General features: G+C 59.9%; 56 protein-coding genes and 2 pseudogenes. 30 read left to right on the top strand and 28 right to left on the bottom strand.

Going from position 1 to position 55941, the window contains the following annotated elements; genetic code table 11:
- Positions 1-339: 339 nt before the first annotated feature.
- From GE543_RS00005 to GE543_RS00055, 11 genes are all read right to left on the bottom strand, one after another.
- Positions 340-1797, bottom strand: a complete 1458-nt coding sequence (locus GE543_RS00005) for an NAD-dependent succinate-semialdehyde dehydrogenase (RefSeq protein WP_046236621.1) — start codon at positions 1795-1797, stop codon at positions 340-342.
- Positions 1798-1911: 114 nt separating this feature from the next.
- Positions 1912-3069: an acetylornithine deacetylase gene (argE, locus tag GE543_RS00010; protein ID WP_153220052.1), complete on the bottom strand. Its 1158-nt coding sequence runs from the start codon at positions 3067-3069 to the stop codon at positions 1912-1914.
- Entirely contained in the window at positions 3066-4235 is a 1170-nt protein-coding gene (locus tag GE543_RS00015; protein WP_046236619.1) for an FAD-binding oxidoreductase, read from the bottom strand. The genes argE (GE543_RS00010) and GE543_RS00015 overlap by 4 nt, the downstream gene beginning before the upstream one ends.
- A complete protein-coding gene (locus tag GE543_RS00020; protein WP_153220054.1) occupies positions 4232-5641 on the bottom strand; it encodes an NAD(P)/FAD-dependent oxidoreductase in 1410 nt (469 codons plus the stop codon). Before GE543_RS00020 ends, GE543_RS00015 begins: the two co-directional genes overlap by 4 nt.
- Positions 5620-5931 carry a (2Fe-2S)-binding protein gene (locus tag GE543_RS00025; RefSeq protein WP_003408290.1) on the bottom strand — a complete coding sequence of 104 codons (312 nt, stop codon included), beginning with the start codon at positions 5929-5931 and terminating at the stop codon, positions 5620-5622. The genes GE543_RS00020 and GE543_RS00025 overlap by 22 nt, the downstream gene beginning before the upstream one ends.
- Positions 5928-7769, bottom strand: a complete 1842-nt coding sequence (locus tag GE543_RS00030) for an ABC transporter ATP-binding protein (protein WP_153220056.1) — start codon at positions 7767-7769, stop codon at positions 5928-5930. Before GE543_RS00030 ends, GE543_RS00025 begins: the two co-directional genes overlap by 4 nt.
- Position 7770: 1 nt before the next feature.
- Positions 7771-8649, bottom strand: coding sequence for an ABC transporter permease (locus tag GE543_RS00035; RefSeq protein ID WP_003408293.1), 879 nt, complete (start codon positions 8647-8649; stop codon positions 7771-7773).
- Positions 8646-9602: an ABC transporter permease gene (locus tag GE543_RS00040; RefSeq protein WP_003401718.1), complete on the bottom strand. Its 957-nt coding sequence runs from the start codon at positions 9600-9602 to the stop codon at positions 8646-8648. Before GE543_RS00040 ends, GE543_RS00035 begins: the two co-directional genes overlap by 4 nt.
- Positions 9603-9633: 31 nt before the next feature.
- Entirely contained in the window at positions 9634-11271 is a 1638-nt protein-coding gene (locus tag GE543_RS00045; RefSeq protein WP_046236616.1) for an ABC transporter substrate-binding protein, read from the bottom strand.
- A 93-nt stretch (positions 11272-11364) separates the two neighbouring features.
- On the bottom strand, positions 11365-12639 hold the full coding sequence (locus GE543_RS00050) for an FAD-binding oxidoreductase (RefSeq protein ID WP_046236624.1): 1275 nt from the start codon (positions 12637-12639) through the stop codon (positions 11365-11367).
- 66 nt (positions 12640-12705) lie between these two features.
- Positions 12706-13374 carry a haloacid dehalogenase type II gene (locus tag GE543_RS00055; protein WP_003408298.1) on the bottom strand — a complete coding sequence of 223 codons (669 nt, stop codon included), beginning with the start codon at positions 13372-13374 and terminating at the stop codon, positions 12706-12708.
- Positions 13375-13908: 534 nt separating this feature from the next.
- On the opposite strand from GE543_RS00055, the gene GE543_RS00065 reads away from it, so the two are divergent.
- The 4 genes from GE543_RS00065 to GE543_RS00080 all read left to right on the top strand — a co-directional run bounded on the left by GE543_RS00065 (position 13909) and on the right by GE543_RS00080 (position 17502).
- Positions 13909-14766: a GNAT family N-acetyltransferase gene (locus GE543_RS00065; RefSeq protein WP_153220058.1), complete on the top strand. Its 858-nt coding sequence runs from the start codon at positions 13909-13911 to the stop codon at positions 14764-14766.
- Between the two features lie 298 nt (positions 14767-15064).
- Complete coding sequence (locus GE543_RS00070) at positions 15065-15778, top strand: cupin domain-containing protein (RefSeq protein ID WP_153220060.1); 714 nt, start codon at positions 15065-15067, stop codon at positions 15776-15778.
- Between the two features lie 436 nt (positions 15779-16214).
- Positions 16215-16664, top strand: coding sequence for a hypothetical protein (locus GE543_RS00075; protein ID WP_003408310.1), 450 nt, complete (start codon positions 16215-16217; stop codon positions 16662-16664).
- A gap of 130 nt (positions 16665-16794) precedes the next feature.
- Positions 16795-17502, top strand: a complete 708-nt coding sequence (locus GE543_RS00080; RefSeq protein WP_032697537.1) for a hypothetical protein — start codon at positions 16795-16797, stop codon at positions 17500-17502.
- Positions 17503-17597: 95 nt separating this feature from the next.
- Here GE543_RS00080 and GE543_RS00085 read toward each other — a convergent pair whose 3' ends face one another.
- From GE543_RS00085 to GE543_RS00100, 4 genes are all read right to left on the bottom strand, one after another.
- Positions 17598-18101, bottom strand: a complete 504-nt coding sequence (locus GE543_RS00085; RefSeq protein WP_003408314.1) for a GNAT family N-acetyltransferase — start codon at positions 18099-18101, stop codon at positions 17598-17600.
- Between the two features lie 128 nt (positions 18102-18229).
- Positions 18230-19777: a phosphoenolpyruvate carboxykinase gene (locus GE543_RS00090; protein WP_003408316.1), complete on the bottom strand. Its 1548-nt coding sequence runs from the start codon at positions 19775-19777 to the stop codon at positions 18230-18232.
- 179 nt (positions 19778-19956) lie between these two features.
- Entirely contained in the window at positions 19957-20859 is a 903-nt protein-coding gene (gene hslO / locus GE543_RS00095; RefSeq protein ID WP_003318104.1) for an Hsp33 family molecular chaperone HslO, read from the bottom strand.
- Positions 20860-21035: 176 nt separating this feature from the next.
- Positions 21036-21443: an RNA-binding S4 domain-containing protein gene (locus GE543_RS00100; RefSeq protein WP_004412259.1), complete on the bottom strand. Its 408-nt coding sequence runs from the start codon at positions 21441-21443 to the stop codon at positions 21036-21038.
- 171 nt (positions 21444-21614) lie between these two features.
- Here GE543_RS00100 and GE543_RS00105 point away from each other — a divergent pair, with 171 nt between their 5' ends.
- The 4 genes from GE543_RS00105 to gltP all read left to right on the top strand — a co-directional run bounded on the left by GE543_RS00105 (position 21615) and on the right by gltP (position 25578).
- Positions 21615-22397: an EAL domain-containing protein gene (locus GE543_RS00105; protein ID WP_371927050.1), complete on the top strand. Its 783-nt coding sequence runs from the start codon at positions 21615-21617 to the stop codon at positions 22395-22397.
- Positions 22398-22446: 49 nt separating this feature from the next.
- Entirely contained in the window at positions 22447-22890 is a 444-nt protein-coding gene (locus GE543_RS00110) for an ATP-dependent zinc protease (RefSeq protein ID WP_174518740.1), read from the top strand.
- On the top strand, positions 22887-23792 hold the full coding sequence (rimK, locus tag GE543_RS00115; protein WP_003318100.1) for a 30S ribosomal protein S6--L-glutamate ligase: 906 nt from the start codon (positions 22887-22889) through the stop codon (positions 23790-23792). The genes GE543_RS00110 and rimK overlap by 4 nt, the downstream gene beginning before the upstream one ends.
- 454 nt (positions 23793-24246) lie before the next feature.
- A complete protein-coding gene (gene gltP, locus GE543_RS00120; RefSeq protein ID WP_003344498.1) occupies positions 24247-25578 on the top strand; it encodes a glutamate/aspartate:proton symporter GltP in 1332 nt (443 codons plus the stop codon).
- Positions 25579-25620: 42 nt separating this feature from the next.
- Here the strand turns inward: gltP and GE543_RS00125 are convergent, their stop codons facing one another.
- Positions 25621-26286: a glutathione S-transferase family protein gene (locus tag GE543_RS00125; RefSeq protein ID WP_153220062.1), complete on the bottom strand. Its 666-nt coding sequence runs from the start codon at positions 26284-26286 to the stop codon at positions 25621-25623.
- Between the two features lie 188 nt (positions 26287-26474).
- On the opposite strand from GE543_RS00125, the gene GE543_RS00130 reads away from it, so the two are divergent.
- The 3 genes from GE543_RS00130 (at position 26475) to GE543_RS00140 (ending at position 30244) form a co-directional block, all read left to right on the top strand.
- Positions 26475-26750, top strand: a complete 276-nt coding sequence (locus GE543_RS00130) for a hypothetical protein (RefSeq protein ID WP_003344493.1) — start codon at positions 26475-26477, stop codon at positions 26748-26750.
- Positions 26751-26966: 216 nt separating this feature from the next.
- The gene (locus GE543_RS00135; protein WP_003344490.1) at positions 26967-27215 is read left to right on the top strand and encodes a TIGR02647 family protein; all 249 of its coding nucleotides are present in this window, start codon (positions 26967-26969) and stop codon (positions 27213-27215) included.
- A 182-nt stretch (positions 27216-27397) separates the two neighbouring features.
- Positions 27398-30244, top strand: coding sequence for a class I adenylate cyclase (locus tag GE543_RS00140; protein WP_153220064.1), 2847 nt, complete (start codon positions 27398-27400; stop codon positions 30242-30244).
- 131 nt (positions 30245-30375) lie between these two features.
- Here GE543_RS00140 and rnk read toward each other — a convergent pair whose 3' ends face one another.
- From rnk to cyaY, 3 genes are all read right to left on the bottom strand, one after another.
- Positions 30376-30783 (bottom strand): nucleoside diphosphate kinase regulator, encoded by a 408-nt coding sequence (gene rnk, locus GE543_RS00145; protein WP_003367560.1) that lies wholly within the window; start codon positions 30781-30783, stop codon positions 30376-30378.
- A gap of 134 nt (positions 30784-30917) precedes the next feature.
- On the bottom strand, positions 30918-31154 hold the full coding sequence (locus GE543_RS00150) for a DUF1289 domain-containing protein (RefSeq protein WP_003318094.1): 237 nt from the start codon (positions 31152-31154) through the stop codon (positions 30918-30920).
- Between the two features lie 2 nt (positions 31155-31156).
- Positions 31157-31489: an iron donor protein CyaY gene (gene cyaY, locus GE543_RS00155; protein WP_003408323.1), complete on the bottom strand. Its 333-nt coding sequence runs from the start codon at positions 31487-31489 to the stop codon at positions 31157-31159.
- A gap of 238 nt (positions 31490-31727) precedes the next feature.
- Here cyaY and GE543_RS00160 point away from each other — a divergent pair, with 238 nt between their 5' ends.
- The 6 genes from GE543_RS00160 to GE543_RS00185 are packed head-to-tail and all read left to right on the top strand — an operon-like array spanning position 31728 to position 36302.
- Positions 31728-31874 carry a lipoprotein gene (locus GE543_RS00160; protein ID WP_002555817.1) on the top strand — a complete coding sequence of 49 codons (147 nt, stop codon included), beginning with the start codon at positions 31728-31730 and terminating at the stop codon, positions 31872-31874.
- Positions 31875-31883: 9 nt separating this feature from the next.
- Positions 31884-33131, top strand: coding sequence for a diaminopimelate decarboxylase (gene lysA, locus GE543_RS00165; RefSeq protein WP_003408324.1), 1248 nt, complete (start codon positions 31884-31886; stop codon positions 33129-33131).
- Positions 33132-33136: 5 nt separating this feature from the next.
- Positions 33137-33967: a diaminopimelate epimerase gene (dapF, locus tag GE543_RS00170; RefSeq protein WP_046236605.1), complete on the top strand. Its 831-nt coding sequence runs from the start codon at positions 33137-33139 to the stop codon at positions 33965-33967.
- Between the two features lie 13 nt (positions 33968-33980).
- Positions 33981-34715 carry a DUF484 family protein gene (locus GE543_RS00175; protein ID WP_003408326.1) on the top strand — a complete coding sequence of 245 codons (735 nt, stop codon included), beginning with the start codon at positions 33981-33983 and terminating at the stop codon, positions 34713-34715.
- A gap of 2 nt (positions 34716-34717) precedes the next feature.
- Positions 34718-35617 carry a tyrosine recombinase XerC gene (xerC, locus tag GE543_RS00180; RefSeq protein WP_003318087.1) on the top strand — a complete coding sequence of 300 codons (900 nt, stop codon included), beginning with the start codon at positions 34718-34720 and terminating at the stop codon, positions 35615-35617.
- A complete protein-coding gene (locus tag GE543_RS00185) occupies positions 35610-36302 on the top strand; it encodes an HAD family hydrolase (protein WP_100073277.1) in 693 nt (230 codons plus the stop codon). The genes xerC and GE543_RS00185 overlap by 8 nt, the downstream gene beginning before the upstream one ends.
- Positions 36303-36372: 70 nt before the next feature.
- Here the strand turns inward: GE543_RS00185 and sutA are convergent, their stop codons facing one another.
- The 4 genes from sutA to glnK all read right to left on the bottom strand — a co-directional run bounded on the left by sutA (position 36373) and on the right by glnK (position 39174).
- Positions 36373-36699, bottom strand: a complete 327-nt coding sequence (sutA, locus tag GE543_RS00190) for a transcriptional regulator SutA (RefSeq protein WP_046236602.1) — start codon at positions 36697-36699, stop codon at positions 36373-36375.
- A 98-nt stretch (positions 36700-36797) separates the two neighbouring features.
- The gene (locus GE543_RS00195) at positions 36798-37223 is read right to left on the bottom strand and encodes a secondary thiamine-phosphate synthase enzyme YjbQ (protein WP_046236622.1); all 426 of its coding nucleotides are present in this window, start codon (positions 37221-37223) and stop codon (positions 36798-36800) included.
- A gap of 241 nt (positions 37224-37464) precedes the next feature.
- Positions 37465-38802 (bottom strand): ammonium transporter, encoded by a 1338-nt coding sequence (locus GE543_RS00200; protein ID WP_003344468.1) that lies wholly within the window; start codon positions 38800-38802, stop codon positions 37465-37467.
- Between the two features lie 33 nt (positions 38803-38835).
- Positions 38836-39174, bottom strand: coding sequence for a P-II family nitrogen regulator (glnK, locus tag GE543_RS00205; protein WP_002555808.1), 339 nt, complete (start codon positions 39172-39174; stop codon positions 38836-38838).
- Between the two features lie 417 nt (positions 39175-39591).
- Here glnK and GE543_RS00210 point away from each other — a divergent pair, with 417 nt between their 5' ends.
- Positions 39592-39858 carry an accessory factor UbiK family protein gene (locus tag GE543_RS00210; protein ID WP_046236601.1) on the top strand — a complete coding sequence of 89 codons (267 nt, stop codon included), beginning with the start codon at positions 39592-39594 and terminating at the stop codon, positions 39856-39858.
- Between the two features lie 41 nt (positions 39859-39899).
- On the opposite strand, the gene GE543_RS00215 is transcribed toward GE543_RS00210, so the two are convergent.
- The gene (locus GE543_RS00215) at positions 39900-40781 is read right to left on the bottom strand and encodes a LysR substrate-binding domain-containing protein (protein WP_046236600.1); all 882 of its coding nucleotides are present in this window, start codon (positions 40779-40781) and stop codon (positions 39900-39902) included.
- A 149-nt stretch (positions 40782-40930) separates the two neighbouring features.
- On the opposite strand from GE543_RS00215, the gene GE543_RS00220 reads away from it, so the two are divergent.
- Together GE543_RS00220 and GE543_RS27680 are read left to right on the top strand one after the other, a co-directional pair.
- On the top strand, positions 40931-42142 hold the full coding sequence (locus GE543_RS00220; protein ID WP_371927052.1) for an MFS transporter: 1212 nt from the start codon (positions 40931-40933) through the stop codon (positions 42140-42142).
- Positions 42105-42269 (top strand): annotated as a pseudogene (locus tag GE543_RS27680) (hypothetical protein); the annotation flags it as partial. The gene GE543_RS00220 and the pseudogene GE543_RS27680, both read left to right, overlap by 38 nt.
- Positions 42270-42341: 72 nt before the next feature.
- Here the strand turns inward: GE543_RS27680 and GE543_RS00230 are convergent.
- On the bottom strand, positions 42342-43256 hold the full coding sequence (locus GE543_RS00230) for a LysR family transcriptional regulator (protein ID WP_122572487.1): 915 nt from the start codon (positions 43254-43256) through the stop codon (positions 42342-42344).
- A gap of 475 nt (positions 43257-43731) precedes the next feature.
- Here GE543_RS00230 and GE543_RS00235 point away from each other — a divergent pair, with 475 nt between their 5' ends.
- From GE543_RS00235 to GE543_RS00275, 9 genes are all read left to right on the top strand, one after another.
- Positions 43732-45252, top strand: coding sequence for an amino acid ABC transporter permease/ATP-binding protein (locus tag GE543_RS00235; protein WP_153220070.1), 1521 nt, complete (start codon positions 43732-43734; stop codon positions 45250-45252).
- Positions 45253-45276: 24 nt separating this feature from the next.
- A complete protein-coding gene (locus GE543_RS00240; protein ID WP_003434995.1) occupies positions 45277-46149 on the top strand; it encodes a phytanoyl-CoA dioxygenase family protein in 873 nt (290 codons plus the stop codon).
- A 26-nt stretch (positions 46150-46175) separates the two neighbouring features.
- Positions 46176-47009 (top strand): transporter substrate-binding domain-containing protein, encoded by an 834-nt coding sequence (locus GE543_RS00245; RefSeq protein ID WP_003367532.1) that lies wholly within the window; start codon positions 46176-46178, stop codon positions 47007-47009.
- A gap of 58 nt (positions 47010-47067) precedes the next feature.
- The gene (locus GE543_RS00250; protein WP_153220072.1) at positions 47068-47799 is read left to right on the top strand and encodes a class II aldolase and adducin N-terminal domain-containing protein; all 732 of its coding nucleotides are present in this window, start codon (positions 47068-47070) and stop codon (positions 47797-47799) included.
- Positions 47800-47924: 125 nt separating this feature from the next.
- Positions 47925-49220: an NAD(P)/FAD-dependent oxidoreductase gene (locus tag GE543_RS00255; protein WP_153220074.1), complete on the top strand. Its 1296-nt coding sequence runs from the start codon at positions 47925-47927 to the stop codon at positions 49218-49220.
- A 31-nt stretch (positions 49221-49251) separates the two neighbouring features.
- The gene (locus GE543_RS00260; RefSeq protein ID WP_003408344.1) at positions 49252-49668 is read left to right on the top strand and encodes a RidA family protein; all 417 of its coding nucleotides are present in this window, start codon (positions 49252-49254) and stop codon (positions 49666-49668) included.
- A gap of 12 nt (positions 49669-49680) precedes the next feature.
- Positions 49681-50358 (top strand): DUF1028 domain-containing protein, encoded by a 678-nt coding sequence (locus tag GE543_RS00265; protein WP_046236594.1) that lies wholly within the window; start codon positions 49681-49683, stop codon positions 50356-50358.
- Positions 50355-51509 (top strand): acetylornithine deacetylase, encoded by a 1155-nt coding sequence (gene argE, locus GE543_RS00270; RefSeq protein WP_153220076.1) that lies wholly within the window; start codon positions 50355-50357, stop codon positions 51507-51509. Before GE543_RS00265 ends, argE (GE543_RS00270) begins: the two co-directional genes overlap by 4 nt.
- Before the next feature lie 102 nt (positions 51510-51611).
- The gene (locus GE543_RS00275) at positions 51612-52229 is read left to right on the top strand and encodes a hypothetical protein (protein WP_178118516.1); all 618 of its coding nucleotides are present in this window, start codon (positions 51612-51614) and stop codon (positions 52227-52229) included.
- A 15-nt stretch (positions 52230-52244) separates the two neighbouring features.
- Here the strand turns inward: GE543_RS00275 and GE543_RS00280 are convergent, their stop codons facing one another.
- Positions 52245-53162: an AraC family transcriptional regulator gene (locus GE543_RS00280; protein ID WP_153220078.1), complete on the bottom strand. Its 918-nt coding sequence runs from the start codon at positions 53160-53162 to the stop codon at positions 52245-52247.
- A 234-nt stretch (positions 53163-53396) separates the two neighbouring features.
- Here GE543_RS00280 and GE543_RS00285 point away from each other — a divergent pair, with 234 nt between their 5' ends.
- Complete coding sequence (locus GE543_RS00285) at positions 53397-54131, top strand: SDR family oxidoreductase (protein ID WP_153220079.1); 735 nt, start codon at positions 53397-53399, stop codon at positions 54129-54131.
- Between the two features lie 15 nt (positions 54132-54146).
- Here the strand turns inward: GE543_RS00285 and GE543_RS00290 are convergent, their stop codons facing one another.
- Positions 54147-54830: a permease gene (locus GE543_RS00290; RefSeq protein ID WP_153220081.1), complete on the bottom strand. Its 684-nt coding sequence runs from the start codon at positions 54828-54830 to the stop codon at positions 54147-54149.
- A pseudogene (locus GE543_RS00295) lies at positions 54827-55941 on the bottom strand (hypothetical protein); the annotation flags it as partial. The pseudogene GE543_RS00295 and the gene GE543_RS00290, both read right to left, overlap by 4 nt.

The following is a 55941-nucleotide window of genomic DNA, read 5'->3' on the forward strand; positions in this document are numbered from 1 at the left end:
CTCACAAGCCGGGTCTTTTAGCTAAATTGCTCTATAGCGCTTTTCGAGCACGATGGCACAGACGACGCAAATTGCGACGTTTGTGACGGCTGAGTCCTGGCGCTGATCCGGGGGTAGCCTGGCTGGACGCCAGGCTACCCCCGGATCAGTGCCAGAGCTCAGCCGTCACTAACGTCGCACTCTGCGTCGTCTGTGCCATCGTGCTTGAAAAGCGCTTTTTTTGGGGCAGTGGCTGCGGGCAAGGCGTTAGATTGTTTTGACCATCGTCCCCACGCTGGAGCGTGAGGAACGATAATCTCAACTATCGTGCCGACGCGTATTGGTACGCCGTTCTGAACGCTACAACCCACCCACATGAAACGCCTTCACTTCCAGGTATTCATCCAGTCCGTAGCTGGAGCCTTCGCGGCCCAGGCCGGATTGTTTGATGCCGCCGAACGGGGCGACTTCCATGGAGATGATGCCGGTGTTGAGGCCGACCATGCCGAACTCCAGCGCCTCGCCGAAACGCCATGAACGGCGCAGGTCCTGGGTGAAGTAATAAGCGCCAAGGCCATAAGGCGTGGCGTTGGCCAGTGCCAGCGCTTCGGCTTCATCTGTGAAGCGCATCAGCGGTGCGACCGGGCCGAAGGTTTCTTCGTTGGCCAACAGCATGCCCGCGTGGGTGTCGCCCAATACCGTGGGCTGGACGAACTGGCTGGTGCCGTCGGGAGAACCGCCGTGCAGCAGTTTCGCCCCCTGGCTCAGTGCATCGTCGATATGCCGGGCGACTTTGCTGACCGCCGCCGGATTGATCAGCGGGCCGATGGTCACGCCCTCTTCCAGCCCGTTGCCGACCTTGAGCTTGCTCACTTCTTCCACCAGCCGTGCAGCGAAGCGGTCGTAGATGCCGTTTTGCACCAGAATCCGGTTGGCGCACACGCAAGTCTGCCCGGCGTTGCGGAATTTGCTGAGCATGATGCCCGTCACCGCCTGTTCCAGGTCCGCGTCGTCAAACACGATGAAGGGCGCGTTGCCACCCAGTTCCAGGCTCAGACGCTTGATGTGTTCGGCGCTCTGGCGCATCAGCAGACGGCCGACCGGCGTTGAACCGGTGAAGGAAATCTTGCGCACTACCGGGTTGCTGGTCAGCTCTTCGCCAATCCCGGTGGGCATGCCAGTGATGACGTTGAACACCCCGGCAGGAATGCCCACGCGTTCGGCCAGCACCGCCAGCGCCAGGGCTGACAAGGGCGTGAGGTCCGATGGCTTGACGATGATCGGGCACCCGGCAGCCAGCGCCGGCGCGCACTTGCGGGTGATCATGGCGTTGGGGAAGTTCCACGGCGTGATCGCGGCGCAGACACCCACCGGTTGCTTGAGGGTCATCAAGCGACGGTCTGCGCTGGGCGCGGGAATGGTTTCACCGTACGAGCGACGCGCCTCTTCGGCGAACCATTTGACGAAGCTGGCACCGTAGCGGATCTCGCCGCGCGACTCGTTCAGCGGCTTGCCCTGCTCAAAGGTCATGATCAGCGCCAGGTCTTCGACGTTGTCGAGCATCGCCTGATGCCAGCGCTCCAGCAGCGCCGCGCGTTCGGCTGCGGGACGTGCGCGCCAGGCCGGCCAGGCGCGATCGGCCGCTTCAATGGCACGCCGGGTTTCGACGCCCTGCAGGGCTGGCACCTGCGCCAGCGTCTCGCCGGTGGCCGGGTTGTTGATGGTCAGGGTTGCACCATCGTCAGCGCTGATCCATTGCCCATCGACGTAGGCGCGGTCTACCAGCAGGCTGGGGTCTTTCAACTGATTCTTGAGCATGATCAAGTCCTGTTCCGGGATGACTGCCAGTCTAGGCAGACGCCACAGTCCAGGATGCTGAAAGCAGGATAACGGCAGCGTCCGATGCTGAAATTTGCCTGCGGACGGCAGCCTCTACTGCTTCAACGACCCCAGCAGACTCTGCAAAAAACGCTCGCCTGCGTCCATCTGACTCTCGTCGATAAACTCGTCCGGCTTGTGCGCCTGCTCGATGGAGCCTGGCCCGCAGACCACCACCGGCACGTTCAGGCGCCCGGCGAACAGACCACCCTCGGTGCCATACGAGACCTTGATGTGCTGTGTGCCCGGTTCGGCAAACGCATGCAGCAGGCGCACTGCCTCAACGCTTGGATGGGTCTCCAGGGCCGGGTATTCGTTTATGACCTCGATCTCGATGTCTGCCACACCCGACAGCTGTCGCGCTTCACGTACCAGCACCTCGGCACGCTCGCGCAATTGCTCCAGCAACGCATCGGGGTTGTCGCCCGGCAGGTTGCGGTACTCGAATTCCAGGGTGCACAGGTTGGGCACGATGTTCAGCGCCTTGCCGCCATCGATACGGCCGATGTGCACGGTGCTGTAAGGGATGTCGTAACCCTCGTCACGCGCGCCTTGCTGTTCGATCTGCTTCTGGCTCTTGCGCAGTTCGGCGATGAAATCGCTGGCCAGGTGAATCGCGTTGACCGCGCGCGGTGCCAGCGAGGAATGCGCCTCCTGACCTCGACAGAAGGTGCGATAGGACGCCTTGCCCTTGTGACCGACGGCGAACTGCATCAGGGTCGGCTCGCCAACCACGCACAGGAACGGACGTACCGGTGCCAGGTGCAGGACGTCAAGCAGCCGCCGCACGCCGACACAGCCGATCTCTTCGTCGTGGGACAAGGCCAGTTGCAGCGGGCGCATCAGGGGCATGTCTGCGGCATCGAGCATTGCGTCGATAGCCAGGGCGATAAAGCCCTTCATGTCGCAGGTGCCACGGCCGTAGATGCGCCCGTCACGCAGGGTTGCCTGAAATGGTGGCATGGTCCACGCCTGACCGGCCGCAGGAACCACGTCGGTGTGGCCGGACAGCAGCACGCCCGGTACATCGCGCGGGCCGGTGCTGGCGAACAGGTTGGCCTTCTTGCCGGTCTCGTCCTTGACGATCAGCGACTCGATGCCTTTGCTGGCCAGCAGTTCGCGGACGTATTCGATCAGCGCCATGTTCGGCTCCGACGACACGGTGTCGAAGGCGATCAGACGCTTGAGGATTTCCAGTGCGCGGGGGCTCATGAGGCTTTACTCGTCTGTTCGGTGAGGTTGTCCACAAGGCTGACGTCAAACCGGCGGATGTCGAACGGGCTGATCGAGGTGCTGGTCGTGCCGGTGCTGATCAGTTCGGCCATCACGTCGCCCACGCCCGGGCCGAGCTGGAAGCCGTGACCGCAGAAGCCGAACGCATAGAACAGGCCGTCGACCTTGCCGCTGCGGCCCATCACCGGCAGCGAGTCCGGCGTGTAGCCTTCGATGCCGCTCCACACGCGGATGATGTTCAGGTTGCCGACACCGGGCAACAGGCGACGCATCTGCTGCACCTGATTGACGATGCTGCGCGGCTCGACATAGGCGCGGCGGTTGATCATGTCCGGCTTGCTGCGAAAACCGCCGCCGATGATGATGTTGCCGCGGGCGATCTGCCGGAAGTAGATCACTTCGTGAGGGATTTTGGTGAACACGCCGATCACTGTCGGCAGTGCATACGGCACCGGCTCGGTGACGGCCATCTGCGGACCATGGGTGTCCAGCGGCACGGATTCGCCAAACTGTGTGGAGAGTTTCTGTCCCCAGGCGCCAGCGGTGATCAGCAACTGATCGGCGCTGAAAATGCGCCCGTCAGTGGTGGTGACTTCAAATTCGTTACCGACCTTTTCCACATGAGCCACTTCGGTGCGCTCTTCGATCCGCGCCCCGGCCCGAATCGCTGCGCGGGCAAAGGCAGGTGCAGCCAGGCGCGGGTTGGCGTGGCCATCGTGTGGCGCATAAGACCCGCCCTTCACGTCCGGCCCGAGAAACGGAAAGCGCTCGTGCAGCGCTTGCCCGCTGTAGATTTTCAGGTCCAGCTCACGGGCTTCCGGGGCTGCTGCGTAGGCTTCCAGCTCGGCGATTTCGTCCTCGCGGTAGCAGACGCGCATGTGGCCGCTGGGGAGGAATTCCAGGTCTTCACCGATCAGCTCCGGCAGCCGCTGCCAAAGGGCTCTGGAACGGTTGGCGAGTTCCAGCTGACCGAGATGCCGGCCCTGACGGCGCACGTTGCCGAAGTTCACGCCGCTGGCGTACTGGCCGATCACGTCGCGCTCCAGCAGCGTCACCGACTTGCCGCGCTGGCGCAGAAAGAACGCTGATGCCGAGCCCATGAATCCGCCGCCGACAATCAGTACGTCCACCTTTGGCTGCTTCATGATGTCACCTCGTCGATCAGCATCGACAACGGTTTGACCGGCGCCTGACCGCGCTGGCGACCGACCTGCTCGACCGGCACGTCGGCTTCGGCTGCGATCACCTCGGCCCCGGCCTGTGAGCAGTAACGGCCCTGGCAGCGGCCCATGCCGACGCGACTGAAAGCCTTGGCGCGATTGACTTCGCAGGCGCCTTTTTCACGTACGACGCCGCGCAACTCACCGGCGCTGATCATCTCGCAGCGGCAGACAATCGCATCATCCGGCAAGGCCGCCGCTTGGGCCGCAGGCCACGGAAACGCTTCGGCCAGCCCGACCCGAAAGCGGTCCATTGCCACCAGGCTCTTGCGCACTTCTGCCTGACGCGAGTTATCCACAGGCAGGTCAAGGTCTTCCAGCAGCGCCATCGCCACCAGTCGCCCGGCCTGTTCCGCCGCATCGGCGCCACGAATCTTCGCGCCGTCACCTGCGGCGTAAAAACCTTTGACCGAGGTACGCCCCTCTTCATCGACTGCCAGCACCCATTGCCCGGACGCTTCGTCGAAGCGCAACTGGCAGCCGGCCAGATCAGCCAGCTGGGTTTCCGGACGCAGGTGATAACCCAGCGCCAGGGCATCGCAATCGACGTCCAGCGCGGTGCCATTGGCCAGCTTCACACGCACGCCGGTCACGCCGTCCTGTTCGCTGCCGATGATTTCCTCGGGCTGCACGCCCAGATGCACCGGCACCCCGGCGCTGTACAGTTGGCCCAGCAATTTCATGCCGTTGAACAGCAGACCGGGGCGCGCCAGCAATTTGGGCATCGCGCCGATGCGTTTGCCGAACGGTGAGGTGTCGAGCACTGCGGCGACATCGGCACCGGCTTTGACGTACTGGCTGGCAACCAAATACAGCAGCGGACCGCTGCCCATGAACACCACGCGACTGCCAATCGAGACCGATTGCGACTTGAGCGCAATCTGCGAGCCGCCGAGGCTGTAGGTGCCTGCCAGTTGCCAGCCCTTGATCGGCATCAGACGGTCGGTGGCCCCGGCACACAGGATCAGCGCGTCGTATTCGATCACGGTGTGCACGCCCTGACTGGCACAGCACAGCTCGCCGTGGGTCAGGTTCCAGGCCAGGGTGTCGGGGCGGTAATCGATCTGCGGGCGCAAGCGATCGAAGCTTTCATGCAGGTCACGCGCTTTGGCCGCTTCGGTGCCATACAGCGCCGAATAATCGCGCTTGAAGCCTTCTGGCTGACGGCGATAGATCTGCCCGCCGTCACGTCGGTTTTCGTCGATCAGGATCGGTTTGATGCCCGCAGCCAGCAAGGTTTCGGCGCAGCGGGTGCCTGCCGGGCCTGCGCCGATGATGACCACTCTCGGGCTGCCAGGGTTGCGAACGTCTAACCGTGAAGAAGTGGCCATTTCGCCTCCGGTTGGGTGGTGACGATGTCGAGTCCGTCGCGGACTTCGTTTGAGCAGGCGCGCAGCCGCTCGCCGCTGCGGGTCCAGACCCAGCAATCCTGGCAGGCGCCCATCAGGCAGAAACCTGCACGGCGTCCCGAGTCGAACTCGGACTGGCGTAATGTGGCCTTGCGTGTCAGCAACGCCACCATCAGGGTATCGCCCTGCAATGCCTCGATGGGCGCGCCATCGACCATCAGGCTCACGACCGGGCGATCACGCTCGCCCAGCCTCACAAAACGGCCATTCATGCGTAAGCTCCGACGGTTTCAGGATTCAGGTTTTCTTGCACGGCCTGCAGCTCGTCGCTGTCGCGGTGGCAAAGGATCTCGCTGCCACCTGCGATCAGGCGACGGCCCGGCGCGGTCTTGTTGCACAGGCCTTCGATTCGGGCCGGGCAGCGATTGAGGAAGGTGCACAGCTCCGGATTGTTGGCCGGTGCGCTGATGGGCGGCAGGTTGCCGCTGGTTACGCCGCAGGTCTCCAGCCAGCCCTGACGCAGTTCCGGCACCGAATGCACCAGCAAGTCGGTGTAGGGGTGGAACGGCATTCGGCTGAAGGCTTCGCGGCTGCCCTCTTCGACCTTGTGGCCGCTGTACATCACCACGATGTCGTCGCACAGCGCACGCACGGTGGAGATGTCGTGGCTGATGAACAGGTAGGAAACCCCGAGCTTGCGGCGCAGTTCGCCGAGCAGTTCAAGGATGCACGCACCCACCACGGTATCCAGCGCCGAGGTCACTTCATCACAGAGGATCAGGTCGGGCTTGGCCGCCAGCGCGCGGGCCAGGTTGACGCGTTGTTTCTGCCCGCCCGAGAGTTCGTTGGGACGCCGCTCGGCCAGCTCGCGGGGCAGGCGCACCAGGTCCATCAGCTCGTCGATGCGCTCGCGCAGGGCCTTGCCCTTCAGGCCGAAATACATCTTCAGCGGGCGCGCCAGAATTGCACTGATGCTGTGCATCGGGTTGAGCGCGGTGTCGGCGTTCTGGAACACCATCTGGATGCGCCGAAACTGTTCTTCGGTACGCCCCGCCAGGGTGCCGGACAACTCGGCGCCGTCGAACGTCAGGCTGCCATGCGCCGGGTCCAGAAGACCGGCGACCACGCGGGCCAGCGTCGATTTGCCCGAGCCGGACTCGCCTATCACGCCGATGGCCTGACCACGGCGGATGGTCAGGTCGATGTCTTCCAGCACGCGAATCATCGGCATGCCTTGCAGGTTCTTTTTGCCGTAGCCCGCCGTCAGTCCCTTGATGGTCAACAGCGTGCTGTCCTTGACCACTTCGCTGGCCGGGCTCAACACCTTGTCCGGGCGCGCTGCCGCCAGCAGGCTGCGGGTGTAGGCGTCCGCAGGGCCTTTGAGCAGTGCCGCGGTGCTGCTCTGTTCGATGATCCGCCCGCCATTGAGCACCACGATCTGATCGGCCATCTGCGCCACCACCGCAAGGTCGTGGGAGACATAAACCGCCGTGGCACCGCGGTCGCGGACCACCCGCTTGAATGCGCGCAGCACGTCGATCTGCGTGGTGACGTCCAGTGCGGTAGTCGGCTCGTCGAGGATCACCAGCAACGGATCACTGATCAGCGCCATTGCCGCCATGACGCGCTGCAACTGGCCGCCCGAGACCTGATGCGGATAACGCCGGCCGATGCTTTCCGGATTGGGCAGGGCCAGGTCGCGGAATAGCTCGACAGCCTTGGCTTCCAGTTCCGCGCGGCTGCCCAGACCGTGAATCAACGCACCTTCGATCACCTGATCGATCAGCTTTTTTGCCGGGTTGAAGGCCGCTGCGGCGCTTTGCGCAATGTAGGAAACGCGGTTGCCACGCAGGCCCTGCAATTGGCTTTCGGGCAGGCTGAGCATGTCGTGCTCGCCCACTTGAACCACCCCGCCGGCCAGCGTGCAACCGCGTCGGGCGTAACCCAGCAGGGCCAGCGCGATGGTGGTCTTGCCGGAGCCCGACTCACCGATCAGTGCCAGCACTTCACCTTTTTCCAGCGCAAAGCTGACACCTTTGACGATCTCCAGCTCGCCATGGTCGCCATCGGCAACCACGCGCAGGTCTTGCACACGAATCAACTGGCTCATCTCAATGCCCTCCCGAACGACGACCGCGCCGCGAGGCCAGCCGGTCGATGAGCAGGTTCACGCCGATGGTCAGAGTGCCGATGGCCAGTGCCGGGATCACAATGGCCGGCGCGCCCTGGCTGAGCCCGCCGATGTTCTCGCGGACCAGCGAGCCAAGGTCGGCGTCAGGCGGTTGTACACCGAGCCCCAGAAAGCTCATGCCGCTGAGCAGCAAGACGATGAAGCCGAAGCGCAGGCCCAGGTCGGTCATGACCGGGTTGAGCATGTTCGGCAGGATTTCCCGGCAGGCAATGTAGATACGGCCCTCGCCGCGTGTGCGCGCCACTTGCACGTACTCCAGCGCCTCGATGTTCACCGCCAGGCTGCGCGCGATCCGAAATGCGCCCGGCGTGTAGCTCAGTACCGCCGTGCAGATCAGCAGCACCTCGGACGAGCCGAATGCCGAGACCATGATCAGCGCCAGCATTTTGCTGGGGATCGAGATGAATGCATCCATCAGGCGGCTGATGATTTCGTCCAGCCATCTTGGCGCGACCACCGACAGCAGCGCGCACAGGGTGCCGATGCCGCTGGCCAGCACGGCAGAAATCAATGCCAGGCCGACGGTGAAGCGCGCGCCGACCAGTACGCGGCTGAGCATGTCGCGGCCCAGGTAATCAGTGCCGAACGGGTACGCTGCGCTCATGTTTTCGAACATGTTGTCGGAGACCACTTCGCCCACCGGATGCGGTGCCAGCCAAGGGCCGAACAGAGCGACCATCAACCAGATGAAGCACACCGTAGCGCCCAGCAGGCCAAGCCATGAGGTCGGACGGGAAGCCTTTTTGCGAAGCACCGGTTGCGGCGCCGCAGGCGTCGATTTCGCAATGAATTGAGTCATTGGGTTCTCAGCCTCGGATTGGAAAGAATTGCACACAGGTCGGCCATCAGCACCAACCCAAGGTAAGCGGAGCAGAACAGCATCGTGCAGCCCTGTACCAGGGCCATGTCACGGTTGGTCACGGCATCGACCATCAGGCTGGCGATGCCGGGATAGTTGAAGATGGTCTCGACGATGACGACGCCGCCGAGCAGGTACGACAGGCTCAGTGCCACGGCGTTGACGATCGGCCCGATGGCGTTCGGCAAGGCATGGCGCAATACGATACGCACCGGGCTGACGCCCTTGAGGCGCGCCATTTCCACATACGGGCTGTCCAGCTGGTCGATGACCGCCGCGCGGGTCATGCGCGCCATCTGCGCCACGATCACGCAGCACAGGGTCATCACCGGCAACGCGTAGGTGCGCATGAACTGCCACGGCGAGCTGACATCGGCGCCGTAGGACAGCGCGGACAGCCAGCCCAGATTGACGGCGAAAATCAGCACCGCCAGCGTCGCCACCAGAAATTCGGGTACGGCGACCAGTGACAGGGTGATGAAATTCAGCGCGCTATCCAGGCGACTGCCGCGGTACATCGCTGCGCCAATCCCCAGTGCCAGCGCTACCGGTACCGATACCAGCGCGGTGGTGGCCGACAGCATCAGGGTTTTGGGGAAGCGTCCGGCAATCAGCTCCGACACCGGCATCGCGTTGGAGACCGATTCGCCGAGGTTGCCGCCGAGCAGGTTGGTCAACCAATGCAGATAACGCACCACACCTGGCTGATCGAGGCCCAGCTGGGTACGCAATGCCGCGACCTGTTCAGGCGTCGCGAATTGCCCAAGGGCCTGTTGTGCGGCGTCTCCAGGTAATACCGCCGTTATGGCGAAGACCACGATGGAAACGATCAACAACGTCACGATCGCCGCGCCGAAGCGCTGCACGATCAACCAGAGTGTGTTGCTATTCATCTGCGTCCTCCTGCTCGGTTCAGCGTTTCATTTACGCGTCCAGCCACACCTGCTCGCTGAACATGTAACCCATGAAGCCGCCCAGCGGGTTGCTGGAGTAGCCCTGGATACGCTTGTCCACACCGTCGATGTTGCTGATGAACACAGGGATGCCAATGCCGCAGTTCTGGCTGACCAGAGCCTGCATGTCGCCATACATTTTGCCGCGCTTGGCTTCGTCGGTTTCGCCACGGGCCAGCAACAGCAACTGGTCGAACTGGTCGTTTTTCCAGCCGGATTCATTCCACGGCGCGGTGGACTGGAAGAACTGCGAGAAGATTACGTCGGCGTTCGGGCGCGGGTTGATGTTGCCGAAGCTCAGCGGGTGCTTCATCCAGTGGTTGGACCAGTAGCCGTCGCTTGGCAAACGGTTGACGTTGAGGGTCAGGCCGGCCTGCTTGGCGGACTGTTGCAGCAGCACGGCGATGTCCACCGAACCGGTCGCGGCAGGCGATGCCGCGACGGCCATGGTGATCTTTTCCATGCCGGCTTTCTTGAGCAGGAATCTGGCTTTTTCCGGGTCGTAGGCGCGCTGTGGCAGGTCAGCGTTGAAGTAGCGCGAGCCTGGCGAGATCGGGTGGTCGTTACCCACGCGGGCGTAGCCACGGAACACCGCCGATTTGACCTGTTCACGGTCCAGCAGGTACTTCATGGCCTCGGTGAATTCCGGGCTCTTGCCAGGCATCTGGTCCTGACGAATGATCAGGTCGGTGTAGTTGCCGGACGGCGCATCGACCACGCGGTGTTTGGCGCTGGCGGCAATGCGTGTGGTCGAGCGCGGATTGACCTCGTTGATCATGTGCACATCGCCGGACAGCAGCGCATTGACCCGCGATGGCTCGTCGGCGATGGCGATGAATTCGATTTCGTCCAGGTACGGCAGGCCCGGCTTCCAGTAGTTGGGGTTGCGCGCACTGACCGAGCGCACGCCAGGGTTGAATTCCTTGACGGTGAACGGCCCGGTACCGATGCCTTTGCTGAAGTCGGTGGTGCCTTCGGGCACGATCAGCAGGTGCGAGACCGCGAGGATCGACGGCAGCTCGGCGTTTGGCGAGCTGAGGGTGATCTGCACCTCCAGCGGGCCGGTGGCCTTGATCTCGGAAAACTGCGCCATCAGTGGCAGGACTTTCGAGCCGGTGGCCGGGTCCTTGTGGCGCGACAGGGAGAACACCACGTCGCCAGCGGTCAGCGCCTTGCCGTTGTGGAAGGTCACGCCCTGGCGCAGGGTCACGGTCCAGACTGTGGCGTTGTCGCTTTCGATCTTCTCGGCCAGCTCCATGTGCGGCACCAGATGGCTGTCGAAACGCGTCAGGCCGTTGTAGAACATGAAATGACGTACGTAGTCGGTAGACAGCGCGCCCTTGGCCGGGTCCAGCGTATCGGCGGTAGAACTGGACATGCCGGCAACCCGAATGCGGCCGCCCGGCTTGCCTTTGACAGGGGCATCCGCGTCGTCGGCAAAGACCTTGCCGGCCGCGCCGAACAGGCTGGTGGAGCCCGCCGCAACTACACCTGCAACACCCAGCATGCGCAACGCATCGCGCCGCGACAGGCCACGATTGAGACCTTCGAAAACCCGCAGGCTGTCTTCACCTGTGATCAACGCGGAGTCGGTTTTTTTATCAGCCATATCAGTTCTACCTGTCGAAAAGGGGAAATTCCGAATTGCTCACGGTTGGCCGGAGCGTCCTTCAAACACACACGACGACGGTCAGACAAACACTCAGTGGCGGCTGTCCTGATAGCGGTAATACGCGCCTACCAGCGGCAGAAACCATGGCTTGCCGAAATGGCCGGGAATGGCTGGCCAGCTCAGGTCCTTCCAGGGGTTGGCCTGCGCCTTGCCTTCCATGACTTCGGCCATCATCCGCCCCATGTGCACCGACATCTGCACACCGTGGCCGCTGTAACCCATCGAGTAGAAGACCCCGTTGTGTTCGCCTGCACGTGGCAGACGGTCGGAGGTCATGTCCACCAGCCCGCCCCAGCAGTAGTCGACCTTGACGTGTGCCAGTTGCGGAAACATCTGCACCATGGCCGCCTGCAGCACCTTGCCGCTCTTGGCGTCGGAGCTGCTGTTGGACATGGCGAAGCGCGCCCGCCCGCCGAACAGCAGGCGGTTATCCGGTGTGAGGCGGAAATAGTTGCCGATCAAACGGCTGGTCACGTAAGCGCGCTGGTGGGGGAACAGTTGGTCGATCAGCGCTTGCGGCAACACTTCAGTGACGATGACAAAGCTGCCGACCGGCACGATGCGCCGGCGATACCAGCCCAGTCCGCCATGCTGGCAGGCACCGGTCGCCAACAGCAGCTGGCCGGCCTGGATCGAGCCTTTCGAGGTGTTGACCACAAAGCCGCCACGGTTGGCTTTCCAGTCCTTTACCGTCGCGTTCTGATACACCCTTGCGCCATGGCGCACGGCCGCATCGGCGAGACCCAGACCGAAACGTCCGACATGCATCTGTATGCCGTTGCGCTGCAGCAGGCCACCGTGAAACTCGTTCGAATCGATTTCGGCGCGCACGTCCTGAGCGGACAGCAGCTCGACGTCAGCATCGACTTCACGGCGGATCAGCTCGCAGGTGCGCGCCAGTCCTTCGTAATGCCCTGGCTTGGCCGCCAGCTTGAGCTTGCCGTTACGCTTGACGTCGCAGGCGATGTTTTCTTCGTCGATCACCGTCACGACGCTCTGCACCGCGCTTTCGTAAGCCTTGTAATACTCGCGGGCCTGATCGGCACCCAGGGTTGCGCTTAACGACGCATAGTCCTGGGCCACGCCGGTATTGCACTGTCCGCCATTGCGCCCCGACGCTTCGCCGATCACCCGGCCCGCTTCCAGAACCACCACGCTGGCACCTTTCAAGGCCAATGCACGCGCCGCCGCAAGGCCGGTGAAACCGCCACCGACCACCACCACGTCAGCCTGCCCCTCCACTGCGCCGTCCTGCGCGCCGGTAAAGTCTGGAGCCGTATCGAGCCAGTAAGACTCACTGCGCATATCGTTCCCCTTGTCACTCATCGAAGAGCACCTTGAAAAATGCCGGTGTCACGCGATTTGCCTGGCTTAGAGGCCGACCAGAGCGGCCAGTCCGCCGATATCCGGAATCTGATGATATTCGTAGAAGCTGTTGGCGGGCTGTTCATGACCGCGAGCCACAAATGCCTTGTTTTTGATTTTCATGTCATGCGCCGAGAACAGGTCGTAACGGAAGCTCGATGACACATGCAAGATGTCTTCCGGACCGCAACCCAGGTTGTCGAGCATGAACTCGAAGGCTGCCAGACGCGGCTTGTAGACCTTGGCCTGGTCGGCGGTGAACACCTTGTGGAACGGTGCACCGAGCTTTTCGACGTTGGACATGATCTGGCTGTCGCTGGCGTTGGAGTAAATCACCAGCGGGATCTTGTCGGCGATTTTCGCCAGACCGGCAGGCACATCGGCGTGTGGGCCCCAAGTCGGCACGGCGTCGTAATACAGTTGGCCTTCTTCGCGGTATTCAACGTTCCAGCGCTTGCAGGTGCGCGCCAGTGCAACCTTGAGGATTTCGTCGTATGGCATCCAGTCACCCATGACCTGATCCAGACGATACGCCGAAAAATCCCTGACGAACTGATCCATCTGTTCAGCCGGAACGCGGTCGGCAAACAGCTCGCGCGTCATGGTGCCCATGTGGAAATTGGTCAACGTGCCGTAGCAGTCGAACGTAATGAATTTTGGTCGAAGAAAGCTCATTGTGTGCGGTCCTGAAAGTTCGTTGAGGTCATGGCATGACGAGCAATCCGGCCTGATGTCCAGGGGCGGTGATGCACGCTGCAGCACAACCTCATTACAACACCGTGAAATCAGCAGATGGCGTTAAAAGTGATGGCTGCTTGATAGAAACCACCGTTTTGAGGTGCGCGCTCAGCAGACTTTGCGGGGCGCTCCAGCCTTGGGCAGAGCCCGGTTTTCGGCGCTTTTATGACCCTTTTCAGGGCGCTCGGGCTCAAACACGCGGGTTTGCGCCGCAGAAACTGCGCCGCGTCGGTGGTTGGCGAGTGACAAATGCCGGCAGCTATATAAAGAGCCTGAACGCGGGGTAAAAAACCTAAGCATTTGCTGCCGGAGGCCCGGCCGATTTAAGCAGTAACTGTGGTCTGGCGAACGGCACTTCGTGGAATCTGCCGAATGCGCCCAGCCCTCTTGTCACCGCCCGCAGCAGATGGGATATAGCACGTCTGGCGCATCCTTTTATTGCCGGTGCATCCTTCTGGACGGAGACACGTCATGCTCGCTCAGCAACGCCTCGACTTTGAATTTCGCCCCATGACCGCAGCCGATGTCGGCAACGCTCATGAGTTATCCGTCGCCCTGAAGTGGCCGCATCGACTCGAAGACTGGGCCATGCTGCAGCGTGTCGCCCAAGGCTTTGTCGCGGTACACAATGGGCGTTTGATCGGCAGTGCCTTTGCCTGTCATCAGGGCGAGTTTTCCACCATCGGCCTAGTGATCGTCAGTGACGATTACCAGGGCAAGGGCATTGGTCGCAAGCTGATGGAGTTGGCCGTCGGCAGCGTCGCGCCCCGCACCGCGGTCCTCAACGCCACGCTTGCAGGTGCGCCGCTCTACGCGAAGATGGGGTTCGTCAGCTTTGGCGAGATCCAGCAGCGTCAGGGGCAGGCGCAACCGCCCGGCACCACCGAACTGAAGGCACAGGAACGTTGCCGGGGGCTGAGCGAGGCTGACCACCCTCGTGTGCTGGAACTGGCCAACGCCGGTTCGGGTATGGACCGCTCGGTGACGCTGGGCGATGTGCTGAACAACCTTGAACACGCTGTCGGCATTGAGCGCGACGGCCAGTTGCAGGCCTTTGCCCTGTTGCGCCCGTTCGGTCGTGGCCTGTGCATCGGCCCTGTTGTTGCCCAGAGCGTTGACCAGGCCAGGCACATGATTGGAGAGCTGCTGGCTCGCGTGCCTTACGCCTTCGTACGTATCGACATCCCGACCGACAGCGGCCTGGCCGACTGGCTGGAGGAAGCCGGCCTCAAGCGCGTCGACAGCGTGACCTGCATGAGCATGGGCGCAGTCCCGCAAGCCACCCAGGGCGTGCGCCAGTTTGCGCTGATTACCCAGGCGATCGGCTGATCGCCCGTAAGCACCTCATCGTGCCAATGCTCTCGCAGAGCGTCACGAAATGTAGTACCACGCAGAGCGCTCATCGTTATAAATAAGTCTTGGAGAGCCCCGAATACGTGCTTTTCAGGCTTCCGCCCGCAGGGCGTAGGAGCGAACTTGTTCGTGAAGACAGTCGATCATACCGGCCCTTTCGCGAACAAGTTCGCTCCTACGGCCTCCGGCCAGAAGCAAAAGCGGATTTGTGTATGACGCTGAGTCCGGAGCGTGGGAACGATCATCAACGCTTCAACTTCAGGAGCCCGACCCGATGCCCCAACCCACTGTTTTGCTATTGGCCCGCGCTGACCTCAGCCCGGTCGACACCGAATTCACCACTGGCCCCATCGATGCGCATGACTCGTTCGATAATGAGCGTCGCACAGCGTTCATCGATGATCAGGGCATTGCGGCCGGCCTCGTGCATTTCGGCACGTCGCTGTCAGTGGCAGCCTACCCCTACACCGAAATGCTGGTGATGCATCGCGGGTCCGTCACCCTGACCTCCGGTGCCGAGAGCCTCACGATCAAGACCGGCGAAAGTGCCGTGATCGGTCGCGGCACTCAAATACGTATCGACGCGCAACCGGACAGCCTCTGGGCGTTCTGCGCCTCCACCCAGGCCAGCGGGCCAGACAAACCCGGCATCACCGCGCTCGACCGCCTGGCCATGCTCACGCCGTCTTCACCGCCAGACCCGGCGATCATGATCAGCGCGCTGCCGCAATGCCGCAGCAACAACCTCTTCGAAGACAGCGCCAGCACCCTGCGCATCGGCGTGTGGGACTCAACCCCCTACGAACGTATCTCGCGGCCGCACAAGATCCATGAACTGATGAGCCTGATCGAAGGCAGCGTCGAGCTGAGCCTGGAAAACGGCCCCAGTCTGACCGTAAACACAGGCGATACCGTATTCGTCGCCCGAGGCGCGCCCTGCAAATGGACCAGCACTGCATATGTGCGCAAGTTTTATGCGGTGACGTGAAGTAGAGAGATGCGCCCTTCAGCTCTGAGGGGCGCTTTAATCTGCACACTTACAATTTCTGCCGGCGCAGTTAATCCAACTCGATACTAAAAGACAAGAACAATCATCGTCATTAACTGATTTGCAAAGAATCAGAAGTTTCCTACTTTTCTTTCCCATCTCACGTGCTAAAACATCTCAACGGATTGCAGGAAACTAATCTTTTCTCCTAACCCGTTCAGCGGAGTCACCCCTGCTTTTTAGTATAGGGTCATCCTCCGACTGTCATCGACATAAACATTTTTAGGTGGGCGGCGCACTTTCTGTGCGCTGATACATGGCGGATCTTAATCGGGCGATAGCGCGTGCACGTCAATACAGGCGGCTCACTGCTGTCGTGCGTTCGCCTTGCTTAATGTAATACGAATTTAATTAATTAACTCAGGAACTACCGATCATGAAAACAAAAAACGTCTTGCTGACTTCTCTTGCTCTCGCCACGCTGTGCGCCACTGTTGTTGCGCACGCGGGACCACCGGTTACGGTGACGTTCAAAAATCTGGGAACAGAGGTCGCGAAGCATAAGCCTGTTACGCGTAACGAGTTATCGACGCTACGCAACGCCAGAACAGCCATTGGCTCTACCGTTCAACCCGGCGATTCAAACTTTTATACGGTGCAAAGCATGCTCTCACCTGATGCCAGCTACGCCAGTGTTCGTTATGTGATGGGTTCCAAGGTATGTGTATTCTCGACCACCTTTGTAAGGCTGGCAGGCGCGGGTGGAGTCAAGGTTCCAAAGTGGAACCGTACTGCAACGCCTGAAGGTGGTGCGATTTGCACAGCTACCTCCAGGGTCACCGACCTCTCTACTCATGCATGGACTGCTGAATTCACCATGAAATAATCTCAAGGCGTGCGCGTTACAAAATTACGCGCGCGCCTGCCTCCGGAGGAAAACTAAAGCTGAATCTGATCGTGCCGATATAGATAGCGAATATAACGCCATGGATTGGCAACTGACGCGAGGACGCAGCATGTTCGACATTTCTCACATCACGGCCCTTACCAGCAGCCCTACCCTAACGACTGTTGCGAAAGAGGTTTCCCCAACCAGTAGCACGTCGGCAATAAGTAAACTGTCTTCTGAGCGCTCCGCTGATAGTGCAACCCTCTCCACGTTGTCCAGTCAATTAAACAGCAGCGCGATGCGCGCTCAGATCCGCGATAGTCGTTTAGGCTTCAAAGAGCTGGGTGCAATGGCAACATCCATTAACGACAAGATCACGGGTACACACTATTACGCCAACAGAGCACTGCACGATGCGGAGGTCCCCGATACCGACGATCCAGTGCTGCTCGAAAGAGCCAGGCAGGCTACGCTGTTCAAGAATGGCGGGGGAGCAAACCCGTTCTCAGGATTATCTCAGGATCAACTCAAACTGATCATGTATGACGAAGGTGGCGAATTCACCATTAATGAGCGTAGTGCTGCTTCGTCCGAAAACCATCTTCAACAGGAAGCCTGGAATAGAGCGATGGGCAAACGCTATGTCGACGAATACAACGAAACCGGCAAAAGCACGCAAACACTGGTGATGCTTCTCGCCCACTACGACCAGCTGCCACCCATAGAAAAAGCCCAATACCCCGCCAATTACGCCGCCAACATCACATCTGGGGACAGCTCGGCGATGGACATTTTCAACACGCTGAAAAGCCAGTCAGGCATTCAGGGGACTTGAGCGCCTGTGACGGAGCACGCGGGTTCGCGTGCCCTCTATGGCTGTCGGCGTTCTGCTGCATTGCGGTTCGCCGACAACGCTGCGGTGTAGCGACGTCATTGTTCTTTCAAGGCCAGCACATAGAACTTGCTGTCCACCGCGATCAACGGAAAGCTCGCAGGCAGGTCATCCTTGGTGATCTCTCTAAAGCCGTGCTTTTCATAGAAGCGATGCGCAGCGTGAAACTTGTCGGTCGTGCCCAGGAATACTTCGCTGACGCCCTTGCGAGTTGATTCCTCGATCAGGCGCTCGAGCAGTCTGGCTGCAACGGAGAATTCCCGGCCGCGAAACGGTGCGGCGACAAACATCTTGCGCAGTGCTGCCTGCCCTGCGCCGATGTCCCTGAGGCCGATGCTGCCGATGACCTGATCGTCTTGTACCGCGACCCAGAAGTCCCCTGTGCCGGTCTGGTAAAAGTCCGGAATCGCTTTCAGGTCAGGCTGGTCTTCGGCGGTAATGGGAATACCGAACTCTTCACGCTGGATCGGCAGAATCATCGCCGATACACCTTGCTCGTCGCTCGGCACGAAACGCCGTATCTGAATCCCGTTTACGCCCACAACACACCTCCTGGCCACCGTCCTCAGTGGAAATCAGTATTCCAGACAAGCAAACGCCCCGACAAGTCGAGGCGTTTGCTTGAGCATTTTCTAGGGTCACACGGGCGTGTGACCCTGAAGATGTTTAATTACAACTTCGGACCCGCAGCCTTGATGGCGTCGCTCACGTCGAACTTCTTGAAGTTCTCCACGAACAGGCCAGCCAGTGCTTTTGCCGCTTCGTCGTAGGCAGCTTTGTCAGCCCAGGTGTTGCGTGGGTTGAGCAGGCCGGTATCGACGCCGGGTACCGACTTCGGTACGTCGAGGTTGATGGTGTCGAGGTGTTCGGTTTCGGCACCGATCAGTGCGCCGCTCTGGATCGCTGCGATCACGCCACGGGTGGTCGGGATGTTGAAGCGCTTGCCGACGCCGTAGCCACCGCCGGTCCAGCCGGTGTTGACCAGGTAGACCTTGGATTTGAAGCCGCGGATGCGCTTGATCAGCAGTTCTGCGTACTCGCCAGCCGGACGCGGGAAGAATGGTGCGCCGAAGCAGGTGGAGAAGGTGGACTTGATGCCCGAACCCGAACCCATTTCAGTCGAGCCGACCAGTGCGGTGTAACCCGACAGGAAGTGGTAGGCAGCCTGTTCTTCGCTGAGGATCGACACAGGCGGCAGTACGCCGGTCAGGTCGCAGGTCAGGAAGATAACGGCGTTCGGCTCGCCACCGAGGTTTTTCGGTGCGCGCTTCTCGATCAGTTCGCGCGGGTAGGCGGCGCGGCTGTTCTGGGTCAGGCTGCTGTCGGCGTAATCGGCTTTTTTGGTAACCGGGTCGAGTACGACGTTTTCCAGTACGGCGCCGTGCTGGATGGCTTTCCAGATGACCGGCTCGTTCTTCTCGGACAGGTCGATGCACTTGGCATAGCAACCGCCTTCGATGTTGAACACCACGCCTTCGCCCCAGCCGTGCTCGTCGTCACCGATCAGGTAACGGCTTTCGTCGGCGGACAGGGTGGTCTTGCCGGTGCCGGACAGACCGAAGAACAGGGTTACATCGCCCTCTTCGCCCATGTTGGCCGCGCAGTGCATCGGCAGAACGTCGTACGCCGGAAGCAGGAAGTTCTGCACCGAGAACATGGCTTTCTTCATTTCGCCGGCATAACGCATGCCTGCGATCAGCACCTTGCGGGCGGCGAAGTTGATGATCACGGTGCCGTCGGAGTTGGTGCCGTCACGCTCAGGGTCGCAGACGAACCAAGGCGCGTTCTGGATTTCCCACTCGTCCTTTCCTCCAGCCGGGTTGTACTGTTCAGGGTTGATGAACAGGCAACGGCCGAACAGATTGTGCCACGCAGTCTCGGTGGTCATCTTGACTGGCAGGTAGTGCGCAGGATCGGAGCCTACATGAACATGGGAAACGAAGCGCTCGCGCTCGGCGAGGTACGCGCCGACACGGTTCCACAGGGCGTCGAATTTCTCGGCCGGGAACTTGCGGTTGATCGGGCCCCAGGCGATGGCGTCCTGAGTGCTCGGCTCTTCAACGATGAAACGATCGACCGGCGAACGGCCAGTACGATGGCCTGTCTCCACAACCAGTGCGCCAGTATCGGACAGTACGCCTTCTTTGCGGGCAAGGGCTTCCTTGACCAGTTCGTCGGTGCTCAGATCGGTGTACACAGCGTTGTTGGTTTGCGTCATGAGGTTCCCCGTCGGCCTGTGGCCGAGTGCTCCAAACGGTTTTGTAGTAAAAAAACAACCACTACTACAGCGTAAAAGTGGGCCGGATTATGCCAGAAATGTCCGGAAATGGTAGGACCCTCCTGTCAGAACAGCATTACAGGGGCCCACACCGTTTTCTGAGGCTCTTTACGCGATGATTAATGGCGCGTGTCAGATGGCGAATCGACACCGCCGCCAGCAAACAGCTGCGCGACGTCAGTGGCATCGAACAGATAGCGTTCGTTGCAGAACTGGCAATCGATCTCGATCGTGCCGTTGTGCTCGATAACCAATTGCTGCGCGTCCTCCAGCCCAAGGCTGGCCAGCGCATTGGCCGAACGCTCACGCGAGCAACTGCAGCGAAAGCAGATGGGCTGCTCGTCGAACAGGCGAACCGGGTCTTCGTGATACAGGCGATGCAGAATGGTCTGGTTGTCCAGCCCGAGCATTTCCTCGGCCGTAAGGGTGTTGGCCAGGGTGATGACGTGCTCCCAGCTGGCGTCGCGCTCTTCCGGATCGGTGATCTGTGCGATGGGCAGCTGTTGCAGCAACAGACCACGGGCGCGATGACCGTCGGCCTTGAGCCAGAAACGCGTGCCGAGCTGTTCGGACATCACGAAATAGTTGGAGAGGCTTTCCGACAGGTCGACGCCGTCGAGGGCAACGATGCCCTGATAGCGCTTGCCCTTGTTCGGGTCGATGGTCAATGCCAGCGAGCCATCGGGCATCAGGTCCTGCAGACCTGCGCCTGCTGTAACCAGTGCCTCGTCATAACGGGCAATGCCACGCAGTTCACGCTCGCTGGAGCACTCGACCATCAGCAACGGCACTGCGCCGCTGGAGCGTGCCTGCAGGATCAGCAGGCCGTCGAATTTGAGGGTGCCGACGAGCAGCGCGGCAGCCGCCATCAGTTCGCCAAGCAACTGCGCGACCGGCTCCGGGTAGGGATGCTTGGCGAGCACTTCGGCGTAGCTGCGCTCCAGGGCGACCAGTTCTCCGCGAACGTCGCTTTCGTCGAAGATGAAGCGTTGGGTGAAATCGATGTTCGGGAAATCATGCATAGGTAGGCAAGGTATCTGAAGTAATGACAATGGATGGCACGCGGCTTAGGAAGCACCGTCCGGCACTCGAAAGCGCCGTGGGCCATGCGGATTGACCGCATTTTAGGAGCTATGCGGTGCGCTTCCAAGCTGGATGGCACGTCGGACTGATAGCCGGAGCTGCCCGGTGCCGTGTTTCAGTCGTTGTTCTGGCTGGCGCGGAAGCCGAAAAGCTCTCGGCGTTGCTTCTTGGTCGGCTTTCCGTCGGTGGTCACCCCCAGGTTGCCGGCCTTGCGCTGAGCCGCCGCATTCTCGCGCCTGGTGATGCTCTCGGGTGTCTCGTGATACAGCGTCTGTGCCTCCGGCGCGCCACGCCGTACGATGGACAGAGCCTCGACGACTACGGTGCGGTCGTCGAAACCCATGCGGATCTGAAACTCGTCACCGATACGAGGCTCCTTGCCGGGCTTGCAACGTTCGCCGCGACAGTGCACCTTTCCGCTTTCAATAGCCGCTTTGGCCAGCGCACGGGTTTTGAAAAAGCGCGCGGCCCACAGCCATTTATCCAGGCGGACCTTATCGTCTTCTTCCGGCTTTTGCGCCATTTGAATTCCTCATCAATGTGACAGTCTGAACGTTATCGGGCCAGATAAACCAGGCGTCAGCACACGCTCGCCCGCTTTTTCTGCTCCACTATGAACATGAAGTAACCGATACGTGCTTGTCAAAAACAGCTATTCACCTTTTCATTGCCCCACACCCCTATGGAGCGCGACGTGACAGATTTTCCAACTTCGTTGACCGCCCCGAGAAAAGGGTGTGCGGGATGCACAGACAGTCCAGAGCTCGATTTTTCGTTCGACTATGCCTATCAGCCGATCGTGAATCTTCACGATCATTCGATCTTCGCCCACGAGGCGCTGGTTCGCGGGCCCAACGGCGAGGGCGCAATGTCGGTCCTGAGTCAGGTGACCGACCAGAACCGCTATCGATTCGATCAGAGCTGCCGCACCACCGCCATCGCCGGCGCTGCGAATCTGGGCATGACCGAGCGGTTATCGATCAACTTTTTGCCAAATGCCGTGTATCGTCCCGAGCTGTGCATCCGCAGCACGCTGGAGGCGGCCAAGCGGCATGATTTCCCCATCGAGCGGTTGATTTTCGAAACCATCGAAAGCGAACATGTCTGCAATAACGGCCATTTGAGCAACATCCTGCGCGAATACCGGGAGTTCGGTTTCATGACCGCCATCGACGATTTCGGTGCCGGTTATTCCGGCCTGACGCTGCTGGCTGATTTTCAACCCGATCTGATAAAACTCGACATGCACCTGATTCGCGACGTTCATCGTGATCGCGCACGTCAGGCTATTGTTCGTGGCGTTGTCACAATGTGTACGGACTTGGGGATTAAGCTTATCGCCGAAGGTATCGAACACGTTGAAGAGCGGGATTTTCTCGCCGACTGCGGTATCTCCCTGATGCAGGGCTATCTGTTCGCAAAACCTGCATTCAAAGCGCTGGCCCGGGTAAACCCCGAGGCCTGGCTGAAGTCTTGAGAAGTACGGAATCGCATTGAAGACATTCGATCATCTGACAGTCATCGGCCTGCGCGAGTGGGTGGCGCTTCCCGATCTGGGGGTGGCAGGCCTGCGGGCAAAAATCGATACCGGTGCAAGCACGTCGAGCCTGCATGCCACGGAAATCGAGCCTTTTGAACGCAATGGTCAGAAATGGGTACGCTTCAACGCGCATCTGGGCACTGTGGTTCAGTTGCGGCATCGTCGCTGCGAAGCGCAACTGGTTGCCATGAAAACCATTAAGAGCTCCAACGGTCAGGCGCAGGTGCGCTATGTCATTCGCACCACGCTGGCCCTGGGCGATCTTATCTGGCCGGTGGAATTCACGCTGGCTTGCCGCAAGTCGATGCGTTATCGACTGCTGCTCGGTTCCAAAGCTCTGATCGACGGCCATCTGGTGGTCAATCCGGGCATAACTTACGTACAAGACAAGCCGGTGTTCCCGGCCTCTACTTCCTCAGGTGTTGCATGAAGATCGCTGTGCTTTCGCGTAATCCGCGTCTGTATTCCACCCGTCGTCTGGTCGAAGCTGGCATTGAGCGTGGCCATGAGATGGTGGTGATCGACACCCTGCGCGCCTATATGAACATCGCCAGCCACAAGCCGCAGATTCACTACCGCGGCAAACCTCTGGAGGGCTTCGATGCGGTGATCCCGCGCATCGGTGCTTCGGTGACTTTCTATGGCTGTGCGGTGTTGCGTCAGTTTGAAATGATGGGCGTGTTCCCGCTCAATGAATCGGTCGCCATTGCCCGTTCGCGGGACAAGCTGCGCTCGTTGCAACTCCTGTCACGCCGGGGGATTGGCTTGCCGGTCACCGGTTTCGCTCACTCGCCCGACGATATTCCCGATCTGATCCAGATGGTCAACGGCGCGCCGCTGGTCATCAAGGTGCTCGAAGGCACTCAGGGGATAGGTGTGGTGCTGTGCGAAACGGCCACGGCGGCCGAATCGGTGATCGAAGCCTTCATGGGCCTCAAGCAGGACATCATGGTTCAGGAATACATCAAGGAAGCGGGCGGCGCCGACATCCGCTGCTTCGTGGTCGGTGACAAGGTCATCGCCTCGATGAAGCGTCAGGCCAAGCCAGGCGAGTTCCGCTCCAACCTGCACCGCGGCGGCAGCGCCAGCCTGATCAAGATCACCCCTGAAGAGCGCATGACTGCGTTGCGGGCAGCCAAGGTCATGGGGCTGAGCGTGGCGGGTGTGGATATCCTGCGTTCCAATCACGGCCCTCTGGTGATGGAGGTCAACTCCTCGCCTGGCCTGGAAGGCATTGAAGTGACCACCAGCAAGGACGTGGCCGGGATGATCATCGAGTACCTCGAGAAAAACAGCGGCCCGCACATGACCCGTACCAAAGGTAAAGGCTGACTGCCCGCCCCTGTTTCGATTGCACAGGCTGGTGTTCTGTCTGCGGACCCCGGCCTGGGCATTCAGCTACCGTACATCAGGTAATCAGGCCTGGTAGTCGAGTCCTTGTCGCAGTATCCCGTCTTTAATCGCGCATCCCTCTGTTCAGCTTAAGGCGACGTAATAGCCAGCTTCGCGCCGAATAGCCATCCTCTCGCGTGACATAAATCAACACATTTCTCCCGTATTTGTATGCCGATCATGCATGAGGTAGTCGTTTACGGCATTAGACGTACGCGCGCGCCATGGGAATAGTTGCGACTTTTTTCGCCTGCTACAGAGCTGGGATGCTCGTCTGCGGTGACCTTCTCGGGACATTTCCAAAGGGAGCTCCTGCCTCGAAACTGCTGTGAAAAAGCACGCTCGGCGCACGGGTTTTGGACTTGCCCAAGCCACTTTGAACAAGGGTAATAATATGAAGAAGGCAAAGCTGAGTCTGGCCTGGCAGATTCTGATCGGACTGGTACTGGGTATCGCTGTGGGGGCGCTGCTCAATCATTTCAGTGCAGAAAAGGCCTGGTGGATCACTAACATCCTGCAGCCCGCAGGCGATATCTTCATTCGTCTGATCAAGATGATCGTTATCCCTATCGTTGTCGCCTCGCTGATCGTCGGTATTGCAGGCGTGGGCGATGCCAAGAAGCTGGGGCGTATCGGTCTCAAGACCATTCTCTATTTCGAAGTCGTGACCACTATCGCGATTCTGGTGGGCCTGGTGCTGGCCAACGTGTTCCATCCGGGCACCGGCATCGACATGAGCACACTGGGCACTGTCGATATTTCCAAGTATCAGCAGACTACGGCTGAAGTTCAGCACGATCATGCGTTTATCGCGACCATTCTCAACCTGATCCCGTCCAACATCTTCGCTGCCATGGCGCGTGGCGAGATGCTGCCGATCATCTTCTTTTCAGTGTTGTTCGGTCTGGGGCTTTCCAGCCTGCAGGCCGAGGTCCGTGAGCCGCTGGTGAAACTGTTTCAGGGCGTCTCGGAGACCATGTTCAAGGTCACTCACATGATCATGAACTACGCGCCGATCGGCGTGTTTGCCCTGATTGCCGTGACTGTCGCCAATTTCGGCTTCGCCTCCCTGCTGCCGCTCGCCAAGCTGGTGATTCTGGTGTACGTGGCCATCGCCTTCTTCGCTTTCGTGGTGCTGGGGCTGATCGCTCGTGCATTCGGCTTTTCGGTCATCAGGCTGATGCGCATCTTCAAGGACGAGCTGATTCTGTCCTACTCCACAGCCAGCTCCGAAACCGTGCTGCCGCGCGTGATCCAGAAGATGGAAGCCTATGGCGCGCCGAAGGCGATCTGCAGCTTCGTGGTGCCTACGGGCTACTCGTTCAACCTCGACGGCTCGACGCTCTATCAGAGCATCGCAGCGATCTTCATCGCTCAGCTGTACGGCATCGACCTGTCGATTGGCGCGCAATTGATGCTGGTACTGACCCTGATGGTCACCTCCAAAGGCATCGCGGGCGTACCGGGGGTTTCCTTCGTCGTGCTGCTGGCGACCCTGGGCAGCGCCGGTATTCCTCTGGAAGGCCTGGCATTCATCGCCGGTGTCGACCGCATCATGGACATGGCGCGTACCGCCTTGAACGTGATCGGCAATGCCCTGGCAGTGCTGGTCATCTCGCGCTGGGAAGGCATGTACGACGATGCCAAGGGCGAGCGCTACTGGGAATCCCTGCCGCACTGGCGCAGCAAAGAGCCTGTGCCACTGCGCCAGCCTACCGCAGAGTAACGCCCAGCGTTCCTCACGCGTGGGTGTGAGGAACGAGCTGCCTCAGCGGTCTGCCCGCTGCACGCGAGCCATGAACGCCGGCCAGTCGGCCTCTCTGTCAGCGGCCACTTGCTGAACGTTCGGGCTCAAGGCCAACTGCTCCTGCAGGGCTCGCGCAGCGGGCATGTCCTCCAGCAGGTCCAGCCCGAACAGCCGCTCGCCGACCTGTTGCGCCAGATCGACGCTGTACAGAAAGTAGATATCGGCAACGGTGAAGTGCCCGCCCGCCACGTAGGGTGCAAACAGGCCGCGCTGGGCCAGGGCGGCGAACCCTTTGATCAGATCGCGACGCGCCTTGGCTTTGAGGTCGGGCGGCGTGGGTCTGCCACCGAAGATCACCTCCGCATAACACATGCGCGCCGGCAGCTCGATGTACACCTCGATTTCCTTGGCGATGGTCCATACCTGAGCGCGCGCGAATGCGCTGGCAGGCAGCAGTGGCCGGTCCGGTGAGGTGTCCTCTATATAGCGCAGAATTACGTCGGTCTCACTGATGAAGCCTTCCGCCGTTCCGAGTACCGGCACCTTCCCGCGGGCGCTGACGGCCAGCACCTCAGGGCTCTGACAGCCAAACAGCGGCACCACCTGAAAGGGCAGTTGTTTCTCCAGCAGCGCCAGCTTGACCATGTTGAAGTAGTTGCTTGCGGCGAATCCATAAAGCGTCAGCATCGTCGGCCTCCTCAGCCTCCATCCTGGTAATTGACGGGCTGCACGCTACCGGGCTGACTCTATCTTTCAGTGACTTGGGTCATTTCCCGGCAGTTTTAGGAAGCGTCCTACACATGACCATTCGGGCGCGCAGGACTGCCCGATTGCAGGATTCCGGGTAGACTGCCCGCCTTACCTGAGGAGTGACCATGACCGACGACATCGATAATGACGAAGAAGACTTTGCTGCCTCGACCCTGATCGAAGCCATCGAGAACCAGATCGAAGCCGGTAATCCGCCCGCAGCCAGAGCGGTCTTCAACATGCTGACCCTGGTGAACTATGAGCGTGAAGATATTCTTGAAATGATGGCCCATGTGCTGGCTATCGAGATCGATGCCCTGCTGGAGCAGGACCGTCCGTTCGACACACAATGGTATGAAGCAGCGCTGCGTGCCCTGCCTGACCTGCCGCCGGAAAAGTAATCCTGCGGTCAGAGCGTGACAGCAAGATATATGCTGCAAACACTTCAGACGCTGACTACACTGCAAATGCCCCGCTGCCGCTTGATCCTCCGGGGCCACACGCCAAACCGGCTTTAACGGTCATCCAGAACCGACGAGCGCAGATCGGACACGTCGATTCCAGAGCACACCCGCCAGCCGGTGAGGTCGTACTACTACAAAAAGTCTGGAGTACCTATGTCGTATACCCCTGAGTTGGTTGCCGAACTGGAAATCCTTGCACTGTTCAATCTGGGAAACACCCAGGAAGGCCTCAAAGTCCACCATGTAGCGGCGCCCACGGCCGTCGCAGCAGCACAAAGACTCTTCGATAAAGGACTGACGACCCAGGTCGATGGCGGTTACCTGACCAGCCTCGGGCTCGAGGCCGCCCAGCATGCCCAATCATTGCTGACCATCCTCAACGTCTCCAGGCAAGCCGCCTGAATGTAGCAGGGCCTGCGCACAAAAAAGCGTGGCAGGCCCTTCACTTATCCGAGCGCCAGTCGATACAGGACGTTGGCGCCAGAATAACCATCCGACCGAATCCGCTTCCATCGGCTGCAAATCTTCTCCGCCATCTTGCTCAGTAATTCCACGCCTGCACAGGCCAGATGCCTTGAGTTGCGATGACGCGTAATCCTGAAATTCGCCCCGATCTGGATGAGGGCATCGACCGCAAGGTTCTCAGCCAGCTGCGTAACCGTTTCCTGTCGCTCAATGACGGGCGGTACGCGCGTGCGCTGGAAGGCATGTCGACCCGCCAGCAGAGCGTTCTGACCCTGCTGCCGCTGTTCTTTCACGTCAACCATCCGCTGTTGCCCGGTTATGTTTCCGGCAGCACGCCTGCTGGCGTTTCGCATTACGAACCGGACTCGCTGGCCCTGGCCGAGGCGCAGCGGCTGACGCGCTCCTTTTCCTACAAGGCCCGCCACGGCAACCCGCCCCAGCCGATTCATGGCCTGTTTCTGATGGGCAGCCTCGGCACGCTGGCTCAGGCTGAACAAAGCGATATGGATGTCTGGGTCTGCCACGACAGCGAGCTGGAACCGGAGGCTATCGCCGAACTGCGCAAGAAGTGCCAGGCACTTGAAGCCTGGGCTGCGACGATGGGCGCAGAGGCGCATTTCTTTCTGATCGACCCGCAGCGTTTCAGGAGCGGCGAGCGCGATTCGCAGCTCAGCTCGGACGATTGCGGGACTACCCAGCATTACCTGTTGCTCGACGAGTTTTATCGCACCGCGATCTGGCTCGCCGGGCGCACCCCGATGTGGTGGCTGGTGCCGGTCTATGAAGAGCAGAATTACGACGATTACACCCACACCCTGCTGAGCAAGCGCTTCATTCGCGCCAGCGAGGTGCTCGATCTCGGCCCGATGTCGCACATTCCCCCGGCCGAGTTCATCGGTGCCGGATTGTGGCAGTTGTTCAAAGGCATCGAGTCGCCCTACAAGTCTGTGCTCAAGCTGCTGTTGATCGAGGTCTATTCCAGCGAGCATCCCCGCGTGCAGTGCCTGAGCCTGCGTTTCAAGCAAGCGGTGTTCGCCAATCAGCTGGACCCGGATGAGCTTGACCCCTATGTGGTCGTGTATCGGCGCATCGAGGAGCATCTGCAGGCACGCAACGAGCCGGAGCGCCTGGAGCTGGTGCGGCGCAGCCTGTACCTGAAGGTCAACAAGAAGCTCACCGGATCGACCCGCCTGCGCAACGTCGGCTGGCAGCGCCAACTGCTGGAGCGTCTGACCACGGAGTGGGGTTGGGACGAGCGACAACTGGTGCTGCTCGACAGCCGCAGCCAGTGGAAAGTCCGCCAGGTGGCGGGCGAGCGCCGCTCACTGGTCAACGAGCTGAATTACAGCTATCGCTTTCAGAGCCGCTTCGCCAAAACGCAAAGTGCTGCCGATGCCCTCAATGCCCGCGACCTGACCATTCTGGGTCGGCGTCTGTATGCAGCTTTTGAACGCAAGGCGGGCAAGGTCGAGTTCATCAACCCGGGGATCGCTCCCGACCTTGCCGAAGATACGCTGACGCTGGTGCATTCCCCCGACAAGCGCGAGCCCGGCAAGTATCAGTGGGCCTTGTATAACGGCAATCTGGGCATTCACGAGTGGCCGAATTTCTTACCGCTCAAACGCAGCCGTGAATTGCTTGAGCTGTTGACCTGGTGCCACCGCAATACCGTGATCGACAGCACTACCCGCGTGGCATTGCACCCGGGTGCCAGTGACCTGAGCGAGTTCGAGCTGTTCAACCTGATGGGCGCCTTGCAGCAGAGCATTCAACTGCCACTGCCCGAGGTCAGCGATGAGGCGTTGCTGATGCCCAGCACGCCCAGTGAGATATTGCTGCTGATCAATGTCGGCGTCGATCCGCTCAGGCATCACCGCGACCTCAATATTCTGATGACCACCGAGCGCACCGACTCGCTCAGTTATGCGGGTGTCCGGGAAAATCTGGTGCTGACGCTGGACCAGATCACCCTCAATACCTGGAACGAAACACTGGTCAGCCGCTACGACGGCCCGCACGCCCTGCTCGACTGCATGAGCGAACTGCTCGGCAGCCTGCCACAGAGTGGTAAGCAGCCGCAGATTCACGTGCGCTGCTTCTGCCATAACCGCGCGCCCGCCATCGCCCAGCGTGTTGAAGAACTGATCGGCACGGCGCGTTTGTTACTCGAGAGGCGGCTCAATCACCGTTACCTGATTCAGGTGCAGCAGCAGTATCACGTGCTGGAGATGAAGCCGGGTCAGATCGGTCATGTGGTGATCAACAGCCTGCCCGGCCTGTTCAAGTACCTGGGTGAACAGCTGTCGTCGTACAGCCCGCTGCACCTGGACCCGCAGGCACTCGATGATCACGACCTGGCGCTGATCCTGCCGCTTGGTCAGCCTGAATGTATTCAGGTGTTCTACCGGATCAACGAGCCGGATGCTGACCTGTACGTGCTCGACGAGCACAATTCGCTCTGGCACCAGCGTCTGCCGTATCACGATGAGCAAAGCCTGCTGGTGCCGCTGCAGCGCTTCCTTCACGCGCTGGTTTATCGCCGGGGCGCTTCATTGCCGCTGGATGATCCGTCCGCGCCGGTCACGCTGGAAACCCTTTACTATCAGATGCTGCCCTCCGGTGCAGGGCCTGCCCGACGTGTTGAACATCGACCAGCGCCGACTGCCGCGGACAAGGCGTTCTACGACGTGCAGGCAATCATTGAAGAAACCTCGCCAGGGCAACTGAACGCCACCCTGTACTGCGACAACAGCGAGTTTTCCGAGCTGGAGTACGGCGACCGACTGTACGCCGCCGTCGCGCAACAAATCCTCGGTAAACGCCTGGAGCCCCAGCGCTACCGCTGTTACATCACCGACCTGGACCTGTCCGGGCTGCTGGACGGCAAGCACGGGCAAAGCATCCTCTTCCTGCGCCACAAGGCCGAACTGGAAAAGCTGCTGAACGAGGCGATGGATCAGGCCTGACGTCCAGCATTGGCACGATAGGTGTTCTGCGGGACGCTTATCGTTCCTCACGCTCCGCGTGGGAATGCAGTTCTGGACGCTCTGCGTCCGCTCTTCAATGCGCAGGCGCTCTGCGGAGGTAGCGTCTTCTATTACTCGTACTCGCCCGCCGCTTCCGGCTGATATTCCACCGCCAGCAAGGTCAGTTTCAGGGTCTTGCCGCCCGGTGCAGGCCAGTCGATGTGTTGGCCGATTTGCAGACCCAGCAGCGCCGAGCCCATGGGTGCCAGGACCGAGACGGTGCCGTCCGCGCCCGCATCCTGTGGATAAACCAGCTTGAGGTGGTAGTCCTTGCCGCTGACTTCTTCGCGGCAATGCACACGCGAATTCATGGTCACAACGCCCGCAGGCACTTCGTCGTGGCCAACCACCTGGTCGGCGCGGTCCAGTTCGGCCTGCAACGCCTGGATACCCGGCGTGTCTTCGTCCTGGCTGGCGATGAAGCTCTCAAGACGCTGTACGTCGAGTCGGGTAAGGATGATCGAAGGTGCTGTGGTCATGGTCTGGGCAGACTCCTTTATTCTCCATGAATAAAACAAAACCCCACCAATTGGCGGGGTTTGACGAGCCTCTTGTCTGCAGAGGCAAGGTCTGACACTAACACAGCGCAGTAAATACACAACCCGACGCGGTTTCAGCCTGCGGCCTGGTCAACCTCGGCGCGGGCTCGACGCTGATCGGCCTCGTGGCGAATCTGGCGGCGCCGGTCGTCATCGGCAGAGCGCCACTCGCGGATGTCTTCGACATGACGGAAGCACCCCAGGCAAACCTTCTGCTCATCGAGCCGACACAGGCTGATACACGGCGAGGCCACTGCCGGGCTGACATTGCTGAAAAGCGGCTTGGGCGGTCGAACGGGGGACTGGCTCACGATCAGATCTCGGAGAAGTCCAGTTCGACGCCGGCTTGCTCGACGGTAAAGCGCTCCAGCATCTCGCTCAGCAGCTCGTCACTGGAATCGCAGGCCCAGCACTGATTCTCTTCGTCGTAGTCGAAGTGAAAACCACCCGATCTGGCGGCCAGCCAGAGCTGACGCAGGGGCTCCTGACGGCTGAAGATAAGCTGCGTGCCGCCTTCAAACTTGACCGTCAGTACACCGGCCGAGTTTTCCAGGTCCACATCCAGGCCACTCTCGTCGAATACGTCTTCGATATTCTGCTGCGTCGCATCGACGAGGTCGTGAAAACGGGCTTCGGTCAAACTCATTGCGGGAACCTCGGTAAGTGTCTGCAAATAGCGCAGAGGGGCAAGATACGGACGCAGCCAGGCAAATGCAAAGCTTACTCATCATTGGCGATGCATGAGCACTTTAATCCCGATCAACCATAGCTCTGCTGCGGCTTTCGCGCCAAAGGCCCGCCAGACGGGACGCCGCTCGCATAGGCAAGGTGCCGGGTGGTCGGTATACTCGGGCGCAATTAATGCTTTTACAAAGGATTTCGCCATGAAGCGCCTGATCTCTTCGCTTGCTGCGCTTGTCGCGGTCGCTTGTCTTGTTACAGCCTGTGGCCAGAAAGGCCCGCTGTATCTACCGGATGACACCAAAACCCCGGACGAACAAGCCAAATCGCAATCGCACAAGCACCTTTAAGGGACTCCAATGGACGCCTTCAACTACCGCGACGGTGAGCTGTTCGCGGAAGGGGTAGCATTGTCTGCCATTGCCGAGCGCTTCGGCACGCCGACCTATGTCTACTCGCGCGCTCATATCGAAGCGCAATACCGTGCCTACGCCGACGCGCTGAGCGGCATGCCGCACATGGTCTGCTTCGCCGTAAAAGCCAACTCCAACCTGGGCGTGCTCAATGTCCTGGCGCGCCTTGGCGCCGGTTTCGACATCGTCTCGCGTGGCGAACTGGAGCGTGTGCTGGCGGCGGGTGGCAAAGCCGAAAAGATCGTGTTTTCCGGTGTCGGCAAGACCCGCGAAGACATGCGTCGCGCCCTTGAAGTCGGCGTGCACTGCTTCAACGTCGAATCCACCGACGAGCTGGAGCGCCTGCAGGAAGTGGCTGCCGAACTCAACGTTCGGGCGCCGATATCGCTGCGGGTCAATCCGGACGTGGATGCAGGCACTCACCCCTACATCTCCACGGGCCTCAAGGAAAACAAGTTCGGCATCGCCATTGCAGCCGCCGAAGACGTGTACATTCGCGCCTCGCAACTGCCGAACCTGGAAGTGATCGGGGTCGACTGCCATATCGGCTCGCAACTGACCACGCTCGAACCGTTCATCGATGCGCTGGATCGCCTGCTGGCCCTGGTCGATCGGCTGGGCGATTGCGGCATTCATCTGCATCATATTGATCTGGGTGGCGGCCTTGGCGTGCGTTATCGCGACGAAGAGCCTCCGCTGGCGGCTGACTACATCAAGGCTGTGCGCGAGCGCCTGGCCGGTCGCGACCTGGGGCTGCTGTTCGAGCCGGGACGCTTCATCGTTGCCAACGCGGGCGCGCTGCTGACCCGCGTCGAATACCTCAAGCACACCGAGCACAAGGATTTTGCCATCGTCGATGCAGCGATGAACGATCTGATCCGGCCTGCCCTGTATCAGGCCTGGATGGATGTCACTGCGGTGCGTCCGCGTGACAGCGAACCTCGTGTGTACGATATCGTCGGGCCGATCTGCGAGACCGGCGATTTCCTCGCCAAGGGTCGCGAGCTGGCACTGGCCGAGGGCGATCTGCTGGCCGTTCATTCAGCCGGCGCCTATGGCTTCGTCATGAGCTCGAACTACAACACCCGTGGCCGTGCCGCTGAGGTACTGGTCGACGGTTCCCAGGCTTTTGAAGTGCGTCGTCGCGAAACCGTGGCCGAGCTGTTCGCTGGCGAAAGCCTGCTGCCGGAGTAATCCCCATGCTGCTGCGTTTTACCAAGATGCACGGGCTGGGTAACGACTTCATGGTCCTGGACCTTGTGAGTCAGCACGCGCATATCTTGCCCAAGCACGCCAAACAATGGGGCGACCGCCACACCGGTATCGGTTTCGATCAGCTTTTGCTGGTCGAGGCGCCGAACAACCCGGATGTGGACTTTCGCTATCGAATCTTCAATTCCGACGGCTCCGAAGTCGAGCAGTGCGGCAACGGCGCACGCTGCTTTGCCCGTTTCGTACTCGACAAGCGCCTGACGGCCAAGAAGCAGATCCGCGTCGAGACCAAGAGCGGCATCATCGAACTGGATATCCGCAGCGACGGGCAGATCAGCGTCGATATGGGACCGCCAAGGTTTGTCCCCGAAGAGATACCCTTCAAAGCAGCGCAACAGGCCACCAGTTATACCGTTGACGTCGACGGGCAGAATATCGACATGGCGGCTGTGTCCATGGGCAATCCGCACGCCGTGCTGCGGGTCGATGACATCAATAATGCACCGGTGCATGAACTGGGGCCGAAGATCGAGCATCACCCGCGCTTTCCGGCCCGGGTCAACGTCGGCTTTCTTCACGTTGTGGACCGTCAGCGTGCGCAGTTGCGTGTCTGGGAACGCGGTGCCGGGGAAACCCAGGCGTGCGGTACCGGTGCCTGTGCGGCGGCTGTCGCGGCCATCAGTCAGGGCTGGATGGACTCGCCGTTGCTGATCGACCTGCCCGGAGGGCGCCTGTCCATCGAATGGGCTGGGCCGGGACATTCTGTCATGATGACCGGCCCTGCAGTCAGGGTCTATGAAGGCCAAGTCCGTCTTTGAGTGAGTAAGTACCATGACCGATCAACCTCCCGCTTCAACAGGCACACCCTGCGAATCGCCTGTCGATAGCGCAGCGCCAGACCTTGAAGCAGAGGCGGTCATCGCCTTCCTGCTCGAGCACCCGGACTTCTTCGCCGAGCACGACGAACTGCTGGTGTCGATGCGCATCCCGCACCAGCGTGGCGACACCGTTTCGCTGGTCGAGCGTCAGCTCAAGCTGCTGCGCGAGCGCAATATCGAAATGCGCCATCGCCTGTCGCAATTGATGGACGTCGCACGGGACAACGACCGCCTGTTCGAAAAGACCCGCCGCCTGAACCTTGCGCTGATGGATGCGACCAGCCTGGAAGAGCTGGTCATCGCCGTCGAAGACAGCCTGCGTCAGGACTTTCAGGTGCCCTTTGTCAGCCTGATCCTGTTCAGCGACAGCCCGATGCCCGTGGGTCGCTGGGTCAGCGGCGCCGAAGCACAGAAAGCCATCGGCGGCCTGATTGGCGAGAAGATCATCTGCGGCGCTCTGCGTGAGCATGAACTGGCGTTTCTGTTCGGTGCAGAACAGGGCAAGGAAGTCGGTTCGACCGCCATCGCCAGCCTCAATCATCTGGGTCTGCATGGCGTGCTGGCCATCGGCAGTCGCGATCCGCAGCATTACAAAAGCTCGGTCGGCACCCTGTTCCTCAGTTATATCGCCGATGTGCTGAGCCGCCTGCTGCCGCGCTTCGCCCACTCATTACGCTCGGTTCGCTAGCCATGGATCAGCATCTGGACGCCTACTGCATGCACCTGCGCAGTGAGCGCCAGGTGTCGCCTCACACGCTCGAAGCCTACCGACGCGACCTGGGCAAGGTTCTGGCGTATTGCCAAAAGGCACAGTTGTCGAGCTGGAGTGATCTGGATATCCAGCACCTGCGCAGCTTCACTGCCCGCCAGCACCAGCAGGGCCAGTCTTCACGCAGCCTGGCGCGGATGCTGTCGGCGGTGCGCGGCTTCTACAAGTACCTCAATCGCGAAGGCATTTGCCAGCACGACCCGGCAAACGGCCTGTCACCGCCGAAGGGCGAGCGGCGTCTGCCCAAGACCCTGGACACCGACCGCACCGCGCAATTGCTGGACGGCGGCGTTGAAGATGATTTCCTGGCGCACCGCGACCAAGCCATCCTGGAGCTGCTGTACTCGTCAGGGTTGCGCCTGTCCGAGCTAACCGGCCTGAACCTGGACCAGCTGGACCTGCGCGACGGACTGGTGCAGGTGCTGGGTAAAGGCAGCAAGACCCGCGTACTACCTGTGGGCAGCAAGGCGCGTCAGGCACTGGAAGTCTGGCTGCCGCTGCGCGCCCTGACCCATCCGCAGGACGACGCGGTATTTGTCAGTCAGCAAGGCAAGCGCCTCGGCCCGCGTGCCATTCAGGTGCGCCTCAAGGCAGCCGGTGAGCGAGAGCTGGGGCAGAATCTGCACCCGCACATGTTGCGTCACTCCTTCGCCAGCCATCTGCTCGAATCGTCACAGGACTTGCGCGCCGTGCAGGAGCTGCTGGGTCATGCGGATATCAAGACCACGCAGATATACACACACCTGGACTTCCAGCATTTGGCTACTGTTTATGACAGCGCCCATCCTCGAGCCAAACGTAAAGGAGCTGCAGATGATTAAGCTGGTGACGTTTGATCTTGACGACACGCTCTGGGACACCGCCCCTGCCATTGCCGGTGCCGAAGTCACACTGCGTGACTGGCTGGGCGAAAACGCGCCCAGGCTGGGTGCGGTTCCTGTCGAGCACCTGTGGGAAATCCGCTCGCGTCTGGTGGCCGAAGACCCGTCCTTCAAGCACCGCATCAGCGCCTTGCGACGCCGGGTGCTGTTCCATGCGCTCGAAGATGCCGGCTACGACCCGGACGAGGCGCAGGACCTGGCCGACCGGGGCTTTGAAGTGTTTCTGCAGGGCCGTCATCAGGTGCAGATTTTCCCTGAGGTGCAACCGATGCTGGAAATTCTCGCCAAGACCTTCACGCTGGGCGTGATTACCAATGGCAATGCCGATGTGCGTCGTCTGGGGCTGGCGGACTACTTTGCCTTCGCGCTGTGCGCCGAAGACCTGGGCATCGGTAAGCCGGACCCGGCACCGTTCGTGGAGGCGCTGCGCCGGGCAAAGGTCGATGCCGGTTCGGCGGTGCATGTCGGTGACCACCCCAGGGACGACATTGCAGGTGCCCAGCAGGCTGGCATGCGCGCCATCTGGTACAACCCGCAAGGCAAGGCCTGGGATGCGGATCGACTGCCGGATGCCGAGATCCACAACCTGTCGCAACTGCCCGAGGTGCTGGCGCGTTGGGCCTGAAAGCGCACTGACAGGCGCGCATAGAAAAGCCCGCAGCGACGGCGGGCTTTCCTCATACAGTCATGCAGCCTCAGATAGGGCGGCTACCGTATTTGTTGTCAGGCTTCTTGGGCGGATCGGCGACCACGTTGGCCTCCACTTCCTGCACCTTTCCGCCACGCGCCAGGAATTCTTCCATGGCACGTGCCAGAGCATCACGCTCCTTGTTCTTGGCTTCCACGCTAGGCAGTTCATCGACCGAGACTGCAGCCTTGGCCTTGCCTTTCGCGGCAGGTGCCGGAACGTCATCGTCTACTTCGACCGGGTCGTCTCCGGGAGCAGCTGCAAGCTCCTCACCGTCTTCTTCGCCTTCCAGGTCGTCTACCAGATCGTCGGTATTATCGTCGTCGTCGCTCATGTTCTACCTCATGACTTGCGAAAGCTGATTAGTTATAGCCCAACCGCCCCAAATTGCTAAGGCAACCGGAAAAATTCAACAACCGCTGACCTCAGCGGTTATGTCCACTCACCCTGAAGGGTGGCCAGGACGTTACGAGACCCACCAGCGTCTCGATGTTCGCCCAGGTAAATACCTTGCCAGGTGCCCAGCGCCAGTTGCCCTGCCGTAACCGGCAACAGCAACTGGCAGCCCAGCAGACTGGCCTTGAAATGCGCTGGCAAGTCATCAGGGCCTTCGTCGTCATGTTCGTAGCCATCCACGCCTTGGGGCACCAGACGGTTGAAAAAACGCTCAAAGTCGCGACGTACCGCCGGATCGGCATTTTCGTTGATGGTCAACGAAGCCGAGGTATGTTGCAGCCATACATGCAGTAGCCCGACACGACAACCGCGCAACGGGGGCAACCCCGCGACTATCTCGTCAGTCACCAGATGGAACCCGCGGGGCCTGGCCCGCAAGGCAATCCTGGATTGATGCCACATACCGTTCTCCGCACCTTCGGCGCGCATTCTAACTCGACTGAGAAAAAAGCAAAGCGCGCAATAAACCGGCTTCCCTGCAAGTTGACGAAGACTGCCGCCACCTCGTTACCTGCGCTGCGTCACGGTGCCGAAATCATTGACACGGGCAAGATCAATGACAGCAAAAAGCGGCGGTATATCCACAAACGCCAGACAAAAAAATGCCCGGAGACCGGGCATTCTTTTTTGCGTAGGCCAAAGCTTACAAGTTGTAGCCACGCTCGTTGTGTTGAGCGAGGTCCAGACCGACAGACTCTTCCTCGTCGGTGACGCGCAGCCCCATGACCGCATCCAGCACTTTGAGAATGATGAAGGTCACGATGGCGGTGTAGACAACGGTGAACGCGACGCCCTTGAACTGAATCCAGACCTGAGCACCGATGTCAGTCACGGTGCCGAAGCCGCCCAGTGCAGGTGCTGCGAACACACCGGTCAGGATCGCGCCGACGATACCGCCGATGCCGTGAACGCCGAACGCATCCAGGGAGTCGTCATAGCCCAGCTTGCGCTTGAGGCTGGTCGCGCAGAAGAAGCAGATCACGCCTGCTGCCAGACCGATGATCAGCGCGCCCATCGGGCCTACTGTACCGGCCGCAGGGGTAACGGCAACCAGGCCGGCAACCACGCCCGAAGCGATACCCAGAGCACTTGGCTTACCGTGAGTCAGCCACTCGGCGAACATCCAGCCCAGTGCGGCGGCCGCAGTAGCGATTTGAGTGACCAGCATGGCCATGCCGGCAGTACCGTTGGCCGCAGCGGCGGAACCGGCGTTGAAGCCGAACCAGCCGACCCAGAGCATCGCGGCGCCGATCAGGGTGTAACCCAGGTTGTGCGGCGCCATCGGCGTGGTCGGGAAGCCTTTGCGCTTGCCAAGTACCAGGCACGCTACCAGACCGGCGACACCGGCGTTGATATGTACGACGGTACCGCCAGCGAAGTCCAGAACGCCCCAGTCCCACAGCAGGCCACCGACGCCGCCCCAGACCATGTGGGCGATTGGCGCGTAGACCAGAGTGAACCAGATACCCATGAACACCAGCATCGCGGAGAACTTCATGCGTTCTGCGAAAGCGCCGACGATCAGGGCAGGGGTGATGATCGCGAAGGTCATCTGGAAGGTGACGAACACCGCCTCAGGGAACAACGCAGCAGGACCGGTAATGCTTGCCGGCGTGATGCCTGCCAGGAACGCTTTACCCATACCGCCAAAGAAGGAATTGAAGTTGACGACGCCCGCTTCCATACCGGTTGTGTCAAACGCAATGCTGTAGCCGTAGACGACCCACAGGATGCTGATCAGACCGGTGATGGCGAAACACTGCATCATCACCGACAGAATGTTCTTGGAGCGAACCATACCGCCGTAGAACAGCGCGAGACCGGGGATGGTCATGAACAGGACCAGAGCGGTCGAGGTCAGCATCCATGCAGTGTCGCCAGAGTTCAGCACCGGCTCGGCCACTGGATCAGCCGCCAGGGCAAGACCAGGTAATGCGAGGGACAACAGGGCACCGAGCCCTGCGAATTGACGCAGAGTCATATTGTTTTCTCCTGGGGCGTTGGGTTTGGCGGCTTAAATAGCGTCTGTATCGGTCTCGCCGGTACGGATGCGAATGGCCTGTTCCAGATTGACCACGAAAATCTTGCCGTCACCGATCTTGCCAGTGTTGGCGGCCTTGGTTATGGCTTCGATGACACGATCCAGATCCTTGTCATCGATAGCGACATCGATCTTCACTTTGGGAAGGAAGTCGACGACGTATTCAGCACCGCGATAAAGCTCAGTGTGACCCTTCTGACGCCCGAAGCCTTTGACTTCAGTGACGGTGATGCCCTGCACGCCGATTTCAGACAACGACTCGCGAACGTCATCCAGTTTGAACGGCTTGATGATGGCAGTGACTAGCTTCATGAAAACTTTCTCCCGAATTTGGTGGACTTGCCCCAGGAAAACAAACCCGACTCAAGTCTAAGCGCAGTGTCTGGCTTTGTAACGTGCTGGCCGCCTGATCAGGCCAGACCAACTCCAGAAAACCGCTTCTGACGAAACACTTCCCCGCTCCGCCTGCCGCACTGCATTCGTCACAGCGACTGCATCAGTGCATGGGTCATAAGCCACTAAGCAGAAAGCTTGCCATCTCGCGAATATTCATTGAATACAGGCCCTTGGGCTGGTTTTGCGCGACCTTGCAGGGTCCATCATGGAGCTAATGCACAGCAATGGTGCTCATGTGCCCGTCACTGCGCTCCATAAGCGTGCATTGCGCACCTGGGATTGACTATAGACACTGCGTGTTACACTGCCGGCCTCTGATTCAGGAAAATCACCATGCTCGCGCCCAAAGCCTTTCTTGACGCTCTTAGCGGCCACGCTTCTCGCCTGTTCAATGGCGAAACGCCTGTACCGCGCAGCGAATTCGAAACCCAGTTCAAGGCCCTGCTGCAAAGCGGCTTCAGCAAACTGGATCTGGTCAGCCGTGAAGAGTTCGACAGCCAGATGGCCGTCCTCGCCCGCACCCGCGCTCGTCTGGAAGCGCTGGAGGCCAAGATGGCCGAGCTGGAAGAGAAGGCTGGCGGTGTTGAAAAGACCGAGTAATTCCTGGCCTGATACCTTCGCCGGTCGTCAGGCCATTGCGGTCAGACGACCTCGCTTCTGATCGCCTGTACCACCATGTTCGACAATCGCTCGGTCAGAGGATTGGGATTCGCCTCGTGTCTGTGCAGCGTCAGGGCTATCGAAGGCAGAGCCGGCAAACCCCGGTCTTCGGTATTCAGAACCTCAGTGCCCGACTGAAGACCAAGAGCCGTTCTGATGGTGTAGCCCAATCCAGCCTCGGTAGCCGCAGACAGGCCATTGAGACTCGAACTGGTAAAGGAAAGATGCCAGGGGATCCCCGCAAGATTCAACGCGTCAGTGGCCTTTGAATGGAAGGGGCAAGGCGCATCAAATGCAATCACAGGAAGCGGGTTGCCTGACTCGACTCGCCAGTCCAGATACCGGTGCGACGATCCGATCCATTGCATAGGCAGCTCTACGATCGTTTCTTGATACCCGTTCTTCTTGACACCCCCCCACGCCACCGCAAGGTCAAGAGAGCCGTTTTCTATGCGGTTCAGAAGATCGGCGTTACGTGCGATACGTGCCTCGACTCGAACATCCGGGTGGGCTCTGGCGAATCGTCCAAGCACTGTCGGCAGGAAACTGCCCAGGTCCTCCTGAAGCCCAAGGCGAACCCATCCTTTGAGCTTGAGCTCCGACACGGCCGTTATGGTCTCGTCGTTAAGACTCAAGAGCCGCTTGGAATAGTTGAGTAACACCTCGCCGGTGTCGGTCAACGCCAGCTTGCGTCCGGCTTTTTTGAAGAGTGGAGAGCCTGCCTGAGCTTCCAGTTTTTTCAATTGAGCACTGATGGCCGATGTGGAGCGGGCAAGTTTCTGCGCAGCCTTGGCAAAGCTGCCCAATTCGACCCCTGTTACAAAACTGCGCATGACATCTAAATCGAAATTCACCGGTCTCATAACCATCCTGCTTTTCGGGACGAACACGCAAAATAATTTGATATTCGAGACGATACTCTCATGAGAATCTTGCGACCCACAACCAATTAAATAGTGGGATTCTTATGACTGTCGATAACGGTCACCGTTGGAAAGTGCTTGGCGTCGGCGTGGCCGCCAATGCGAGCTTTTCAAGCGTCGTAGGGGGGCTGCCCGCTACGGCGGTCTATATGCGTGCCACTTACCAGTTGGATAACAGCGAACTAGGGCTAGTACTCGGTGTTTTAGGATTGGGTATCGCCATCAGCGAGATCCCGTGGGGGCTGCTGACTGACCGCTGGGGAGACCGTCCCGTACTGCTGACTGGCCTGCTCAGTTCGGGGATTGCATTGCTGATATTGGCCATGCTGGCCTCTTACGCACCGACGGTCGTATTGCTGGCGGTGGGCCTGTTCGTAGTGGGCTTGCTTGGCAGCAGCGTCAACGGGGCCAGTGGGCGAGCGATCATTGCCTGGTTCAAAGAGGGTGAACGGGGGTTGGCCATGAGCATTCGCCAGACGGCCGTTCCGGGCGGTTACGCCTTGGGTGCAATCGTGCTGCCCTATCTCGCTTATACCTATGGGTTTGTAGAGGTCTTTACTGCATCAGCCTTGTTCTGCCTGATAGCCGCTTTGTTTGCCGGGTTCTGGCTCTATGAGCCCGACTTCTCCAGCAGCGCTGCAAAAAAACAGAGCATGGAGACAAGTGCGAGCCCGTTAAAGGATCTGAGGGTCTGGCGCATCGTATTGGCCATCGGTCTGTTATGCGCGCCTCAATTCGCGATCCTCACCTATGCGGCGGTGTTCTTCCATGATTTCAGCAAGCTCGACATCACGCTGATTTCAACCACATTGGCGATTATCCAGGTCGGCGCGATTGTCAGCAGGATATGGAGCGGACGCTGGACCGACAAAAACAAAAACCGACGCGCCTACCTCAAGACGTGTGCCTGGTTAAGCACCCTGACCTTTTTGGCCTTGGGCACCTTGGTGTCGGCAGCGGGGTTTTATGGCCTGAGTGAAACTGCGCTGGCCAGCGGACTGATTATCGGCGTCATGATCATCGCTGGCATCAGCGTATCCGCCTGGCACGGTGTCGCCTATACCGAACTTGCCACACTGGCAGGTGCGAGTCGGGCGGGTACAGCCTTGGCCATGGGCAATACCTGCGTGTTTGTGGTGCTGTTCGCAACGCCCATCGCTGCATCCTCTCTCATGACTCACTTTTCCTGGGGAGTGGTGTGGCTGGCAGCTGCCTTCTGCGCACTGTTGACGGTGCCGTTGTTCCCGCGAGTTGAAAAAAGCTATGTACGGCGGCTCCTGCACGGCGGGCAAGCGGGATGATTTCGATCACTATTTCGAGGTCATCAACTGGGCGCTTGAAAATGATCTGACGCTCCATCCCGACGTAAAACTCTACCTGCAGTTCGGTACTGTGGATGTGCGCGATTATTGTGAGCAAAAAGGCTACCTTTCGGCATTCGAGACCTTTGGTGCAGAGCTGCTGCAGCCGGCATGCGGCGCGTGCGCGAACTGCGGCCCTTCAGGCTGCAGGCGGTGCCAGCTCGATAGTCCGGCAATAGTCCATGAACAGTCGCGTCGCGCGGGTTGGCTGGTTGTTGCGCAGGTAGGCCATGACCAAGGTGGAGGCGGGCATGTCGTCTTCGATATCGAGCTGTGCCAGCAGCTCGCCGTCGTAGGTCATATTGGTTCTGGGGCGCGTGACCAGTACCGAAAACCCCAGGCCCTGGCCGACCATGCAGCGCACCATTTCGATCGATGGTGAGCTGTACGCGACCACCGGCGCATAACCCTTTTCCGTAAAGATATCGATGAAATAGGTCCTGCTGGGCACGGCGTCGAGCAGGATCATCGGTTCACGGCTCAGCTCCAGCAAGGTCACGGTTTTTTTCCCGGCCAGAGGGTGGGCTGCCGGCAGCAGCGCATAGGGCTTGTGCGGTGCATTCAATTCCTCCTTGTTGATCGTGGTTCCCAGTTCCAGGTCGTACAGAAACGCCAGATCGAAGCGCCCACGGTGCAGCCCGTGCATCAGTTCATGTTGCTCGCCGTCGTAGAGCTGAATGGTGACGTCCGGGTATAAACGCTTGAAACCGGCCACCAGCCTGGGCATGTAAAGTGGCGCGGCCGACTCAAAGCAGCCAATGGCGATAGTGCCGGAGACGTGTTTGTTTTCAGCCCGGGAGTTTTGTTCCAGCTCTTCGGAAAGTCGCAGCAACTCTTTGGCTTTCTCATACACTTTTCCGCCACCCGAAGTTAGCGAAACACCTTGCGCATGATGACGCACAAACAGCGGCTGATTGAAGGCTTCTTCGAGGTTCTTGATAGCAACGGAAATAGACGGCTGTGAAATATGCAGCTGCCGCGAGGCCTCGGCAATGCTGTCCATTTCGACGGCTGTCACGAAATACTTGAGCTGTTTCAAGGTGAAGTGAGCCATGGGGTACCTCGTAATAAGCAGACGCCGGACGGCTGCACTTGAATAGCTTTTACCTATGCTTAGCGAGGAGCGTGCCAGGCGCTCGCGTCTTGCGGGATTAGTCGAGCGCGCCGCTGGCTATGGTCATTCAGCAGCACGCTTAAATAATAGACGCTTGCCAGACAAGCCCGCAAATGCGGGCGGCGCACCTATTACGAGCGATTATCGCGGTGTCTTTATTCAATCGCCCTAAAAGTGTGCAGTCCACTCGGTGTGACACTAAAGCATCACTAAGCCTTTTTAACGCGCTGCTGCCCTGAAGATGAATACAGGCCTATCTGCTTAGGATTTTCCTATGCTGCGGGCCAAAACTTACTATTTGGCTGCCGGACCTGGCATCAATCATGATGGCTTCAGAAGGGCAAACGGACAGCGTCCCGTTTCAACTTCAACAGGACGTCGCCCATCACTATTCAATTTGCCGAGCGAGCCGACAATGACGTTTGATTGGAAATACATGTTTGGCCTGTTCAGCGATACGGAGTTCTGGATGGCCACCTGGACGGTCATTCAACTCAGTGTATTGACCTGGGTCATCAGTATTGTGCTGGGTTTTGTTCTTGCGCTGGCCAAACAATCATCTTTGCCGCTGATCAACTTGCCGGCCAAAGCCTATATCTGGTTATTTCGCAGTTTGCCGTTACTGGTACTGCTGATCTTTGTCTACAACTTGCCACAGGCAGTGCCCGCTACCTCGGCGGTGCTGGCCAATCCGTTCTGGGCCGGCCTGATTGCCATGGTGATGTGCGAAACGGCCTACGTCGCGGAAATTCATCGCGGCGGCCTGCTGTCCATCGCCAAGGGCCAGACCGAAGCTGCCCGGGCACTGGGCCTGCGTTTCGTGGGTACGCAATGGCGGATCGTGATACCGCAGGCGTTGCGTGTGGCGCTGCCGTCGCTGACCAACGAATACATCTCCATCGTCAAACTCAGTTCACTGGTTTCAGTGATCTCGCTGACCGAGATCCTGATGGTCGGTCAGCGCCTGTATTCGCAGAACTTTCTGGTGATGGAAACCATGGCGGCCGTGGCGTTCTATTACGTGCTGGTCGTGACCGTATTCGATTTCCTGCTCAAGCGCCTGGAGCGTCATCTGGACGTGACGCAACGCAAGGTCACCCGCACCCCTGACGCCGAAATGCTTGAGCTGGCCAGCCGCAAATCGGCAGGTGTCGCTCGTCCTGTCATCAACTTCGAAGGGCCGGCACTGCAAGCGACCCGACTGCACAAGGCGTACAACGACATTGAGGTGCTCGGTGCGGTCAGCCTGCAGATCAATTCCGGCGAGGTGGTGTCGGTGATCGGCCCATCAGGCTCGGGCAAAACCACGCTGATCCGGCTGCTCAACGGCCTTGAGCAGATCGACAACGGCGACATCAAGATCAACGGCCAGCCATTCATTCACCTGGTTCGCCAGGGCGCGCAAAAGCCGCGTTATGTGGAGAACGCCGCCTACCGCCTGAACATCGGCATGGTGTTTCAGAGCTTCAACCTGTTTCCGCACCTGACGGTGCTCAACAACCTGCTGCTGGCCCCGCGTTATCACCGTCTGGCGCCGGTACCCGAGCTCAAGCAGCAGGCCTGCGAATTGCTGAACAAGGTCGGGATGCTGGAGCACGCCTGGAAATACCCGCATCAGTTGTCGGGGGGCCAGCAGCAACGTGTCGCCATCGCCCGCGCCCTGATGATGCGCCCGCAAATCATGCTGTTCGACGAGCCCACCTCGGCGCTCGACCCGGAGAAGGTCAACGAGGTGTTGCAGGTCATTGAAACCCTGGCCCAGGAAGGCATCACGATGGTCATCGTGACCCATGAAATGAACTTCGCTTTCAAGGTCTCTGACCGCATCGTCTTTATGGAGAAGGGACGCGTGATCTGCGATGACAAACCCCAGGCGCTACGCGACGGCCAGCACCCCCGCGTTGAAGCCTTTCTTAAAGATGTCTCACTGGCCTGAGGCCTTGTTGAAGAGGAGAAGAACATGATCGAGCAATGGCAGATTGACCAGTTTCATGAGCAGGGTTTTCTGGTAGTGGAGGGCGTGCTGGCAGCCGATGAAGTGGCAGCGCTGCAACAGGACTTCGACCAGTGGGTCGACGACAGCCGCAGTCAGAGTCAGGCCTGGGGGCAGACTCAGGACGGGCGTCCGCGCTTCGACATCGAAAGCGATCATCGGCCGGATCATCCGTCGCTGCGCCGCGTGGCTTCGCCCACGGAGATCTCGCCGGCTTACCAGCACGCAGCATTCCAGTCACGCATGGCAGCCATCGCGGCGCAGCTGATCGGCGGTAACGGCACCCGTTTTCATCACAGCAAGATCAACTCCAAGCTGCCGCACACCGCGACTCAGGTGAAGTGGCATCAGGACTTTCTCTTCACACCGCACAGCAACGATGACCTGGTTACCGCGTTGCTGATGATCAGCGATGTGACCCCCGAAAACGGCCCGCTGAACGTGGCGCCGGGCAGCCATAAGCAGGCGCTTTGGTCGCATTGGCAGAACGAGCGTTTCACCGGTGCCGTGGAAGATGCGGTGGTTGAACAGCATTGTCAGCAACCGGTCGCCTGCTATGGGCCGTCGGGCTCGGTGTGCTTCATGCACACACGCCTGCTGCACGCTTCAAGCCCTAATGAAACCGAGTTTCCACGCACGCTGTTCATCAGCGTCTATGCCGCCGAAGACGCGTTGCCGTTCGGTGAGAACCCTTTGCCCAGCGAGCATGCCGGGCTGATGGTCGCAGGCCAGGAGAGCGGTCTGGTACGCAGCACCGAGAACCACATACGCCTGCCGCAGAAACCCAAGGGTGCTTCATTTTTCGTGCAGCAAGCCGGAAAAGACGCCGCCGTTGCCTGATCTCCATGACTCCCCGAGGAATACCTATGAAGCTGTCAGCTCTGATTGTTCGTCCCGTAGCCCTGGCTTTGCTGGGCGCGGTGGTTGCCATGTCCTCGTCTGCCGCTTCGGCCTTCCAGCAGCCCGGCAAGATCATCGCCGGCTCGGACATGACGTTCTTCCCCTATGAATACATGGACAAGAACCGTCCCGCCGGTTTCGATATCGAGTTTCTCGACGGCCTGGCGAAGGTCATGGGGCTCAAGGCCGAGAACATCGACACGCGCTTTCCCAATCTGATCGGCGGGCTGCAGGGCGGACGTTTCGACATCACCAACTCGTCGATGTACATCACCGCCGACCGCCTGAAAGTCATCGACATGATTCCTTACCTGAAAAGCGGTGAGGCGATTCTGTCGGTCAAGGGCAGCGACTATCAGCCCAAGACGCCAGAGGACTTCTGTGGCCATAAGATCGGCTCCATGGCGGCCACTTCATGGCTGCAACAACTGCAGAAACTCTCGACCGACTACTGCGTGAAGAATGGCCTGCAGCCGATCGCCATCAGCGAGTATGGCACCGACCCACAGACCACCCAGGCCATGCTGGCCCATGCCGTCGAAGCGCAGATCACTGACGCAGCCGTCGCACGCGGCGTGGTCGAAAAGCTGGGTAGCCGGGTGGTAATTTCTTCCGAAACCCTGATCTATCCGGTGCTCAACGGCTTTGGCGTGAAGAAGGGCAACGACGAGGTCCGCAAGGCCCTGGAAGACGGTCTTGAGAAGTACAGCAAGACCCCGGAATACGCCGCGCTGTTGGAGAAGTACAAGTTCCAGGCACCGACCGCCGATGACATCGCCGCCCTGATGCCCAAGCCCTGACAACCAAAGGACGTGCCTGGCAGGTTCGGCAGGCACGCTCGACCGGAGAGCAATTAGCATGGCCCTTAATTTCGAAGAGCAGACGCGCATAGACCTGGCCGCGACGTTTCGCATCATCGCCCATCTGGGTATGCATGAAGCGGTCGCCAACCACTTCAGCGCGGCCATTTCGGCGGATGGCAAACAGTTTTTGCTCAACCCGAAGTGGAAACATTTTTCACGCGTACGTGCCAGCGATCTGTTGCTGCTCGACGCCGATGATGCCGACGCGGCGCATCGCCCCGATGTAGACGCGACGGCATGGTCCATTCACGGCCAGGTCCACCAGCGTTTGCCCGATGCGCGCGTGGTGCTGCACTTGCACCCGGTCTACACCACAGCCGTGGCGTGCCTGGCCAAGCCGCATATTCCGCCCATCGATCAGAACACTGCGCGCTACTTCAACCGCATCGCGGTGGACGAGCTTTACGGCGGCATGGCCGACACGACCGCCGAGGGCGCTCGACTGGCCGGTTTGCTGGAGGACAAGAGCCGCTTGTTGATGGGCAACCACGGCGTGATCGTGACCGCGCCGACCGTCGGCGAAGCCTTCGATGACATCTGGACCCTGGAGCGCGCCTGCCAGATTCTGGTGACGGCCTGGTCCACCGGCCAGCCGCTCAAGGTGCTGGCGGACGATGTCGCCGAGAAGACCGCCCGTGACTGGCAGAAGATTACGGATTTTTCTCGTCAGCACTTCGACGAAATGAAACTGCTGATGATTCAGGCTGACCCCTCTTTGGTCGACTGATCGCCCCTGCTACTGACTGGATGCGCGTCTGCGGATGGCGTAGGGCTTTTTGCGCCCGCGCGTCGAGGTTTCATCCATTTTTCTTACGTCAACACGCCGTAAATCACCTGTCGAGGGATGCCGAGATGACAGAAAAAATCATAGAAATCGATACGCTCGTCGTAGGTGCAGGGCAGGCCGGAGTGGCCACCAGCGAACACCTGAGCCGTCTTGGCATCGAGCACCTGGTGCTTGAAAAAAACCGCGTTGCCGAGGCATGGCGCAGTGGCCGCTGGGACTCGCTGGTGGCCAACGGTCCGGCCTGGCATGACCGGTTTCCCGGCCTTGAATTCGCCATGGATCAGGACGGGTTCGCGGGCAAGGAGCAAGTGGCCGAGTACTTCGAGCGCTATGCCCGCACATTCAACGCGCCGATCAAGACCGGCGTCGAGGTCAAGCGCGTTACCCGCAACACCGGGCGTGCAGGCTTTACCGTCGAAACCAGTGCCGGCACCTATGTGGTCAATCATCTGGTCTCGGCGACAGGGCCGTTCCAGAAGCCGGTCATCCCGCCGATTGCGCCGGTTAACGAGGCGCTTCATCAGATCCACTCGGCGCACTATTTCAATCCGCAACAACTGCCCGAGGGCGGCGTACTGGTGGTCGGCGCTGGTTCCTCGGGTGTGCAGATCGCCGAAGAGCTGCTGCTCTCGGGTCGCAAAGTGTACTTGTCGGTCGGCCCTCACGACCGTCCGCCGCGCGCCTATCGCGGTCGTGATTTCTGCTGGTGGATGGGTGTGCTGGGGTTGTGGGACAGCGAAACCATGCAGCCCGGCAAGGAGCACGTGACCATTGCGGTCAGTGGTGCAAGGGGCGGCTACACGGTCGACTTCCGCCGGCTGGCCCAGGCCGGAATGAACCTCGTAGGCCTGACCGAAAGCTTCGTTGGCAACAAGGTGCGCTTCCAGAACGATCTGGTGAGCAACCTCGACAGTGGCGACGCGAATTACCTGTCGTTGCTCGATGCCGCTGATGCCTACGCCGCACGCAACGGCCTGGACCTGCCGCTGGAGCCGTCGGCCCGTGAACGCGTAGCGGATGCGCCGTGCATCACCCATCCGCTCAGCGAGCTGGACCTGATCGAGTCAGGCGTCACGTCGATCATCTGGGCCACCGGTTATGCCCTGGATTACAGCTGGCTGCAGGTCGATGCCTTCGACAGCAAAGGCAAACCTCGTCACCAGCGTGGCGTGTCCTGCGAGCAAGGCCTGTACTTCGTCGGCCTGCCATGGCTGTCACGCCGCGGCTCCGCGTTTATCTGGGGCGTATGGCACGACGCCAAACACGTCGCCGATCAGATCGCCACGCAGCACAAATACCGTTCCTATGACGCCGGCAAACGTGCGACCCCCGTCGTGCCGTTGCGCAACGTCAGCGGTTGATCATCGCGCTCAATGCCCACAGGAGTTACCCATGACTACGCCGACTCATACTCGTATCCGCATGTTCAACACCAAGGACACCTACCCCAATCAAAGCCTCAACAACGACCTGTGCCAGGCGGTGCGCGCGGGCAATACCGTGTACGTCAGGGGCCAGGTCGGCACCGATTTCGACGGCAATCTGGTCGGCCTCGGTGACCCGGCTGCACAGGCGCAGCAGGCGATGAAAAACGTCAAGCAATTGCTCGAAGAGGCGGGCAGTGACCTGTCGCACATCGTCAAGACCACCACTTACATCACCGACCCGCGCTACCGCGAGCCGGTCTATCACGAAGTGGGCAAGTGGCTGAAAGGCGTGTTCCCGATCTCCACCGGGCTGGTGGTGTCGGCGCTGGGGCAGCCGCAATGGCTGATGGAAATCGACGTGATCGCCGTGATCCCTGAATAAGGACTGTTGCCCATGACTTTTTCCATTGCCGCCCGCTGTGCCAAAACCGGCCAGCTGGGCATTGCCATCAGCTCATCGAGCATTGCCGTAGGCGCACGTTGCCCCTGGCTGCGTGCGGGTGTCGGCGCGGTGTCGTCGCAGAACATCACACTGCCGGCCCTGGGACCGCAGACGCTGGACCTGATGGAGCAGGGCATGTCTGCCTCTCAGGCGCTGGATCAGGTCATGAACGTCAGCCCGTTCAGCGAGTATCGGCAGATCACGGCGATTGATCATCAGGGGCGAGTCGCGCATTTCAGCGGCAGCGAAACACTGGGCATCAACAACGCGGGCAGCGGCGATCAATGCGTGGTGGCTGGCAACATGCTGTCGAGCCCGACGGTCATCGACGCGATGATTCAGTGTTTCGAGCAGGCAACCGGGCATCTGGCAGAGCGCTTGTTACAGGCGATGCAGGCCGGTCTGGCAGCAGGCGGCGAAGCGGGGCCGGTCCATTCGGCGGCGCTGAAAGTCGTGGGCGAGCAGTCCTGGCCCATCGTCGATCTGCGCGTCGACTGGGCCGAGCACGACCCGCTAGGCGAGCTGAAAAGTCTTTGGCAGGCCTATCAGCCACAGATGCAGGATTACCTCGACCGCGCCCTGAACCCGGCTGGCGCACCAGGCTACGGCGTGCCCGGAGACGAGCGATGAGCTCCAGCCGCGAGCTGTTGGCGCGGCTGGTGGCCTTCGACACCACCAGTCGCGAATCGAATCTGGCCCTGATCGACTTTGTGGGTGAATACCTTGAACGCTTCGGCGTCTCCTGCGAGTTGATCTACAACGCGCAGAAAACCAAGGCCAATCTGTTCGCCACCATCGGCCCGGCTGACGTGCCAGGCATCGTGTTGTCCGGCCACACCGACGTGGTGCCGGTCGACGGCCAGCCATGGACGTTCCCGCCGTTCGAACTGAGCGAAGCGGATGGCAAACTCTACGGCCGTGGCACTGCGGACATGAAAGGCTACATTGCCTGCGTGCTGGCGCTGGTCCCGGCGCTGACCCAGGCATCGCTGCACATGCCGGTGCATATCGCGCTGTCCTACGACGAGGAGGTGGGTTGCCTGGGCGTACGCTCGTTACTGGCATCGCTGCGGGCGCGGCCGGTGAAGCCGATGCTGTGTGTGATCGGCGAGCCGACGGAGTTGCAGCCGGTGCTCGGCCACAAGGGCAAGGTCGCGGTGCGCTGTGATGTACACGGTGCCGCCTGCCATTCGGCCCACGCGCCCAGTGGCGTCAACGCCATTGAGCATGCTGCGCAGTTGATCGGTGAGCTGGGTCGCCTGGGCGAGGCGTTACGGGTGGCTGACGCCCTTGACGAGCGTTTCGATCCGCCGTTTTCGACCATCCAGACCGGCGTGATCAGCGGCGGCACGGCCTTGAACATCGTGCCCGAGCAGTGCCGTTTCGATTTCGAAGTGCGTGCGCTTCCCACCCTGGACCCGCAACAGATCGTCACTGCCATGCACGCCTACGCCGAGCAAAAACTGTTGCCGGCCATGCAGGCGGTCAGTGCCCGGAGCGAGATTCGCTTCACTGAACTGTCGAGCTATCCGGGGCTGGATATTCCCCTGCACAGCCAGGCGGCGGAATTGATTGCCGGATTCTGTGGCTCCCGAGCGTTCGGCACGGTTGCCTTCGGAACCGAAGGCGGGTTGTTCGATCAGTCAGGCATTCCGGCTGTGGTCTGCGGGCCGGGCAGCATGGAACAGGGGCACAAGCCGGACGAGTTCATCAGCGTCGCGCAACTTGACGCCTGTGACGCGATGCTCAAACGTGTACTGGCCTTCGCGTCGCAGCCATGAATCGCCCCGGATTTCAGTGATACAGTTGCGCGCCGAAATACGCTAACGTCTCGGCGCGCCAGTCATGGACTGGCCACATTTAAACGTTCTATGGATGGAAGCATGACTGACAAGCGTCCCCTTACTCATTGCTCCTTGGCCGCAATCCTCTGGATGTGTGTCGGCACGTCGGTTTTCGCTCAGGACACGGCATTGCATTCCGGCAAGTACGAGCAGTTGATGCTGGCCGTGACGCCCGAGTATCAGGTCGAGGGTTATTACTCGGAGACGCGCGGCGAGGCATTCAGCTGTGCGTTCTATCTGCAAGGCAAGGTCGAGGCCGGGAAGGGCGCAGCGGTGTCGTCCTGGCTGGATGACGTCTACCCAGGAACACTAAAGGCCTCGGCTGATGGCGTGGTTCTGACGATCGAGCAAGGCCGGCAGCACCCCGGCTGCATGAACGTGATGGCGCCGGACATCGCCACCGGCATGGATCTGACCCGGACCGCCAGCAAGCAGTGGATCGGTCTGGTGACCGTCACCGCGGACAAGGCCTGGCTGCAAAAGACACCGAATGCCAAAGCCACCCGAGGCGCCTATATCGTCAAGGATGACGTTGTCGGGGTTCTGGCATTCAAGGATGGCGCGGCTCAGGTCGAGTTCATCAATGCCGATGATCGCTCGTTTACCGGGTGGATCAGTCAGGACCAATATGCGCGGTTGGCCGCGCCCGGACGCTGATGTGGGACGGGGAGGTCAGCCGAGCTGCCGCACTCGGCTGAGATCTGTCGAGGGCGGGCAGCCAAACTGGCGGCTGTACTCCCTGCTGAACTGCGAAGGGCTTTCATAACCGACGCGATAGCAGGCGCTGGAGGCGTCCAGGCCTTCATTGATGATCAGTCGTCGAGCTTCTTGCAGGCGCAGCTTTTTCTGATACTGCAACGGGCTCATGGCGGTCAGCGCCTTGAATCGGTGGTGGAGCGTCGAATTGCCGAGGTTGGTCAGACGCGCCAGTTCATCGATGCGCAGCGGCTCGGTGTAATGACTGTTCAGCCAGTCGACTGCCCGCGTAACGCGATGCGTCTGCGAATCCCCGACCGCGATTTCGTAGAGTCGCCGCCCATTGTTGCCGCGCAGCAGCCGGTAGTAGAGCTCCCGAAGTGCGAGGGGCGCGAGCATGCCGATGTCGCGAGGCGTGTCGAGCAGGCGCACCAGCCTCAACACCGTCTCCAGCAATGGCTGATCCATAGGCTCAAGAAACAGGCCCCGCTGCGGCTCGTCAGGAACACCGTTCAGTGGCCCTTCCGCAATGAGCTGGGCAATGTGCGCAGGCTCGAAATCCAGACGAATACACAGATAGGGCGCCTCGCCACTCGCTTCAAGCACGCGCCCGGCGACCGGCACAGTCACCGCGACGACCAGATAGCTGAGCGGGTCGTACACATACTGCTCATCGCCCAGCGCAACCTCCTTGCGACCTTGAACGATCACGCAAAGGGCTGGCCGATGCAGCGCATGAATCAGCTCGGACGGCGCATCGCAGCGGATAACGTGCAGCGGCGCGATAGCGGTTTCATAAACACCGGGTGCCGCAAAGCGCTGCGTCAGCAACTGGATGATTTCAGCCCGGCAAACATCGGTGCCCGGAGCGCTCGCAGCATTGTGTGTATCCATGAATAACCCCGTCCCAAGTCAGTGTTGCTGCACGCCTTTCCTTTGCATCGAACGCCATCATAGCGGCCATTGTGCAGCGATTCAGCGTAAGGCAGACCCACAGACAGGAATAGGCAAGTGTCGCGCAGGTATCGGCATGCGCGCAGTGATCAGCGACTCGTAGCATGGCCATCGCAATCAGTTTGAGCCGCGCGCTGAAGCTGAGCCAACGATGACTCACGAGGAAAGCCAGTCATGTCGAACATTCAAGGCAAGGTTGTACTGATCACAGGTGCCAGCAGCGGCATTGGCGAAGCTGCCGCCCGACTCATCGCCGCCAAGGGCGCACACGTGGTATTGGGCGCACGCCGCATCGAGCGTCTGCAGACGCTGGCGGCAGACATCGAAGCGCAGGGCGGCTCGGCACGCTTCCGCGCGCTGGACGTGACCGATGCGCTCGACATGCAAGCCTTTGTCGACTTCGCCACACACGCGTTCGGCAAGATCGACGTGATCATCAACAACGCCGGCGTCATGCCCCTGTCGCCGCTCGCCGCACTGAAAATTGCAGAGTGGAACCAGATGCTCGACGTCAACGTGCGCGGCGTACTGCACGGCATCGCCGCCGTGCTGCCGAGCATGCAAGCGCAAGGGCACGGCCAGATCATCAACATCTCGTCCATCGGCGGCCTCGCCGTCTCCCCGACTGCCGCAGTGTACTGCGCCACCAAATTCGCTGTTCGCGCCATCTCCGATGGCCTTCGGCAGGAAACCGACAAAATCCGCGTCACCGTCGTCTGCCCCGGCGTGGTCGAATCAGAACTGGCCGACTCGATTTCCGACGAGACCGCGCGCGAGGCGATGAAAGCGTTTCGAAAGGTTGCGTTGGAGCCGGATGCGATCGCACGCGCGCTTGTTTACGCGATCGAGCAGCCGGATGGTGTGGATGTGAGCGAGATTGTGGTGCGGCCTACGGGGAGTGCTTATTGAGACCGGTAATGAGGGCTACCACTTCCAGGCCCCTTCGGTGAACTCGGCCGTTGGAGGGAGCGCGCCACGGAGAAACGCGAGGTATTTATTGAACAGCACCTCGTGCTGGAAGCGGGCCTCGAAGCCAAGTGTGATGTCGGTGCGATGGGTGATGATCATGAGGCGCTTTCGGTCGACGGTGACGAAGTTGTACTCGGCCCATGGCAGGCTTTGTTCATGGTGGATGGGGTTTTCCCAGTTGAGTAGCTTGATGGCTGCGATAAAAGCCATGGCCACCGGGCCGATCAGGAACAGCAGCGAGCCGGTGAAGAGTGCTACAAAAACGAATATCAGGATGACGGCTATGGCGATGCCCTTGAAAAGGGATGAGGCGAAGTCGGGGTAGTGGAGGTGGTACTCAACGAGGGCGTGGTGGGTGGTGATGGTGTAGTTGTAGATGGTTTTTTGGCGGATGAGGAGGCATAGGTAATAAGCAAGAATTCCGGCAAGCGCGAGTATCGCGCCCACTAATGAGTAGAGGCTGTCTGAAAACATTATCCAGCCTCCCCACATGTAAAGTGTGCTGCCTATCATGTAGATCGCAATGAATATGGACTGAGTTATCATCATTTCTCTAGGCGATCTTGCAAATGTTTTGATCTTCCAGTTTAGAACGTCTTTACTTTTTGGCAGGTACAAGGCTTTTTCTTGCTGATTCATACAGGTGTACCCTCTGCTACTTCCAGAGTCAGTGTGCCAATCCTGCTTGATGCCTTCACTTCAAGCTCCACAGCAGCCAAACCATCAATAGCAGTATCGCCTCTTGTGCCAAGCTCCATCTGAAACAGATAGCTTCTATCGTCCTCGCCAGGATTGATCAGATTGGTCGGGTACCAGATTTGCAGCTCAAGATATGTTGCGTCCTTGTCGAGCGGCACCCAGGTTTCCCAGATGAGGTCTTCATTTTCAGGTGGCATGAGAGGATAGGTGAAATCTTCACTCGCCTTGCCAGCTGGATTGTTGGTAAGCGTCCCGAACTGTTCAGCCTTCCTGAATTGCCCACGGTCCAGAAAAGCTTGATGCAGTGGGTCGTCTATTTTTTCTACAGGTAACACGCCCCATGGTCGCTTGCTGCTGACGATGTTGAAGTGCACGGACTCCCCGCGTACCAGCTTTGGCAAGCGTACTTGTACTCCAGCGCCATTTTGTACCGCTACGCTGTAGTAATCGCCTTTGCCAAGATAACGACTCTCATAATGCACGGTGCTTTTAACATGAATCTGTGGAGACAATTGAATTTCCATCAATGCGCGTACTTCTTCACTCTCGCCTTTCGCAGTCTCGGGGTAGCGATAGTCTAGGGTTCTCGACCAACAGCACTTACGTAGCCACCAGCCCACACTGTCTTGCTTTAAATAACTCAAAGCCAGCGTAGTAAAAAGATATATAGATCCTATTACGAGCAGCGCCACACTGAACCATGGGCTCATCGCAACAATTGTGAAGGTGCTTGCAGGGGACAACCCTGCCATCAATTGAAAAGTTGAGCCTACTCCCATTGCGAATATAGAAATGCCCTTTACAATAATTGCGTTTTTTTCCTCTGATGTTTTCGCTGCGTAAAAATCATTTGTGACATCAAATAGTTCAAGCGTAACCGCCGCCAGCCCAAACCCACCCATCGCCACCATCGAAACCCTGAACCCACGTATCGCATCACTCCACGCCGCATTTCCCTTTGCCCTCCAATAACCCGCAGAACGATCCAGAATCCCGACATTCTTGCCATCGATCAGCACCGGCGTCGCCTCCCTGATAACCGCCCACGGTG

Source organism: Pseudomonas sp. SZ57, assembly GCF_009495975.1.
Taxonomy (GTDB): domain Bacteria; phylum Pseudomonadota; class Gammaproteobacteria; order Pseudomonadales; family Pseudomonadaceae; genus Aquipseudomonas; species Aquipseudomonas syringae.

Bases quoted from the DNA above. Each gene is read 5' to 3' on its own strand.
- GE543_RS00005 (WP_046236621.1), bottom strand. From the start codon at position 1,797: ATGCTCAAGAATCAGTTGAAAGACCCCAGCCTGCTGGTAGACCGCGCC.
- argE (WP_153220052.1), bottom strand. From the start codon at position 3,069: ATGAGCCCCCGCGCACTGGAAATCCTCAAGCGTCTGATCGCCTTCGAC.
- GE543_RS00015 (WP_046236619.1), bottom strand. From the start codon at position 4,235: ATGAAGCAGCCAAAGGTGGACGTACTGATTGTCGGCGGCGGATTCATG.
- GE543_RS00020 (WP_153220054.1), bottom strand. From the start codon at position 5,641: ATGGCCACTTCTTCACGGTTAGACGTTCGCAACCCTGGCAGCCCGAGA.
- GE543_RS00025 (WP_003408290.1), bottom strand. From the start codon at position 5,931: ATGAATGGCCGTTTTGTGAGGCTGGGCGAGCGTGATCGCCCGGTCGTG.
- GE543_RS00030 (WP_153220056.1), bottom strand. From the start codon at position 7,769: ATGAGCCAGTTGATTCGTGTGCAAGACCTGCGCGTGGTTGCCGATGGC.
- GE543_RS00035 (WP_003408293.1), bottom strand. From the start codon at position 8,649: ATGACTCAATTCATTGCGAAATCGACGCCTGCGGCGCCGCAACCGGTG.
- GE543_RS00040 (WP_003401718.1), bottom strand. From the start codon at position 9,602: ATGAATAGCAACACACTCTGGTTGATCGTGCAGCGCTTCGGCGCGGCG.
- GE543_RS00045 (WP_046236616.1), bottom strand. From the start codon at position 11,271: ATGGCTGATAAAAAAACCGACTCCGCGTTGATCACAGGTGAAGACAGC.
- GE543_RS00050 (WP_046236624.1), bottom strand. From the start codon at position 12,639: ATGCGCAGTGAGTCTTACTGGCTCGATACGGCTCCAGACTTTACCGGC.
- GE543_RS00055 (WP_003408298.1), bottom strand. From the start codon at position 13,374: ATGAGCTTTCTTCGACCAAAATTCATTACGTTCGACTGCTACGGCACG.
- GE543_RS00065 (WP_153220058.1), top strand. From the start codon at position 13,909: ATGCTCGCTCAGCAACGCCTCGACTTTGAATTTCGCCCCATGACCGCA.
- GE543_RS00070 (WP_153220060.1), top strand. From the start codon at position 15,065: ATGCCCCAACCCACTGTTTTGCTATTGGCCCGCGCTGACCTCAGCCCG.
- GE543_RS00075 (WP_003408310.1), top strand. From the start codon at position 16,215: ATGAAAACAAAAAACGTCTTGCTGACTTCTCTTGCTCTCGCCACGCTG.
- GE543_RS00080 (WP_032697537.1), top strand. From the start codon at position 16,795: ATGTTCGACATTTCTCACATCACGGCCCTTACCAGCAGCCCTACCCTA.
- GE543_RS00090 (WP_003408316.1), bottom strand. From the start codon at position 19,777: ATGACGCAAACCAACAACGCTGTGTACACCGATCTGAGCACCGACGAA.
- hslO (WP_003318104.1), bottom strand. From the start codon at position 20,859: ATGCATGATTTCCCGAACATCGATTTCACCCAACGCTTCATCTTCGAC.
- GE543_RS00100 (WP_004412259.1), bottom strand. From the start codon at position 21,443: ATGGCGCAAAAGCCGGAAGAAGACGATAAGGTCCGCCTGGATAAATGG.
- rimK (WP_003318100.1), top strand. From the start codon at position 22,887: ATGAAGATCGCTGTGCTTTCGCGTAATCCGCGTCTGTATTCCACCCGT.
- gltP (WP_003344498.1), top strand. From the start codon at position 24,247: ATGAAGAAGGCAAAGCTGAGTCTGGCCTGGCAGATTCTGATCGGACTG.
- GE543_RS00125 (WP_153220062.1), bottom strand. From the start codon at position 26,286: ATGCTGACGCTTTATGGATTCGCCGCAAGCAACTACTTCAACATGGTC.
- GE543_RS00130 (WP_003344493.1), top strand. From the start codon at position 26,475: ATGACCGACGACATCGATAATGACGAAGAAGACTTTGCTGCCTCGACC.
- GE543_RS00135 (WP_003344490.1), top strand. From the start codon at position 26,967: ATGTCGTATACCCCTGAGTTGGTTGCCGAACTGGAAATCCTTGCACTG.
- GE543_RS00140 (WP_153220064.1), top strand. From the start codon at position 27,398: ATGACGCGTAATCCTGAAATTCGCCCCGATCTGGATGAGGGCATCGAC.
- rnk (WP_003367560.1), bottom strand. From the start codon at position 30,783: ATGACCACAGCACCTTCGATCATCCTTACCCGACTCGACGTACAGCGT.
- cyaY (WP_003408323.1), bottom strand. From the start codon at position 31,489: ATGAGTTTGACCGAAGCCCGTTTTCACGACCTCGTCGATGCGACGCAG.
- GE543_RS00160 (WP_002555817.1), top strand. From the start codon at position 31,728: ATGAAGCGCCTGATCTCTTCGCTTGCTGCGCTTGTCGCGGTCGCTTGT.
- lysA (WP_003408324.1), top strand. From the start codon at position 31,884: ATGGACGCCTTCAACTACCGCGACGGTGAGCTGTTCGCGGAAGGGGTA.
- dapF (WP_046236605.1), top strand. From the start codon at position 33,137: ATGCTGCTGCGTTTTACCAAGATGCACGGGCTGGGTAACGACTTCATG.
- GE543_RS00175 (WP_003408326.1), top strand. From the start codon at position 33,981: ATGACCGATCAACCTCCCGCTTCAACAGGCACACCCTGCGAATCGCCT.
- xerC (WP_003318087.1), top strand. From the start codon at position 34,718: ATGGATCAGCATCTGGACGCCTACTGCATGCACCTGCGCAGTGAGCGC.
- GE543_RS00185 (WP_100073277.1), top strand. From the start codon at position 35,610: ATGATTAAGCTGGTGACGTTTGATCTTGACGACACGCTCTGGGACACC.
- sutA (WP_046236602.1), bottom strand. From the start codon at position 36,699: ATGAGCGACGACGACGATAATACCGACGATCTGGTAGACGACCTGGAA.
- GE543_RS00195 (WP_046236622.1), bottom strand. From the start codon at position 37,223: ATGTGGCATCAATCCAGGATTGCCTTGCGGGCCAGGCCCCGCGGGTTC.
- GE543_RS00200 (WP_003344468.1), bottom strand. From the start codon at position 38,802: ATGACTCTGCGTCAATTCGCAGGGCTCGGTGCCCTGTTGTCCCTCGCA.
- glnK (WP_002555808.1), bottom strand. From the start codon at position 39,174: ATGAAGCTAGTCACTGCCATCATCAAGCCGTTCAAACTGGATGACGTT.
- GE543_RS00210 (WP_046236601.1), top strand. From the start codon at position 39,592: ATGCTCGCGCCCAAAGCCTTTCTTGACGCTCTTAGCGGCCACGCTTCT.
- GE543_RS00215 (WP_046236600.1), bottom strand. From the start codon at position 40,781: ATGAGACCGGTGAATTTCGATTTAGATGTCATGCGCAGTTTTGTAACA.
- GE543_RS00230 (WP_122572487.1), bottom strand. From the start codon at position 43,256: ATGGCTCACTTCACCTTGAAACAGCTCAAGTATTTCGTGACAGCCGTC.
- GE543_RS00235 (WP_153220070.1), top strand. From the start codon at position 43,732: ATGACGTTTGATTGGAAATACATGTTTGGCCTGTTCAGCGATACGGAG.
- GE543_RS00240 (WP_003434995.1), top strand. From the start codon at position 45,277: ATGATCGAGCAATGGCAGATTGACCAGTTTCATGAGCAGGGTTTTCTG.
- GE543_RS00245 (WP_003367532.1), top strand. From the start codon at position 46,176: ATGAAGCTGTCAGCTCTGATTGTTCGTCCCGTAGCCCTGGCTTTGCTG.
- GE543_RS00250 (WP_153220072.1), top strand. From the start codon at position 47,068: ATGGCCCTTAATTTCGAAGAGCAGACGCGCATAGACCTGGCCGCGACG.
- GE543_RS00255 (WP_153220074.1), top strand. From the start codon at position 47,925: ATGACAGAAAAAATCATAGAAATCGATACGCTCGTCGTAGGTGCAGGG.
- GE543_RS00260 (WP_003408344.1), top strand. From the start codon at position 49,252: ATGACTACGCCGACTCATACTCGTATCCGCATGTTCAACACCAAGGAC.
- GE543_RS00265 (WP_046236594.1), top strand. From the start codon at position 49,681: ATGACTTTTTCCATTGCCGCCCGCTGTGCCAAAACCGGCCAGCTGGGC.
- argE (WP_153220076.1), top strand. From the start codon at position 50,355: ATGAGCTCCAGCCGCGAGCTGTTGGCGCGGCTGGTGGCCTTCGACACC.
- GE543_RS00275 (WP_178118516.1), top strand. From the start codon at position 51,612: ATGACTGACAAGCGTCCCCTTACTCATTGCTCCTTGGCCGCAATCCTC.
- GE543_RS00280 (WP_153220078.1), bottom strand. From the start codon at position 53,162: ATGGATACACACAATGCTGCGAGCGCTCCGGGCACCGATGTTTGCCGG.
- GE543_RS00285 (WP_153220079.1), top strand. From the start codon at position 53,397: ATGTCGAACATTCAAGGCAAGGTTGTACTGATCACAGGTGCCAGCAGC.
- GE543_RS00290 (WP_153220081.1), bottom strand. From the start codon at position 54,830: ATGAATCAGCAAGAAAAAGCCTTGTACCTGCCAAAAAGTAAAGACGTT.